We start from the raw sequence: 57,671 nt of genomic DNA, 5'->3' as shown, positions 1-57,671 counted from the left end.
GATGCTGAAAATATAAACAGGGCCTACGCCAACAATACGCCAAAAACCGAATATGGCGCTTATGTTGAGCTGGCCTATGACCTTTTGCATCATTTAAGAAAATTACATGATCAGCAGCTTATTGTTTTTGTGCGCGATGAAAAGCTTGATATAAATGCAAGCGTTCCTTCAAACGGAATTGTTGACGGAACGCTTGATCAAAACCATGTTGTTGCAGGTTTTACCTATTTGCCTATTCGTAATGTGGCTATAAAAGCCGATGTACGGATCATACACACAGGCGCTCAAAATCCTGAACTGATAGTTAATCCAAACCCTGCTGCCTTGCCTTACCAGCAAAATAATAACCTGGTTAATCTTGGTCTTGCGTTTTCATTTTAATGATATGGACAGAAGGAAATTTGTAAAGCAATCATGTTCGCTATGCCTGGCAACGGGAGCAGGCATGCTTATTGGCTCGCTGGCTTCGTGTGGTACAGCCTTGCCGGTTTATAAAACTACTATAGCCAATAATAAAATAGCAGTACCTGTGAGTTTGTTTGCAAACAGCGATTTTCAGCTTATTCAGCCTAAAAACTTATATTATAACATAGGCCTGAAAAAAGAAAAAGACGGTAGCTATACCGCCTTATTGTTACGCTGCACCCATGCTGATAACCAACTTATATCAGCAGGTAATGGCTTTAAATGCACCCTGCATGGCAGCGCTTTTGATAACGAAGGCCGTGTTACAAACGGACCTGCCGAGCGCCCGCTAAAAAAGTATCCCACTCAAATAGAATCTGATCAAATAATAATTAGTATAAGTTAGTATACCTATGAAAACTAAAATAATTACCCTGTTTTGTATAGTTGCAGTTGCCATTGCCAGCTGCTCAAAAAATAATACGCCCACAAAAACAAATACCGATGGTACGCTTGAAGGCCAGGTGCTGGCAGATTTTCCAACTAACCTGGCAAACCCCAACTACCTGGATATTGAAACCAAAGCAGGGATAATGAAAGATGCTGCTGCATTATTTATTGCTACACCAAACGATGCAAACCTTAAAGCGACACAGGATGCATGGAAAAATACCCGTGCGGCATGGGAATCATGCGAGGGGTTCCTGTTTGGCCCTGTTGAGGATTTTAACTACGATCCAACAATGGACGACTGGCCGGTAAACAAAGTAGACCTTGACTCATTATTAACTAGCAGTAACCCACTTGCAGTTGAAGATATACAACAACTTGGAACAACATTAAAAGGTTTCCATGCCATTGAATATATTATTTATGGTGTTGGCGGCACCAAAAAAGCCGCACAGATAACAGATCGTCAAAAAGCATACCTTTCATCATTAGCACAAAGTTTATATAATACCACTAAACAATTACGGGATAGCTGGGATCCCTCACAGTCTGGTAATTATACATTGCAGGTTACCACTGCAGGCAAAGGCAGCACCACGTTTACTACCCGTAAGGCTTTTTTTAAGGCGCTGATAGGCTCAATGGCCGATATTTGTAACGAGGTAGCTGATGGAAAGATGCAAACACCGCTTGCAGCACAGGATTCAACATTGGATGAATCATCATTCTCCCACAACTCCGTTACCGATTTTACAAACAACATTAAAGGGGTATTAAATGCTTATTTAAGCTCATATAATGGTGCAAGCGGACACAGCTTAAGCGAGTTGGTAAAATCAAAAAATATCTCGCTTGATGCTAAAATTCAAACCCTGACCAATGCTGCGGTATCGTCTTTTGGCCTTTTAAATGGTATTACTTATGAAAAAGCCATTTACGCAAATAAGGACAAGGTAGGCCAGATTCAAACAGCCATCCGTACTTTAAAAGCTACCATCGAAGGTGACTTGAATGATTTTGTTGAGGCTAATATAAAAGACTAAGAAATAAATTGAGACAATTAAAAGTAATTGGGATATTGATTATACTGGTACTTATATTGGTAAAGTGCCAGAAATCAAAAGTATTTCCTGAAGATCAATATGATGACCGGCTTTCCGGAGGTGATGAAACAGTTTTTAATGCTACTTCACAAGCTTTCGGGAACATGTTCCCGGGCTTAACGGGATACGATGTATATGTGCATAGCCTAGGCGACCGGATTTTTAACCAGTCGTTCGTTACGGCACCGGCACCTATTCATAGTGGTTTAGGCCCTCTTTTTAATAATACTTCATGCACTAACTGCCACCATAATGATGGTATCGGTTTACCAACTGCCGGCGAGTTACAATCCTCGTTATTAATGCGGATAAGTTTGCCTGGAAATGATGCGCATGGCGGCCCTGTACCGGTGCCCGGCTATGGATTACAATTACAGGATAAAGCAGTTTTTGGTAAAGTGCCCGAATGTAAGGTGAATATTGCCTATGCTTATAATACCTACTCATTTGCTGATGGGGAAACTTACGAGCTAAGAACACCAACTTATACTTTAACAAATCTGTATACACCTATAGCCGGTAGTTACCTGCTTTCGCCGCGTTTAGCGCCGCCAATGTTTGGATTGGGTTTACTGGAGGCTGTGCCCGAAAGCGAAATTGTTGGACTTGCTGACCCTAATGATGCTAATGGAGATGGTATAAAGGGAAAAGTTAATTACGTATGGGATGCCGTTACCCAAACCAGGCAAATAGGCCGCTTTGGCTGGAAAGCAAATACTGCATCAATTTTAACACAGGTTGCGAGCGCCTTTAACCAGGATATGGGAATTACTACCAGCGTGCTCCCGGTTGAAAATAGTTTTGGACAGGCGCAGTACGATGGTTTAAAGGATGATCCTGAACTTCCTGACAGCCTTTTAAACGCTGTTAAATTTTATGCGCAAACGCTTGCAGTGCCTGCCCGAAGGAATACTACAGATGCGACCATAAAACGGGGGCTGCAATTGTTCATACTGGCAAAATGTGTTAACTGCCATAGGCAAACATTAACTACTGGCATTAATGTAGCGTTTCCTTCTGTATCAAACCAAATAATACACCCTTATACAGATCTGCTGGTACATAACATGGGCCCCGGCCTGGCTGATAACCGGTCGGATTTTTTGGCAGGCGGACAAGATTGGCGAACTGCGGCATTATGGGGTGTAGGTTTATTTGAAACGGTGAATAACCCCGGCTACTATTTGCATGATGGGCGCGCACGTACACTAACCGAAGCCATTATGTGGCATGGTGGCGAAGCTGATCAATCAAAAGCCTATTTTTCAAATCTGCCTAAGTCTGACAGGGATGCGATCCTGAAGTTTTTGAAGTCGTTGTAAGAAGTCCGAAAGTCAGTAAAGTCCGAAAGAAAGAGGAGTTAGTTTTGTAACGAAGCTATTACGCTTTAAGCCAGAACCTTTATTACTTGCGGAGTTTCGGTCTTTTCCGACTTTCGGACTTTTTTTTTCATCCTTAGTTCATAATTATTCCGTTTTTTAGCATCTTCAAATTTAATTGTAATATTGACCGATGCGATTCCCCTGGTTCATCCTTCTTTGTATATTTTTTCCGGTTATAGCTTTCGCCCAGGATGGAATTATTACCGGGGTAATAACCAATGCAGAAACAAATAAACCCTTACCGCGGGCAAGTGTCTTTTTAAGTAATTCATCTGTTGGGTCTGCAAGCGCCGAGGACGGTAAATTTTCATTGAATTATATCAGGCCCGGGCAGTACACTTTAACCGTTACTATATTAGGATTCGAGGATTATTCAAAAACTGTACTTGTAGGTCGCGAACCTATAAAAATGGATATTCAATTAAAACCTAAGCCGCTAATGCTTAAGGAGGTGACGATAATATCCGCAGCCGACTGGAAAAAAAATTATGAGTCGTTCAGAAAAGATTTTATAGGTGTTGATGAAAATGCCAAAAATTGCGTGGTTACAAACCCCCATGTGCTTAACCTTCAGTTTAACCGTACAAAACAAACGCTGGAAGCAAACGCGGATGAATTTTTAGTAGTTGAAAATAAGGCGCTCGGTTATAGGGTTAAATTCCTGCTCAAAGATTTTATAAGCGATAGGATAGCAAACATAATTGCCTACGGCGGTGAACGGCTATTTGAGGAGTTGCCGGGTAGTGCTTCGCAAAAAAAGAAATGGCATGAAAAGCGCGAAGAAGCTTATTATGGATCGGCTATGCATTTTTACCGGTCGTTATACACCAATAAATTAAGTGAAGCGGGTTTTATAATGTACCATTTAAACCGGCAGCTAAATCCTGGCAGGCCTCCTGAAGACGTAATAAGACGGAAAGCCAAAATGTTTTATGAGAGGAGGATGGCCGACTCTTTAAATTATTGGAATAGCCAGGCCACCCTGTCAAAATATTATAAAGAGAGCCTTGGCAAGATCCCGGTATTGCCATACGAAGTATACAGCACTACCGACCAGCAGGGTATTTTTGCTTTACATTTTCCTAACTATTTGTATGTTGTTTACACCAAAAGGAGAGATGAAGTATATAACAAGGATCTGTATCGTCCGCTGGAGATGACAAACTATGAAACAAGTATTATTACCTTGTTTAATCCCTATGCCTTGTTTGATATGAATGGCATTGTAGTTAGCCAGGCTCCACTGCTTGAAGGGGCGTGGGCAAAATCTCGCCTGTCAGACCTGTTACCGGTTGATTATGTACCGGATGTGAAGTAGTGGGGGAGTTGAGTAAGTGGATTAGGTTGGATTGAGTTGATTAGGTTATTAAAGAACAGAGCGGAAAGACTTACGAAGTTTTAAAAACTTCGTAAGTCTGATCAAATTGCAAAAAACTTAATCAACTCAATCCAACTTAATCAGACCAATCAACCAAAAAACATTACATTTGTCAGCATAAATACTATGAAATTTATATATCAAATTTGGGATTGGATAGCGGATACCGCAGGCGTGTTTTATCAGTTTTTGCAAAGGCAAATGACAAAAAGCTGGTGGAAGATCATCACCGTACTTCTGATCGTTTACACACTGATAGCAGGTTTTCTTTTAGGTGTTCCGGACAAGTATATTCTTAATGAAACTATCCGTAACCTGTATTTCCATGTGCCTATGTGGATGGCAATGCTTTCAGTTTTTGTAATGTCGGTATTTTACAGTGTCCGTTACCTTAATACAGGGCTGGAGAAAGATGACCTTGCGGCTGTTGAATGCGTAAACACAGGTTTATTGTTTTACTCACTTGGGCTTTTAACCGGCATGATGTGGGCAAAATATACCTGGGGCGCCTATTGGAGCGGCGATCCAAAGCAAAATAGCGCCGCGATAGCTTTCCTGCTTTATTGCGCTTACGTAGTGTTACGTAACTCGATTGATGAGGAGCAGAAGCGTGCGAAGATCTCTGCCATCTATAATATTTTTGCATTTCCTATCATGATCGTATTGATTTTCGTGATTCCAAGAATGACGGACTCTCTGCATCCGGGTAGTGGCGGTAACCCTGCCTTTGGTAAGTACGACCTTGACGGCAGAATGAAAATGGTGTTTTATCCGGCTATGCTCGCATGGAGCTTTTTTTCGGTATGGATTGCCACTATCAGGTACCGCATCCGTTTAATTGAATACAAAAACAACGCTTTATAGAAAGATGAAAAAATTACTTGTATTGATGCTACTTATATTAAGCAACGCTGCCGTTTTCGCACAGTCAGCATCGGGTCCTGAAATGGCAGATGTATTTCGCAGTTCGGGAAAGATATACGTAGTAGTGGCTATAGTTGTTATAATTTTTGTGGGCTTGGCCATCTATTTGTTCTCAATAGACAGAAGGTTAAGGAAGATTGAAAAAGAAAAATAGTTCAAAAAATTAGCCTATTCCGTTTAAACCTGCATTTTAATGTAATATTATGCATGCATAATAAAATTGGAGATAATAAATTTGCGATATTGATAAAAAAAGTATCAAATTTGTGCACTTTTTTAACGATTTAATAATTATCAAATAATTTTTATGGCTACTACCAATCCGGCCGCTGATCAGGATACCCACTTTTTTGGTGACGTATGTAAGAACTTTGATTACGCTGCTCAATTTACCAAACACGATGCTGGTCTGTTAGATCAGATAAAATCATGCAACAGTGTTTACCGCTTCCGTTTCCCTATCCGCAGAGGCAATGGATTTGAAGTAATAGACGCCTGGCGCGTTGAACACTCACAACACCAATCGCCAACAAAAGGCGGGATCCGTTACAGCGAGATGGTTAATGAAGATGAGGTGATGGCACTTGCCGCGCTAATGACCTACAAATGCGCCATTGTAAATGTTCCTTTTGGTGGCGCCAAAGGAGGCATCAAGATCAACCCCAAAAACTATACTATACAGGAGCTGGAAAATATTACCCGTCGCTACACGGTTGAACTGATTAAGAAAAATTTTATAGGCCCCAGCATTGACGTACCCGCACCTGATTATGGATCGGGCGAGCGCGAAATGAGCTGGATAGCCGATACTTATGCAACCATGAATCCGGGCCAGCTGGATGCAATGGGCGCTGTTACGGGTAAGCCAATTGCATTACATGGCATTGCCGGCCGTAAAGAAGCAACCGGCAGGGGTGTAGCTATAGCTATTCGCGAATGTGTGAGCGTGGGCGAGGATATGCAGAAAATTGGTCTTTTACCGGGTATTTCCGGTAAAAAGGTAATTGTACAGGGTTTAGGTAATGTGGGTTATCACTCTGCCAAGTTTTTAGCCGAGTTTGGCGCTTTAATTGTTGGCTTGTGCGAATTTGAAGGCGCTATTTATAATGCCGACGGATTAGATGTTGATGCAGTATTTCAACACCGTAAAGCAACCGGGTCTATCTTAGGATATGCAGGTGCCAAACAGCAATTCAAAAACTCAATGGAAGGTCTTGAACAGCCTTGCGATATTTTAGTTCCGGCAGCATTGGAGAACCAGATCACTTTAGCCAATATTAAAAATATCAAAGCAAAAATAATTGCCGAAGGTGCAAATGGTCCTACTTCTCCGGAGGCAGAAGCTATTTTTTACAGCAACGGCGGTTTGATCATTCCGGATATGTACGCAAATGCCGGTGGTGTAACCGTTTCATATTTCGAATGGCTTAAAAACTTGTCGCACGTAGCCTTTGGCCGTATAAACAGGCGTTTTGAAGAAAATTCAAACCTTAACCTGGTAAACATGGTTGAAGGCATAACTGGAGTGGCTTTAACCCCAATGCAACGCTCAACCATTATAAAAGGTGCATCAGAGCTTGAATTGGTAAACTCCGGATTGGAAGACACTATGATCCGCTCATATCATGAGATTAGGGAGACATATAAAAATAACCCTAAAATTGATACACTGCGCAGTGCCGCTATGGTAGGTGCCATCAACAAAATAGCCGTATCATACCAAAATTTAGGGATCTGGCCATAATTGTAAGGCTTGGTCTTTAAGATAAAAAATGGCTGGATCCAATTGGTATTCAGCCATTTTTTATTTATATAGTTACGTTTATAGGACACTCATTTTTTTAATAATGCCATTTAAAGTTTTTACATTTAATCCGCTAACCGGATAACGATGTTTAAACCTATAGTTATTATATTTTTATTAATAGGCTTTAAAGCATTTTCTCAAACGCCGAACATAGGTTTTGAAAATGGTTCTTTTAGTAATTGGAACTGCTACATTGGTTTTGTTGATCCTTCGGGTAATGTTTCGTTATTCGCATCGGTACCAATTAATAACAGGCATACGTTAATCAGTAAGGGATCTGCCAAAATACTCGACCCCTATGGTGAATTTCCAGTCCTTTGCCCAAACGGAAGTAACTACAGCATTAGGTTAGGTAATGATGACACAAGCAGACAAGCTGAGCGAGTTAGCTATACATTAAAGGTTCCTAATCAAAAATCATATAGTATCGTATTTAATTATGCGGTTGTTTTAGAAAATCCAAATCATTTGCCTTTTCAGCAACCCAAATTTAGGGTACAGGTTTATGATGTAACCGATAACAAATATCTTGAATGCCCCTCGTTTGATTTTGCCGCTTCATCCAGTTTACCAGGATTTAAGCTGTCTACAGTCGCGGGTGTTAAAGGAGAAAGTATATACTATAAAGATTGGTCCACAGCGGCTATTGACCTTAGCAATTATACAGGAAAGGAGATCCGCCTTGAATTTACAACCAATGATTGTACCAAAGGGCAGCACTTTGGTTATGCCTACCTGGATATAAATGAAGATAACGGAACTTCAATAACAGGTAATGCTTATTGCGCCGGGCAAAGATCGATGACGCTGCACGCCCCAAATGGGTTTGCGTCATACGAATGGTTTACTGCAGATCTGTCAAAACTGGTGGGTACCGGCCAAAGCATAAACATATCGCCGCCACCGCCGGATAATACAACCTATGTTTTGGAAATTTCCCCGTATGAGGGACTTGGATGCACTGATACCTTATCTACCATTGTTAACAGAATTGACGAAGGATTTAAACTGAATGTTCCGGATACCTTGTATGGCTGTCCCGGAAAAGGGGTAGACCTTACTGACGCTAAGGTAACCGCGGGCAGCAGCCCCGGAACTACGTTGAGCTATTACAAGGATTCCCTGGGCACAAGCTATTTATATAACCCGGAAAGGATCACCAGTTCGGGATTGTTCTATATCCAGGGGGGTAATAAGGAAGGGTGTATGAATATCCTTCCTGTAAATGTGGTAGTGGCCGAACCGGAGATTAGCGTTACCAACCCCAAACCGGTAGTTTTCCCCGTAACGGTTGATCTGTCAAAAACCTTTGTACATAAAAAAAATGAAACATATAGCTATTATAGCAATGCTGAGGCAACTATTCCGGTTGATAATTATATGGCAATTAAATATGGAGCGGTTTTTTATATAAAAGTAGCAAGTGATTATGGCTGCAGTGTTGTGGTGCCTGTAAATGTGGTTATAGAACCACCACCGCTGTATACCATAATTGCGCCAAATACATTTACCCCCAATAACGACGGCATCAACGATAATTTTTCCATTACCGTTGATGGTGAAGCAACTTTTGGGGTCCTAAGAATTTTTAACCGCTATGGCAAGCTTGTATTTACAGGTAAATCACAAGCTGATTATTGGAACGGAAACTACAACGGACAAGTTCTTCCGGTAGGGACGTATTACTGGGTATTTGAAGGGACAGATAATTACCACCAAACAAAAATTAGCAAGGCTTCGTCTATTTTTTTATTGAGATGAGGTGAGGGGGAAAGTCCGAAAGTCCGAAAAGTTAGGAAGTTTCAAAGTTTGAACTTGAAAGGACCCGGAAGAAATATTGGGCTGGGAATCAACAAGCATCTACAAAGATCAAATTAATACATCTGCCATTTCCTGTCTTCCGGACTTCCGGACTTTTCCGACTTTCGGACTTAAGAAGAATGATTCTAAATAAGATTAATCTCTTGTAATAAACATTATTACATTAACGTTTTGTATTTTTGTAACTCGAAATACAGTAGATAAACCGTTAATGAAAAAAAGTGCAATATTTGGTTTGATCGTAATTGCTATCGCGATAGCAACTATCATTACTACATACTCCAGTTCAAGTACTTACGGTTCTTTTGGCGATGCTAAAAAAACCACGGAAGAATTACACATTGTCGGCCACCTGGATAAAGGTAAAGAACTGTATTACGATGCCGCTAAGGATGCTAACTACTTTTCTTTCTTTGTTAAAGACAATAAAGGTGAGGAATGTAAGGTGATATATACTGGTACAAAGCCACAGGATTTTGAAAAATCGGAACAAATTGTGCTTACCGGCCGCATGACCGGCAACGAATTTCATGCATCAACTATCCTGATGAAATGCCCATCAAAGTACACACAGGATAAATTAGACGTTAAAGAGTTCAAAGCCAAATCGGCTTCAATATAAAATCACTTAATGGATATAGCTTTTCAAGGCGAACACCTTTTGCCCGGTGATATAGGCAAGGTATTTGTTATTTTATCATTCGGCGCAGCGTTACTATCAGCTTTAAGCTATTATTTTGCTACTACCAGCACCAATAAGCTCGACAATTCCTGGCTAAAAATGGGCCGCATAGCCTTTTGGGCTAATTCAATCTCTATTTTAGGGGTTGGCGTAATGCTTTTCTATGTTATTTACAACCACTATTTTGAATATCATTATGCCTGGGCCTATACATCGCGCTCATTACCTGTTTACTATATAGTTTCGGGTTTTTGGAACGGACAGGAAGGCGGCTTTTTGCTGTGGACTTTCTGGCAGGCTGTTTTAGGTAATGTACTTATCTGGCGGGCAAAATCATGGGAAAAGCCGGTAATGACTATTATCTCTTTTTCGCAGGTATTTTTAGCCTCAATGCTTTTAGGTATCGAAGTATTTGGTGCAAGGATAGGCAGTTCGCCATTCCTGTTATTAAGAAATGCTGTTGAAGGCCCGATCTTTTCCCGTGCAGATTATCTTTCATTTATAAAAGACGGTCAGGGGATGAACCCATTGCTGCAAAACTACTGGATGGTGATCCACCCTCCAACCTTGTTTTTGGGTTTAGCGTCAGTGGTGGTTCCTTTTGCTTATGCAATTGCCGGTTTATGGCAAAAACGGTATAAAGAATGGGTGGCGCCTGCCATTTCATACGGGCTTTTTTCTGCAATGATATTGGGTACGGGAGTTATTATGGGTTCGTTATGGGCTTATGAATCGTTAAACTTTGGCGGATTTTGGGCATGGGACCCTGTTGAAAATGCATCTATATTTCCATGGCTTACTTTAGTGGGTGGCCTGCACGTTTTAATTGTATACAAAAATTCGGGTCATTCATATTTTACAGCTACGTTTTTGGTGCTGATGAGCTTTGTAATGGTGCTTTATTCATCTTTCCTTGCAAGGAGCGGGGTACTTGGCGAAACATCCGTGCATGCTTTTACAGATCTTGGGATGTTTTGGCACCTGGTGATTTTTATCCTGGTGTTTTTAGCACTATCCGTATATCTTTTAGTTGTTCGGTGGAAGGAAATGCCTATCTCTAAAAAAGATGAAGATACCTACTCACGTGAATTTTGGATGTTTGTTGGCGCTATATTCCTTGGCTTATCCTGCTTTCACTTAATACTGGTAACATCTATACCTGTATGGAATAGTATGTTTGGTACTAAAATAGCTCCCCCTACCGACCTGGTTGGGCATTATAATGTTATACAGGCGTCATTTGCCATGGTTATTGTCATATTAACAGGCTTTACCCAGTTTTTAAAATATAAGAAAACAGACGTTACCCGTTTTTTTATCACTACAGGGCTTTATCTTGTTTTTGCAGCTGCAATTACCGCACTTGTTGTTTATGTAACCGGATTGTACAAATTGCACTTTGTGTTTGTACTGGTAATGTTTGGTTCTATTTACTCTGTTTTGGCAAATGGAAAGGTACTAACCGATTCATTGAAAGGTAAGTTTAAGCTGGCAGGCTCGGCAGTGGCGCATATCGGCTTTGCATTAATGCTGATAGGTTCGTTAATAGCTGCCGGTACAAGAAAGGTAGTATCAAACAATGAATCGGGCAATATAAATATCAAAGGGTTTGACAGAGGTTCTACCGATGCCAAAGTAGGGGGAGATATCCACGAAAACATAATGATGTATCGTAATGAGCCTGTAAAAATGGGCCCGTATACGGTGACTTATATAGGTGATTCGGTATCAGTACCCAATTACTATTATAAAATGGATTATAAGCGCCTGGATGCTGGCGGTAAAATAGTTGAAGAATTTGTATTAAAACCCAATGCGCAGATAAATCCGCAAATGGGTTTAGTGTCATCTCCTGATACCAAGCATTATTTGTTTCATGATCTGTATACGCATATAACAGCTATCCCTGAAATTAAAGATAAGCCTGCCGGTTCGGGTGATGAGGCTGCACACGGTGAAGAAAATGATGATAAAAACTACGAGGAGCCAATTCCGCATGAAGTTGCGGTTGGCGATACAATTCCATACAAGGATGGGTATATCGTGTTAAAATCATTAAATAAAGAAGCAAAAGTGCAAAACATCCCGCTTACCGGTGATGATATTGCCATTAGTGCAAAGCTTGAAGTTGTATCGCACACTAAAATCTACCAGGCCGACCCTGTTTACATGATAAAGAACAAAACCGTGCTTGATTTTGCCCGCAAGGTTGAAGATGCAGGTTTAAAACTGCGCTTGTCAAAGATCATCCCTGATAAAAATAAAGTAGAGATAATAGTTTACCAGCAGCCGCAAAACAAAAGGCCATGGATAGTAATGCGTGCACTTGATTTTCCTTATATCAACTTCCTGTGGTCTGGCACCATTATCATGATCATTGGGTTTTTACTGTCGATAAGGAGAAGGAACAAGGAGCTGAAGACTGTTTAAAGTATCCGCCAAACTTACGAAGTTTACAAAACTTCGTAAGTTTGGCGGATCTCACCATATAATGCATCAAGCCAATAATCACCGTGAAAATATCACTACAAACGGATTTACTATCCTAAATGATATTTATACTGCCGATGAAATTGATGCTATAATTGCCACTATCAACAAAGCAGATCAATCAAAGCCAACATTTCGAAAAAGTAATGATCTTTTCGCAATAAGGCAGTTTTTAAAAGGTGTGCCGGGAGTTAAGAAACTGATCTTTAATGATAAATTAAAATCTGTGATCCATAATTTATTTGGCGATCAGTATTTCGTTGTCAAATCCATCTATTTTGATAAACCCGAAAAGTCGAACTGGTTTGTAGCCTGGCACCAGGATCTTACTATTTCAGTAGACAGGAAGGTTAACTTGCCCGGGTATGGCCCATGGACAACTAAATTAAGTCAATTTGCTGTTCAGCCACCAATAGGTATTCTACAAGATAACTTTACTATTCGTATTCATTTGGATGATACGGATGAAGGTAATGGTGCTCTTAAAGTGATCTCCAGTTCTCATCTTAAAAATATTTATCGGGTGGACAACCTGAATTGGAAAAATGAAACCGAAACAACCTGTAATGTAAATTCAGGTGGTATTATGATAATGCGCCCGCTGTTACTGCACGCATCAAACCGTACCACTACAAATAAAAAACGGAGAGTGGTACACATTGAGTTTAGTAAAATAGAACTGCCTGTGTCAATATCTTGGGCCGAAATGGAAAAGGTGTAAAAAATCTCTTATTTTTTCAAAAATTCCGCAATCTTAGCATTAACCTTACCGGCTTGTTCAATATATGGTAAATGCCCCGCATCATCCACGGGGAAGAAATCAACTTTCAATACACTTTGAATAGAATCGCTAAAGGTAAATGGCACGGTATGGTCTTCTTTTCCCCATATCAGTAAAACTGGTTTGTGTGTGCTGTTAAGGCAGGTATTAGCTACCCTGCCATTATAATTATAATTGTACATGGTTGAGATCAATGCATTTCTGAAGCCTTTATACTGCATCTGGACCCTGTATTTATTAACCCAATCCGGATGCCGGTCCGGGTATTTAAAATCAGCTAATTGCCCGGTGGCGCGTTCATCGCCATGGGTGGCTTCATAATAATCTGTATAAAGCTTTGGTGAAGAAGGGACCTCAAACGGATAAGCCGGGTCAATAAGTATTACCTTATTAACCAGTTCAGGGTGTTTACAGGTGAAATTGGTAACAACTTTCCCTCCATGTGACATCCCTGCTAAACTTACAGGTATCTTTAAACGAAGTTGTTTGATAAGATCATATAGTTGAGTCAGATACAGGTCCTCGTTATAAACTACATCAGGCCTGTCGGAATATCCCCGGCCAAACTGGTCGTACCGTAAAACCCTGAAACCCTGCTTAACCAAATACTCATAAGTACCATCCCAAATAAAATAAGGCACACTAAAACCATGAACTAATATTACCACTTTACCGGTGTCAGGCCCGTCTATCTGGTAATGTGTAACGCCCTGGCTTAGCTTGATGTATTGGCCGGTTGTACCTTTTCTGTCTGCATCGGTCAGTGCCTTTTTTTCTTTGTCGCTCCCTTTGTATATAATCATTAAGTAAATACTTGCAACGACTGCCAAAAATAAGATGGTAGTAAAGATGACTTTAAGTAATTTCATGCCCTGTTTGATGAGATAAGATGGAATGTTTCTGAAAACTTAAAAATAAAAGAAATATTTGTGTTATTACCATCCATAATTTACAACACATGCGCATCACTATAATAGGTTCAGGAAATGTAGCTACGCACCTTGCGGCGGCATTTAAAAATGCAGGGCATCGCATTGTGCAGGTTTATAGCCGCGATCCGCAGAACGCAGCTTTGCTGGCTTATCATGTAGGCGCGGAGGCAATTGGTAATTTAGAGCAGATCAATCCGGAAACAGACCTTTTTATCATCTCGGTAAAGGATGACGTTATTGGATCAATCGCACAATCATTAATAAAATTTAAAAAACTAATTGTACATACATCAGGTGCTACCGATTTACAAACCTTATTAAATCTTACGGATAGCGCAGGTGTATTTTACCCCCTCCAAACGCTCAGCAAAAATAAAGAGGTCGATTTTTTAACTGTTCCGCTTTGTATTGAGGGCGCAACTGAGAATATAACGAAACAGCTTATTGAGCTTGCGCAAACCATTAGTAACAACGTTTATAGGGTAAGCTCGGCACAGCGTAAAATACTGCACCTTGCCGCTGTTTTTGCCTGCAACTTTCCTAATTACCTTTACAATATTGCACAGCAGCTATTAGCTGAGCATGGTATGGGTTTTGAAATGCTTCGTCCGTTGATTTTAGAAACGGCCCAAAAGGTACAAACCAACTTGCCTGCCGGGGTACAAACCGGACCGGCCATCCGTAACGATGAAAATACAATGGCGATACACCTGCAAATGCTTAATAATGAACCGGATTTGAAAGCGATTTACAGTTTGTTAAGTCAGGAGATTATCAAAAAGAAGAATGCCGGACCCGGGCACGGGTAATTTTGTTACTTTTGCTGAAATGAACATTTTTAAAGTTAAGATAAGCTTTGAGGAAAAAGGGCTGGAAAGTGTTGAATTGCCCATTGCCGAAGGTGAATCTGTATTAGACGTTTGCCTGGAAAACGGCATAGAGCTACAGCATAATTGCGGAGGGGTATGCGGATGCAGCACCTGCCACGTATACGTAAATAAAGGGATGGATAATATCCAGGAGATTTCTGACAAGGAAGAGGATTTTATCGACAGGGCTGTTAACCCGCGCATTAATTCGCGTTTGGGTTGCCAGTGCGTTGTAATTGATGGCGATATTGAAATAACCCTGCCTGATCAGAATCAATTCTTAGGCCATTAGGCGAAGATTTCACCGATTAGAAAAGATTAAACTAAATAAGTTTTAATATTCAAAAAATGACAGACCACAAGTTCAGCCTACCCATTCACTGGAAAGATCATGAAGATATAGCAATAGAGCTTTATGAGAAATTTGGAGATGATTTTGGCGAATCAAAAATATACCGGATCCGTTTTACTGATCTTTTAGAATGGGTGCTTACGCTCCCTAACTTCGAAGGTACCCGCGAAGAGTCAAACGAAGGCCACCTGGAACAAATCCAGTCGGCCTGGGTTTATGAGTGGCGGGATAATCAATAGGTGCAGTTGGCTGTTTTGAGTTGGCAGTGAGCATAGCTAATCAGTGAAATCATAATATATCTGTAGAATTAAAAGATAGTTAGTTAAATTTGTTATATGGAAAGCATAGTAATCAGCCCTAAAACAAAAGACGAGGCTAAACTTATTACCGATCTTCTTCAAAAAATGAATATATCCTCAAAGATTATTACAGATGAAGAGAAAGAAGATATGGGATTGGTAATAATGATGAAAGAGACTGATATGGATGATTTAGTTTCACGCGAAGAGATAATGCAGAAACTTAGGTCATAAATGATTACGGTATTTACCCGGCATTTTTCCAAAGATTTAGATAAAATTGCCTTATCGTCCGTTAGTGCTGGTATTGCAGAAGTGATTGAAGATGTAGAAAAAGCTCATTCCTTATCAGAAATAAAAAATGTCAAAAAACTCAAAGGATTTTCAAATGCTTATAGAATACGAATCGGAGATTATCGGATTGGTGTTACCTTTGAAAATAATATTGTGAAATTTGCACGGGTAGCTCATCGAAAGGAAATTTATAAAATATTTCCTTAATTATTCACCAGTTAATTAATCGGTGAAATCACTAGATAATCAGTGTAATCATAAAAAAATATAGTGGAATCATTTTTATCCAAGCTTAAAGAAATAACTACGCTGGTTTTTGATGTAGATGGCGTATTAACTGATGGTTCAGTTTTTGTATCGGATGAAGGATTACAAAGCCGCTCCTTTAATATAAAAGACGGTTATGCTCTGCAGCTTGCTGTTAAGTGCGGTTATAACGTATGTTCGGTTTCGGGGAGCCGCTCAAAAAGTGCTGTACACCGTTTAAACAGCCTGGGGATTAAGGACGTTTACATGGGGATCCATACCAAAATTGAAAAACTTAAGATCTACCTTGAAGAAAAAAGCATCAGCCCTGAAAATGTGCTATACATGGGCGATGATATCCCCGATCTGGAGGTAATGAAATATGTTGGCCTGCCGGTTTGCCCTGCAGATGCTGTTGAAGAGATAAAAGCGATATGCAAATATGTTTCGCCGCTTGCTGGCGGAAAAGGCTGCGCCCGTGATGTTATTGAAAAAGTATTGAAGATCCAGGATAAATGGATGACGGAAGAAGCGTATAGCTGGTAGTTAATAGTTGATGGTTCATAGTTCATGGTAGCTTCGGAGACGGACTAATAAATTATAGTAACCTTCATCTAATGGCTTACATCTTTAACTATATCCGGCTATAAACCATCAACAGCTCTGCTTCTGGCAATGAACCATGAACTATCAACTATGAACTTCCCCCAAATTATCCTCGCATCCAAATCTCCACGCCGGCAGGAGCTGTTAAAGCTGATGGATCTTGAATTTCGCATTGTGCTGAAAGAGGTGGATGAATCTTATCCCGATGATTTAACGCCTGAAGAAGTTGCTGTTTACATTGCCACCCAAAAAGCAAAAGCATTTGATGAAACAGTAGGAGACGAGATCGTTCTCACTGCCGATACTATTGTTTGTATTGACGGCCAGATCTTAGGCAAACCCGAAAATGCTGCCCATGCTATTGAGATGCTGCAATTACTTTCAGGCAGAATGCACAGGGTAATAACAGGCGTGTGCCTGTTGTATAAACACCAATACCATAGTTTTTATGATGTATCTGAAGTTTATTTCAGCAAACTTTCTGATGAGGAAATTACTACCTATGTAAACAAATACCAGCCTTTTGACAAAGCCGGCTCATACGGTATCCAGGAGCGAATTGGCTTGATTGGTATTGAGCGAATAAACGGTTCTTATACCAATGTGGTTGGTTTGCCTACTGAGAAGTTGTATAGGGAATTGGCAAAATTGTAGAGACGCGATGCATCGCGTCTCTGAATATGTTATTGCGTGAATAAATGCTGCATTTAGCCGCGATGCATCGCAGCTTTACAAATATTCTTATTTTACATTTAACGTATTATTCTTCCTGTTAACATCCGGCAAGGCATTATCTGGATCAACGGTTACGCTTTCAACTTCTGTTGTAGTAGGGATAGTAAAAGTAATAGCCCTGTTTTGTAACCAGGTTTCCACCGGGAAATAGGTGCGTTGCTTAGTTCCATCCTTTAGTTTAACCTCTACTGTAAACGGCATCGCCATTTGTTCCTTATTAGCAACTGTTATTTGAATTCCTTTTTTAGGGTCTTTATCAGCATATTTTGCATCTATCAAAGCAATATCAAGTGGCCAGTTGTTATAGAACCAGCTCTTCCAGAACCAGGAAAGGTCTTCGCCTGCGCCATTCTCTATTGATCTGAAAAAATCATCTGGCTGCGGATGTTTATAAGCCCATTTGGCAATGTAGTTTTTAAAAGCATAATCAAACCTGTTTTTGCCTAAAATTTGCTCGCGCAGCAAAACCAAACCAAATGCCGGTTTAAAATAGGTTAGCGGATGACGATATTTTTCAGGGATAGCATCGGCAGCTGTCATAATTGATGGCGTGTTTGAATCCTGGATAATAGGGATGATCTCATCAGCAGGGTTGCCGCCGCCCGGAGCGTATTCACCATCGCGTTTGGGGGCGTACTCGCCATGATTAAATTCATCTGATGCATAGATGTCGATAAAGGTATTAAAGCCTTCATCCATCCAGCCAAAGCGGCGCTCATCACTGCCTACGATCATCGGGAACCAGTTATGGCCTATCTCATGCGCTGTTACCCAATATAACTCTTTGCCTTTGTCGGTAATACCATCAAATACAATTCCGGGGTACTCCATACCGCCTGCTATTCCGGCCTCGTTAACTGCGCAGGGATAGGGGTAAACAAACCATTTTTCGGAGAAATATTCTATGGATTTTTTTAGGTATTCTGTTGCCCTGCCCCATGCTGCCTCGCCCGCGCTTTCAACCGGGTAAACAGACATGGCGAGTGACTTTTTGCCACCCGGTAAATTAACCCTTGCGGCGTCCCATACATAAGCCTTTGACGCACCGAAAGCCACATCGCGGGTGTTCAGCATTTTAAAATGCCAGGTAAGGTTACCTTTTGTGGCAGGGCGTGACGACGGATTGGTTACCTCATTAACATCCCTGATCATTATCGTTTTATCACTGTTACGTGCGGCATCCAGCCTGCTGTTTTGCTGTGCTGTAAGCACTTCTTTAGGGTTTAATAATTCACCTGAACCGGCAACTATCATATCAGCAGGGACGGTAACTTTATAATCGATATCGCCATATTCTAAGTAAAACTCACCGCTGCCTAAAAATGGCAGGGTATCCCAGCCGCGGGTATCGTCATAAACACACATGCGCGGGAACCATTGGGCTATTTCATAGATCTTCCCGTTTTTGGTGTCCACAAAATCAGTACGTCCGCCGAAGTTGCCGGGGATAACGTATTTGTATTTTATAGTAATGTTTATGATCCCACCGTTTGGTGTCAGCGCTTTTGGCAGGCGGATCTGCATCCGGGTATCGTTAACCACAAAATCGGGCTTAGTGCTTACAGTGCCATTTGTTATCGTGATGGATTCTATTTGATAGCCATCGGTATGCTGGTTTGGCCCGGGTGAAAAGGCAGTCGCAAAATTTGAACGCGCAGTTTTTTTATAGGTATTCTGGTCCATTTGCAGCCACAAAAATTGCAAAGCATCAGGGCTGTTATTGGTATAAACTATCTTTTCGGTAGCGGTTAGGGTTTTCGCTGTGGTATCAATAAGCGCATCAATGTTATAGTTAACATGGTTTTGCCAGTATTTGAGGCCCGGCTCGCCATTGGCAGCATGAATTTCATTGCCTTTCTCACTATAGAAAAGCGGCGAGAATAATTCAGAAGGCTGATAGTTTGATGTTATGGTATCGTTGGTGTTAGTCCGGCGTCTTCTTTGCGCCTGTGTGGAAACTACCAATAGTAAAAGAATGGCGGTGCCAATAAATTTCAGTTTCATGAGATGGGTCAGTTATAAGCTGCAATATACAAATGATGGGGCGAAATTTTATTTTCCTTTAAAAATGATGCAAAGGTTTTAACTGTAATAAAAGCTCGCTATATTTCTAAAAAAAAGAATCAGTGCACTTCCCTGTCAATATTCCTTTGGGCAAATCCTTTTTGCCTGTCCATTTTATTTGTGAAACACTGGCATATTTTGTTGGTTATAGGTACTATACTTATTTAAGAAAGCATAATAAAGACCTGATCAGCTTAGAGAACAGGCTGGTTATATTTATCGGTGCCGCTATAGGCGCATTAGTAGGGTCTCATTTGGTTGGCATATTTGAAAACCCTGTGTTGTTGCCAAATTTTAACCTTACCTATTTAATGGGTAATAAAACTATTGTGGGTGGGATGCTTGGCGGGTTAATAGGAGTGGAGCTTACCAAAAAGAAAATAGGGGTAACTGTATCATCAGGCGATCTGATGGTTTATCCATTGATATTGGCTATGATTATTGGCCGCATCGGTTGTTTTTTAGCCGGACTGGAAGATGGTACTTACGGGGTTGCATCCAATTTATCCTGGGCAATTGATTTTGGCGACGGGATTCGCCGTCATCCTACTAATTTGTATGAGATTGTATTTTGGGTGCTATTATGGATTTTATTAAGAACAGCAGAAAGAAAACGCAGGTTTGCTGATGGCGCCAAGTTTAAAATTTTTCTTTCCTCATACCTCGTATTCCGTTTTGCGATTGAGTTTATTAAACCTGATTACTTTTTTAGTTTTGGTTTATCTGTAATTCAATTGGTTTGTATTGCCGGGATTTTGTATTATTATAAAGTATTTGTTTATCCTTCAAAACTGATAAAACCCTATGCCTGAGCGCCCATACATATATTATGATTTTACACTGAGCATCTGTTCAACCTGTTTACGCAGGGTTGATGCCAAGATAGTTTTTGAGGATGATAAAGTTTACATGCTAAAAAACTGCAGGCATCACGGTTTTGAAAAAGTTTTAATAGCTACCGATATTGAATATTATAAAAACTGCCGCAACTATGCAAAACGCAGTGAAATGCCGCTTAAGTTTAATTCTAAAACCCATTTTGGCTGCCCGTATGATTGCGGTTTATGCCAGGACCATGAGCAGCATTCATGTCTCACTGTTGTTGAAGTTACCGATAGGTGTAATTTAAGTTGTCCAACCTGTTATGCCATGTCATCGCCAACATATGGCAGGCACCGTACGCTGGTTGAGATAGAGCAGATGCTGGATGTAATAGTTGAAAATGAAGGTCAGCCGGATGTGGTGCAAATTAGCGGGGGAGAGCCCACTGTGCATCCCCAGTTTTTTGAGATCCTTGATATTGCCAAAACAAAACCTATTAAGCATTTGATGCTTAATACCAATGGAATAAGAATAGCCAAGGACGAAGCTTTTGTACAGCGCCTGGCTACCTATATGCCCGATTTTGAAATTTATTTACAATTTGATTCTTTTAAAAAGGAAGCCTTAGAGCAATTACGTGGCGAGGATCTGAGAGAGGTGCGGCGAAAGGCATTGGAAAATCTTAATAAATATAACCTTTCAACCACGCTTGTTGTTACGTTACAGAAAGGACTGAACACCGATGAAATTGGTAAAATTATTGAATATGCCCTGCAACAGCCATGCGTGAGAGGCGTAACCTTCCAGCCAACCCAACAGGCTGGGAGGCTGGATAATTTTAATCCCTCAACAGATCGTTATACTTTAACGGAAGTGCGTTCTGCAATATTGGAGCAAACGGATATTTTTAACAAGAATGATCTGATCCCTGTTCCCTGTAACCCGGATGCTTTGGTAATGGGTTATGCTTTAAAATTGGGAGGCCAGGTCTTTCCCCTTACCCGGATGATAAACCCGGACGACCTACTCGACAATTCAAAAAATACGATTGTGTATGAGCAGGATGAAAAGTTGAAAATGCACCTGCTTAATATGTTCAGCACCGGTAATTCAGTTGATAAAGCCGGGGAGCACTTAAAATCGATCATGTGCTGCCTGCCTGATATTGATGCGCCCAATTTAAGTTACGATAATCTTTTCAGGGTGATAATTATGCAGTTTATTGACGCGCAGAATTTTGACGTAAGAGCAATAAAAAAATCATGTGTACATATTGTGAATAAGGACCTGCAGATCATCCCGTTTGAAACCATGAATATTTTTTACCGGGACGATAAAATTGAGTACTTAAACCAGCTACGAAACGAAATTATAGTATAATGGAAGAACAACTATCAAAGGGAGGCAATACACCCGCACCGGGCAGCAATCCGGGGAACGCGGGTAGCAGTAACTTTTACATTGTTGGTTATAATATGCTCGCGCTAATTATTTACACATTAGCACTCAAATTCATTAAAGGGGACCTTGGGGGATATTTCGCTGATGCAGTGTTGTTAGTGGTGCACGTATTGGCTTGCATTGTTTTGGCTATTGCCGAAAAAGGTCAAAAAGTGTGGATGTGGGTATTAAGCGCTGTATTGGTCTTAGTAATAGGGGTTTCAAGCTGTGTTGCTATACCGCCGTTTCTAAAATAGTGAAAATGGAAAAAAGCGGATCGCCGGAAAAAATAATTATTGTAGCAATAAACCTGGCTGTACTTGTTGCCTATACCATCTATTTTAAAACAAGTTCGAAAGATTCACTTATTATTATATCGCAAGCTATTGCTATAGGACTTCACGTTATTGCTTGCCTGCTCCTTGCAATTGTTGTTTACCGCAAAGAGTTTTTATTGAGTGCTTTGGTGATTTTGCTGATAGGATTTTCGAGTTGCTGGATAGTTTTTAGTTAACCCATCATCTCGGCCAGCACTCCTTCTTTCAACGAATTTGTTGACATCACAACCTTATCAATTCCCAATTTATTTATAATGAACCGGGTTAGTATGGATGCGGTTACGATCATATCAACCCTAACCGGGATAATGCCTTTATTTGCCAAACGCTGCTGGTGAGATGAAAGGATAATGCTTTCAATTAAAGCCAACAATTCATCCTTCTCAAAATCATAATGTTTTGTTTTTTTTAGGTCGAATGAATGGCCTTTGCCTGATTCAATAAGCCCGGCGTAACTTTCAAATACACCTGATGAGCCAATGATGTTTGCAATGGGATAACTTGAGGCAGCGGCAAAAAGATCTTTTAAACTATCCTGCAAGTAAAAGTTAAGTGCGGTAATTGATTCAGGAGGGATTGGATCGGTTCGGTGGAAATTATCCATCAGCCGTGCTGCGCCTATCTCAAAGCTCTGTTTCCATTTTACCTGCTTGTTATCGCAAATAATAAACTCTACACTTCCTCCGCCTATATCTGCTACCAGGCTGTTATAGCCGGATAAGCTTCCCGATGCTTTAACCCCTTTATAAATGTATGCCGCTTCGGCATCGCCATCAATAATTTCAATAGCTATGCCTGTTTGAGCTTTTACCTGGTTAATAAAATCCTGCCCGTTAGCGGCATTTCGCAAGGCCGAAGTTGCAATCGCCCTAACCTGCTGAACATTATTGGCTAAAATAAGCTGGTGATAGCGCTGCATACTTTTAATGCCACGTTTAAACGCTGCAGGCTGGATAAAACCTTTGTTTATACCGCCTTCACCAAGCTTAACAGGATCCTGTTCATGAATTATTTCGGTATATTCAGCACTGTTACCTTCAACTATCAACAGGTGAAAGGTGTTTGTGCCAAGGTCCATTACGGCTACGGGTTTATTCATGCATCTAAAATAAAAAATCCCTTAAATTGTTTAGCATTTAAGGGATTTTATAATCAATCCATTTAAAATTTTGATTCCGAAATCCAAACTATTCTTTGTAGAAGAACCATTTTACCAGTTCCTTATAGCTCGCCTTTTTGCCGTACATTAAAATACCAACGCGATAGATCCTTGCAGCTACATAAGTGGTAAATAAAAAGCCAATTATTAATAATGCCATAGATAGGTATAGCTGCCAATCAGGAACGCCAAATGGCATACGCAGCATCATTGCTACCGGCGAGGTAAAAGGGATTATAGAAAGCCACACAGCCAATGGACTATCCGGTGCCCTGAATAAAATACTTACAGACAATAAATAAGTAAATAACAAAGGCATGGTTATAGGAAACATAAACTGCTGTGTTTCAGTTTCACTATCAACCGCTGAACCTACTGCCGCAAACAAGGCACTGTAAAGCAAGTAACCCGCAAGAAAATAAAATATAAAGCAACCTAAGACCTTACCAAATGGAATGGTTTGCAAAACGGACAACGCACCCATCATTCCGTTTGGTGAGGATGATAGCGAATGCCCTAAAATTTTGGTTGATATAATTGATAAGATAATCCAGGCGCTAAACTGCGTTAAACCTACCAGGCCTACGCCAATTATTTTACCCAGCATTAACTGAAATGGCTTAACTGAAGAAATGATCACTTCAATAATCCGGCTGGTTTTTTCTTCAATAACCCCACGCATTACCTGTGCGCCATAAATAAACAGTGCTAAGTAAATTAAAATAGCGCATGCAATGCCCACGCCAATATTTGCACCCAAATCAGTTTTATTATCCCCTGTTTCGGTAATTTCAATTGCATTAAGGGATATGTCACTTTTAATTGAGTGAAGTAAAGCCGTGTCGATATGGTTTTTAATCATACCGTTGTTCATGGCGATCTCGTTCATTTCCTTTTCTGTTTTTTCAATAAGTGTGATGCCGGGTTTCTTTTTTGATAAGATCTTAACTGCATCTGTTTTAGTATAATCTGCCGGGATTAGCAGAGCCGACAGGTTTTCATCCTTTTTTGCCTCGGCTTTCACTTCAGCCAATGATTGCCTGGTGGTTTCAAATTTCAGATTTTTCTGATCCTTGAATTTTCCGGCAAACAAACCGCTTTCGTCAATTACTTTAACAACCTGTTTATTGCTCAATTCGGTACTGTCTTTAGCAACTAAAGCTATTACGCCGCCCATGGCTAAAATTAAAAGCGGCACCACGAAGATCATTATGATAAATGATTTTTTCCTTACCCGGGTAAAGTATTCGCGTTGTATAATGAGTAAAACTTTGTTCATGGCTTAGCGGATTAAATTTACTTGTTCAATAAAAATTTCGTTCATGCTGGGTACTACTTCCTGCAGCATATTGATGCGTGTTTTAGGGATCAGGTATTGCAGCACATCGTTTGAGTTATTAGCGCCATTAAGCTTTATTTTAATAGTATGCTCATTGTCACCACCTGTTTTCTCTTCAATTACTTCAAAAGGTTGTGAGCCGTCAAAATTTAGCTGCCCGCCATTGTATTCAATTATATAAGTTGCATTGCGGTAGGAGTTGCGGATGCTTTTAACTGTGCCATCTAATATTTTATGCGATTTATGAATCAGCGCAATTGAATCACACAATTCCTCTACCGATTCCATCCGGTGGGTTGAAAATAAAATGGTAGCGCCTTTACGGTTAAGCTCCAGGATCTCATCCTTTATTACTTCGGCATTTACCGGGTCGAACCCGCTAAAGGGCTCATCTAAAATAATCAGCTCGGGCTCGTGCAATACAGTAGCCACAAACTGCGCCTTTTGCTGCATCCCTTTTGAAAGCTCTTCTATCTTCATCTTCCACCACGTTTCCATGCCCAGTTTTTCAAACCAGATCTTTAATCGCTTAACAGCTTCATCGCGGGTTAACCCTTTTAACCGGGCCAGGTAGATCATTTGTTCCCCGATCTCCATCTTTTTATAAAGGCCGCGTTCTTCGGGGAGGTATCCAATCCGGTCGATATGCGATTGATTGAGTTTTTCACCATTAAAATAAACTTCGCCGCTATCTGGCGCGGTAATTTGGTTGATGATGCGGATAAGCGAAGTTTTGCCGGCGCCGTTCGGCCCCAAAAGGCCAAAGATCTGCCCGCTTTTAACTTCGAGGCTTACATCGCTCAAAGCGCGGTGACCAGCGTATTGCTTAACAATATTGCGGATGCTTAACATAAAGAATAGGTGCTTTAGTTTATAGATTTTTGTTTAAGATACCGAATTACCAAAAATGTTACATGTGTAAAACTAAATGCCTAATTTTATTGATAGTTATAGAGTTGGAGATACGTAACCTAATCAACTCAGTCTAACTTAATCCAACCCAATTAACTATGACCGCCAAAAGCATAATTTTCTTTTTTCTTTTTTGCTGTGCAATAGGTGCCATGGCTCAAAACAGGGTTAAACCTGTTCCTGTAATTTTTGATAGTGATATGGGGCCTGATTATGACGATGTTGGCGCTATCACTATTTTACATACACTGGCTGATAAAGGCGAAGCGAAAATACTGGCCACGATGGCCAGTACAAATTATGAAGGCGTTGCCGGCGTTTTAAATGTGTTTAATACTTATTTTAACAAGCCCTGGATCCCGGTTGGGGTGCCCAAGGGAACTGCCTTAAATCTGCGCGACTGGCAGCACTGGACAGATACCCTGCTGGCAAAATATCCCCACAAAATAAAAACAAACACTGAAGCAGCTGATGCGGTGAAACTTTACCGCAAGATCTTAGCATCGCAACCCGATCATAGCGTAACCATTATTACCGTAGGCTTTTTAACCAATCTTTCTAATTTGCTGAATACCGGGGCCGATGAATATTCATCACTTACCGGGAAGGAACTTGTTAAAAAGAAGGTGAAGCAATTGGTATGTATGGCCGGTAGATTTCCATCGGGGTCTGAATTTAATGTGATGAAGGACGCACCATCATCAAAAAATGTATATGAAAACTGGGACACGCCTGTAATATTCAGCGGGTTTGAAATAGGTGTGAAAATTAAAGCAGGCTTGCCATTGATCCATAACTCAACTATTCAAAACTCCCCGGTAAAAGATGCGTTCCGGATCTCAATCCCAATGGCTGCAGAAGATTCATTGGGGCGATGCAGCTGGGATGAAACTGCTGTATTAGTAGCTATAAGAGGATACAACCTATTTTATGATCTGCATAAAGGAAAGATCGTTGTTGCCGCAGATGGCAGTAATACCTGGGATGATAAGGGAATTGGGCAGGCTTACCTTGTTGAGAAGGCGGATTATAAAACTGTGCAGGATCTGATCAATGAACTTATAATGCATCAGCCTGTAAGTAAGATCATCAATAAAAGATCAATAGGACAAGTCCGGAAGAACCAGTCAACTGGCAGCAGGATTGCGAAGATTGAAGCGCTTAACCGGAAGATTGATAAGATAGAAGCTAATATTAGGAGGAGAGAAACAGAGATAAGTAGGGTGGAAGCGCAGTGAAGACCTGCATTATTTATTTGGGTTAAATGTAAATGCGTTTTTCTATATTTGCGGCATTCTTAACAATTGTAAAGCCTTGAGCCATGTAATTTCATTAGCATATTAATGTTTAATGATCTTCCCATCCCCGGGAGGAAATAGGTTATTATTACTTTTATTTTAATTTTTACAACATGGCTATTTCACAAAAATATGGTCGTACCTATCATTATCCGTTCTCGCCCGGAACAACCAGTGATGACAGGATAAAACACGACTACTGGGAACAATTACAAAATATTCCCAATATAATACATACCGAAAAACTTGATGGCGAAAACAATTGCCTGTCTAAATATGGAGTTTTTGCACGTTCGCACGCAACTCCAACAACCTCCGCATGGACGGAAAGTATCCGGCGATTCTGGCAGATTGTTAAAAATGATTTAGGGTCATTAGAGATTTTCCTTGAAAATCTCTATGCCATTCATTCTATAGAATACCAAAATCTGGAACATCATTTTTACGTATTTGGGATAAGAGAACATGATCAATGGTTGAGCTGGGAGGAAACAAGGTTTTATGCAAACATGCTTGGGCTTCCGGTAGTGCCGGAAATAATAGTTTCGAAAACTCCTACAAATAAGACAGTATTTGAAAATGAAATATTGGCTTTAGTAGATGGTAGAGGGACATTTGAGCCATTTGATGCCTATGATGCCAAGATTACGACTATCGAAGGGCTTGTAACCCGTAACGCGGATAATTATAGTGTAACCGAATTCTCCAATAACGTTTTTAAATATGTAAGAAAGGGACACGTTAAAACTGATCAACACTGGACAAGAAACTGGAAACGAGCAAGGTTAAAAAGTGAAGGAGGTAATTATGTGGACTATTAGTGAAAATAAGGAATGGAGTTACCTTGAAAAGAAGTTTGATTGGGTACAAAGAATGCAGGATGTTCCGCAAGATCCACTATATCATGCTGAAGGTAATGTTGCTATACATACCCAAATGGTATTAAAAGCTTTGATTGCTGAATCATCTTTTAAGCAATTAACCAGGCAAGAGCAGGAGATGCTTTGGGCTGCTGCATTACTTCATGATGTTGAAAAATTTAGCACTACCGTAATTGAACCGGATGGGAGGATCACATCAAATGGTCATGCCCGTAAAGGTGCAATGATAGCAAGGCAGATTCTTTATAGGGATGAACCAGCACCTTTTATTATTCGTGAACAAATAGCTGGCCTTGTACGTTACCATGGCCTGCCAATTTGGGTATTTGAAAAACCAGACCCTTTGAAAGCGTTGATCATGACGAGTATGGAGGTAAATACCGAGTGGCTTGCTTTGTTAGCTAAAGCAGACATGTTAGGCCGCGAATGTAAAGATCAGGAAGAAATGTTATACAAGGTGGATTGCTTTGAAGCTTTTTGTCGCGAACAAAATTGCTGGGGAGCACCAAGAAACTTTGTATCTGACGATGCCCGAATGTATTATATGCAACATGAAGATGCATATCTTGATTATGTACCATTTGAGCAACCCGCAGCCGAAGTGATTTTGCTGAGCGGCCTTCCTGGTGCAGGTAAAAATACTTTTATTAAAAAGAATTATGCTGATATGTCAGTTGTATCATTAGATGATATAAGGAATAAAAGAGGCATAGCTCCAACTGATAAAACTGGGAATGGGCAGGTAATACAGGAAGCGAAAGAGCAAGCCAGGGTATTTTTACGAAAGGGTACGGGATTTATTTGGAATGCCACAAACACAACCCGGCAAATGCGGATGCAGCTTATAGAATTGTTTACATCATATAAAGCAAAAGTCAGTATAGTTTATATAGAAGTTCCTTATGAGCATTTACATAAACAGAACAAAAGCCGTGATGAAATGGTACCTGATGGTGTTTTAGAAAGATTGATAGATAAGCTGGAAGTACCTGTAACATGGGAGGCCCATAAGGTAACTTACAATGTTGAATGATTGACAATTAATGAAAAGCTCGGATGGTAAGATTCCGGGCTTTATCTTTTATCGTCCCTACCCAATTCCCCTATCCCAAACCTCAACACTTCAATTGATTCCTTTTGCCGGGATATTATTACATACATATACTCCTTATAAACAATGGTGTGCGGGTAACCGTATTGACCGCCTTTCCATAAGCCTTCTTTTTTAAGGTGGTATAGTTCATCGGCTATGATATAATTTTTATTGAATTGCTTTCCATCAGCTGATATAGATAATACCAGTGGGTTACGGTCGTAATGATGCAGGGTGTCCGGGATGCCAACGTAATAAAAACGTTTATCTGGCAGGCGACCGAAATGGAATTTGCTGTCATTATCCGAAAAGGTGGTTTCAACCGGCTTTGACCATGATTTGCCATTGTCTTTGCTTTCGGTTAACCATAACCGGCCCTTCCAGCCTTTGCCGGTAACCCGCAATAACATGTGCAATACGCTATCATCTGTCTGGAAAAATGAGCCTTCACAAAGCGGGGGTAAGCCAAGCTTTGCTGCCGGGGCGTAAAAAGCTGCCGAATTATCTTGTTTGTAAAGCGAATCAGGGTAGGGACTGCTTAGTTTCCAGCCTGAAGTTCCGGATGGGTCATCCGTATAAGGGAATAAAAAGTTCCCGCTAATAATTAGTCTGCCGTTTTTTGTTGCCTCAGGGCCGTGATTTGGGATCAGTGGTACATGCAGATCCACTGGCTGGCTCCAATGCTCGCCGTCAGTACTTGTTTTAGCCCAAAGGTGCGTGTTTTGCCGGTTATGTGTGTATTCGCCGTAATAGGCTACAAGTGTTCCCTTGTATTGATATAAACCGGCGGCAGTAAGCACTGTTAAAGTATCGTTTACTTTTGCCGGCGAAGCAAGCGGTTTGGCAACCGACCAATGAAAAAAATCTTTCGAGGTTGCATAAACAACGCGCTGCCCCGGTGAGTCTTCATCAACCAGCCCGTCAGACCAGATCGCTATAAATTTATCTTTAAAATGAATGATGGAAGGATGATGATTATACAGCCATTCTTTCCCCGGCGTATAGATCATCGCCCGCTCAATTTTTAAGTGCGGTACACCCGCTTCTGTTTGATAGTTGTTACTAACAGTGGATGACTGCGCAAAAATGCAGCTGCAGCTAAACAGCAAAACAATACTAAATTTAAATTTGATCTGAATACACATAGTATCAAATGAACCGCAATATAATAAATAGGGCAAAAAAAAGCCCAGAATCTTAACAACTTTGGGCTTTTGTTCTTCTTATCGTTATAACCTGCGCGAAGATTTTAAATTATTTATTTAATGTCTCTAACGTTTTCTTTTGATCTTCTGCCTTTGTTGATGCCCATTCTTTTTTTACTTTCTCAAAGTCATGAAGAAATTTTTCATTTTTAAAAAGCATATTTACAAACTGTCTTGCAAATATTCTTGACCCCTCGCAATCACTTGGATAGTGTACCCCGATAACTTGTCTGGCATGCGACATTCTATATGCATTTGCTATAAAAAAATCCGTAAATTCAGGTGCCAGCTCCTGATAAATGTAAGCATTAATGTAAGCGTAGGTAACATGACCGCTTGGGTAAGAAGAAGCAAACGATTCTTCAAGATCATGTATTTTGGGATCCAGAGCATAGGGCCGGACCCTGGCATATTTAAACTTAAAAGACCAAAGGAAAAAGTTTCCATCCTTCGATACCTTATCCATTAAAGAATCTGTTAAGGGGAGTTTTTGAGCCCCGGTCCAATACCCTATTGAATTACCTATATCACTTGGCGTTCCGGGATTGCTTGACATATATATACTCTCGGTGATATCTTCTAAGCTCCTACTGTGTTGCAATGTTAGCAGGTAATTCAGTTCTGCACGGGTTTGGTCTGAACTATTAGCCGGGGGATCGGGGAGCTTAAAATCATCTATAGAAATATTTGTTAGATAAACCGGTTTGATACTTAGTACCTTATCAGCCCAGGCCTGGCTAAAAGGAAATTTCAATTTATCTACATCCAGATTAGCAGCTTTTGGCTTGGAGCTAAAGGACGTGAATATTTTATAATTACCCCTGAGAGGGACGATCTCCTTATTAAAATCATGCGTATTTTTTTGCCCGTAAGAAATAAATGGGCATACAATGAATAAGATAAATACAAAGGATTGTATCTTATTGTAAACTCTCCCTGACTCATTGGCCTGGGAGAAAAAATTGTGTGGCATTTCTGTTTTTTTCATTTTTCTTTTTGACTAAAATTATTACTTATCAGATTATAAAAGTTGTAAATAATAACTGACATTTGATATAAGCATGAAACACGGAAGAAGCCCATATACATCAACTTTTTATATGTGGCATGGTGTAGCCGCTTTTTTCTATTCCTCTCATCTCACCTCATTTCATAGTCACAATACCATGCAGTTGGTGCTTGACACTCAAAAAGATTTCAGGTTCAAAACGAAAATCGGGGGCTGGAAAACTTATAAAAGCTTACTTATAAAAGAAAATGTTATTCACCAACTGGATACCAATAATAGTGTTCAATTAATAATTTACCTTGATTCAGAAACCAGGATTGCGCAGGCAATAAAATCGAAATATTTGCTTGAAAATGAAGTTTGCGAGCTGGATTTAAATATCTTCCATTTTGCTAATTCAAATGAGCTGGAACAAGCATTGATAACGCCTGATCCATGCTTGTTGGAAAACCTGATAAACCGGATACTAAGCAGTTTGTCTCTTGAAGTTTGGAATGCTTTTATAGATGAACGGGTTTTAATAGCAGAACAATTAATTTCAACATTACATCCAATGGAAATAACGATAAACTCGCTTGCCGATAAAGTTTGTTTGTCAGAAAGCAGGTTACGCTCCTTGTTTAAGAAGGTGACGGGAGTTTCCTTATATCGTTACATGCTCTGGAACAAGATCAGGTATGCAACAAATCAGATCATGGCCGGACATGCTGTAAATGATGCTGCAATTGACGCTGGTTTTACCGATAGCAGTCACTTTCACAAAATGATGGTGAAAATGTTTGGAATAACACCATCGAAGTTTTTGAAGGATAACAAACATAGCAATTTAGTATTATGTGCTGAGTCACCACTGCATTTTGAGACAAGGGTTTATAATAAAGGGCAAAGAATGGCGGATTAGTTTTAAAAACAAAAGCCCGGAATCTTAACAATCCCGGGCTTTTAAACCTTTCAGCTTTTACCTCTTTTTTATCTTCCGGACTTTCGGTCTTTCCCGACTTTCGGACTTCTTCTACTCAAAATACTCCTTCATCCGTTCGAAAAAGCTTTTCTCATTTTTACCCGGATTAGGTTTAAAGTTTGGTGAATTTTGTAGTTTTTCCAATAGCTCGCGCTCTTCGCGGCTTAACGCTTTTGGCGTCCAGATGTTGATGTGAACCAATTGATCACCACGACGGTAGGAATTTACCTCTGGCACACCCTTGCTTTTCAGGCGAAGGATCTTACCACCCTGTGTTCCGGGATCTATTTTTATTTTAACCTTGCCATCAATGGTCGGCACTTCAACGCTGGTACCTAAGGTGGCATCAACAAAGTTTACGTGCAGGTCATAGATAACATTGTTGCCATCGCGTTTCAGGGTTTCATGCGGGATCTCTTCTATCAGTATGATCAGGTCTCCCGGTACGCCTCCGCGTGGTGCAGCATTACCTTTGCCGCCCATACTCAGTTGCATGCCTTCGCTTACACCGGCTGGGATATTAATGGTAATGGTTTCCTCGCCGCGTGTAACACCGTCACCGTGGCATACAGTACATTTTGAAAGTATGGTTGAGCCTTCGCCATTACAGGTAGGGCAGGTGCTGGTAGTTTGCATCTGGCCCAAAATAGTATTGGTTACTCTGCGTACCGCTCCTGAGCCACCGCAAGTTTTACAGGTTTGGAACGATGCTTTATCTTTTGCGCCGGTACCATCGCATGTTTTACAGGAGATCTGCTTGTTTACTTTTATTTTCTTTTCGGCTCCGTTTGCTATTTCTTCAAGTGTTAACCTTACTTTAATGCGCAGGTTGCTGCCACGGCTTACTCTTCTGCCGCCTGCACCGCCACCTTGCCTGCCTCCCCCAAAAAAGCCTTCAAACGGACTGCCACCGCCAAATATATCGCCAAATTGGCTGAATATGTCGTCCATATTCATGCCGCCACCACCATAGCCACCACCGCCATTGGCAGAATGTGCATTGGCCGCATGACCAAACTGGTCATAACGCTGGCGCTTTTCAGGGCTGCTTAAAACCTCGTATGCTTCTGCCGCTTCTTTAAACTTATCCTCAGCAGCTTTATCCCCTTCGTTTTTATCCGGGTGATATTTAATAGCCATCTTACGATAAGCCTTCTTTATCTCATCAGCATCGGCACCTTTTGCTACGCCCAATATGTCGTAGTAATCTCTTTTTGACATCTTTTTATTATTTCGGAATTCGGATTTTCGATTTCGGAATTATTATTATTTAGGATTTTAAAATTTCTTTACTTCAAACATTCAATTTCTCTAAATCCGAAATTGAAAATCCGAATTCCGAAATCAATCAAGCTCCTACTATTACTTTAGCAAAACGCACTACCCTGTCATTCAGGAAATAGCCTTTTTCCATTTCATCAATTACTTTGCCTTTCCAGTCTTCGGTAGGGGCAGGTATATTGGTGATGGCTTCCTGTAGTTCAGGGTCAAACGGAGTACCAATGGATTCCATTTCTTTTAAACCATTTTTGGTTAGCGCATTTTTCAATTTATTCTGGATCAGCGTAACACCTTCTTTAACAGGAGCAACATCAGTGGCGCTTTCCATCGCCCTTAAAGCGCGGTCAAAATCGTCAAGTACCGGCAATAAGGAAACGATCAGATCTTTACCTTCCAGTTTTCTGGCTTCTTCACGCTCTTTTATGGTGCGCCTTCTGAAATTATCAAATTCGGCGTATAAGCGCAGGTATTTATCATTTGCAAGCGATAATTCCTCTTTCAGCGTATCAACGGGCGATGGTGCATTTTCAGCAGCCTGCTCACCTGTTTCCTGCTCAATTTCGTTAACAGTAGTGTTTATATCTTCAGTATTACCTGAGTCTTCTTTCTTTTTTTTCTTCAACATATCGTTAAAATTCATAGCTAATAGTGCCAATCAAGTATCCTGCCATTGGTGTAAAGGCGACAAGGTGGCAGTACTATTTGGCGGGAACTGATTAGTTTGCAGTTGGCAGTGCGCAGTTGGCAGTTTTTTGAAGGTTGATTAGCTCACTGGTTCATTAGTTCATTGGGGGAAAACGCAGCTATCGGCAATGATTGAAAATTGAGCGCATTTATTAATTCCGAATTCAACATTCCGCAATCCGCATTCAAATAAATCCGAAACGGCGAAGCCCCCCTTGAGCACCATTGGCAAATAAACAACAGCGAAAAATCGAACATCCGAATTCCGAAATCAAGCTATCTTCACATCCTCCAAAACCTTACCATTCTCGCACTTGATAATGCGTGAAGGGAACGTGCGGATGATATGATAATCGTGCGTGGCAATAAGCACCGAGGTGCCTGAAGTGCTGATCTGCTTTAACAGCAGCACAATTTCTTCGGAAGTATCCGGGTCAAGGTTGCCGGTCGGCTCATCGGCCAGGATAATTTCAGGATCATTAAGCAGGGCGCGGGCTATTACCACCCTTTGCTGCTCGCCGCCAGAAAGCTCATGCGGCATTTTTTTAAGTTTAGAGCGAAGTCCCACTTTTTCCAAAACATCAAGTGCACGGTCTTCAATCAGTTTTTTATCTGTCCAGCCGGTTGCACGCATCACAAATTGCAGGTTTTGCTCAACGGATCTGTCAGTTAATAATTGAAAATCCTGGAAAACTATCCCCAACTTCCGGCGCAAAAAAGGGATCTCATTACTTTTAATAGTATTCAGATCATACCCGCAGGCATAACCCGCACCGGTATTAATGTTAAGATCGCCATATATAACCTTTAACAAGCTACTTTTGCCCGAACCGGTTTGCCCGATCAGCCAAACAAAATCGCCTTTATCAATATGAAGGTTAACGTTTGATAACACCAGGTGCGCCTGCTGAAATATATCAACGTTGTTTAGCTTTATAATGGAATTTCCGATCATATCTTTTGGTCATTAGTCAATTGTCATTAGTCATTGGTTTTGGCGGTTTGATTTACGAAATAACCACTAATGACCAGTGACTAATGACAAATGATTATAATTCTAATTTAAGGATCTGCCCAAAAGGCAGATCCTTAATAATGTTCATTATATATTCTGTTTTGTCGTGCAAGCCCACTTTATCAAGTGATTTATCAGGCCTGTCGACCCTAAAATAAGCAAGCAAAGTAAACTTATCATCCCTCAACTGTACGTAATCAGGTATTTTGGCAACGCCTTTAACTTTAATTATATACATTTTTTGGTCATTAGTCATTAAATCATTGGTCATTGGATTTGCCATGTGGTGACTTTTTACCAATGACTAATGACACAATGACCAATGACAGCGCTAAAGCGCCAACACTTCTTTTACTCTTTCCGCCGCTTCTTTCAGCAATATAGCTGAGTAAACTTTTAGGCCTGATTCGTCAATCAATTTTTTTGCTTCTACAGCATTTGTGCCCTGTAAACGAACGATGATTGGAACCGGGATATTGCCTATTTCATGGTAAGCGTCAATAACACCCTGTGCCACACGGTCGCAACGAACTATACCGCCAAATATGTTGATCAGGATAGCTTTTACGTTCGGGTCTTTTAATATGATATTGAAGGCAGCTTTTACAGTTTCGGCATTGGCAGTACCGCCTACATCCAAAAAGTTAGCAGGCTCGCCACCGGCAATTTTTATGATATCCATGGTAGCCATGGCTAAACCTGCACCGTTAACCATACAGCCAACGTTACCGTCGAGCTTTACGAAGTTAAGGTTTGATTTGCTGGCTTCAACTTCCATTGGGTCTTCTTCAGCTGTATCGCGCATTGCGGCATAATCCGGGTGACGGAACAAAGCGTTGTCATCCAAATTTACCTTGGCATCAACAGCCAGTATTTTGTTATCAGATGTTTTTAAAACCGGGTTGATCTCAAATTGAGAAGAATCGGTAGCATCATAAGCTTTATATAAAGCGGTGATAAATTTCACCATATCCTTAAAAGCGTCGCCTGACAAACCCAGGTTAAAGGCAATTTTACGTGCCTGGAACCCTTGCAGACCAACTTTAGGATCAATTTCTTCTTTGTGGATGCGCTCAGGGGTTGAATGTGCTACTTCTTCAATGTCCATACCACCTTCTGTAGAGTACATGATGATGTTGCGGCCCTTTGCACGGTCAAGCAAAACACTTATGTAAAATTCTTTGGTTTCGCTTTCGCCCGGATAATAAACATCCTGCGCTACCAGCACCTTGCTCACCAGCTTACCTTCGGGGCCGGTTTGCGGGGTAATTAATTGCATGCCCAAAATGTTGGTTGCTCTTTCTTTTACCTCGTCTAAGTTTTTGGCTAATTTAACGCCGCCACCCTTTCCGCGACCGCCTGCATGAATCTGTGCTTTTATTACAACCCAGTCAGAGCCGTAATCTTCTTTCATTTTTTTTGCAGCTTCAACAGCCTGTTCAACGCTGTCGGCAACTATGCCTTCCTGAACCCTAACGCCAAAGCTTTTTAATATGGCTTTACCTTGATATTCGTGAATATTCATGTTTTTTGAAGAATTTGCGGTAAAGTTAGGATTTTGTTTCACAAAATCAGAGATTAGAGACTGGTGATTAGAGATTAGTTTAGAATTTTTACATTCAAATTTTAGAGATTAAAAATGTGGAGAATGAGAGTCATTCATTTTGATGTTTTATTAACTTTTCAAATTGTCAGCCTTTGGCGTTTAGGTTGTGTTTATCCAAAATAAGCGTTTTTGCATCTTTTTTTTCTCCTAATCTCTAATCTCTAATCTCTAATCTCTAAATTCGCCCATGCTCAAAGCCAAAAACATCCATAGGTCATACGGACAGCTGCAGATTTTAAAGGGGGTTGACCTTGAGGTTGGCCAGGGCGAAATTGTTACCATTGTTGGCGCATCAGGCGCCGGAAAAAGTACCCTGCTGAATATATTGGGCACTTTGGACAGGCCCGATAACGGTAAGCTTTATATAGATAACACGGAAGTTAGCGGGTTAAATAATAAAGCGTTAAGCGCTTTCAGAAATCAACGGATTGGTTTTATCTTCCAGTTTCATCATTTGCTTGGCGAATTTGATGCCATTGAAAATGTATGTATCCCCGCATTTATTGCAGGCACCCAACGTAAAGAGGCAGAGAACAGGGCGACCATGCTATTAAAATTACTGGGACTTGGCGAAAGGTTAAATCATAAACCAAATGAACTATCCGGCGGCGAGCAACAAAGGGTAGCGGTGGCAAGGGCTTTGATCAATAACCCATCCATCATATTTGCTGATGAACCATCTGGCAACCTTGATTCTGCCAATTCGCTGGAGTTGCATGAGCTGTTTATTAAGCTGCGTAAAGAGTTTAATCAAACCTTTGTAATTGTTACCCATAACAAGGAACTTGCAGACATGAGCGACCGTACAGTATCCATGAAAGATGGTTTGATAGTTTAGTAACCAGGATAATGAATATACTGATAACAGCAGCAAATTCTGCCGAAGCCCACAGGCTTAAGAATCAACTAAATACTGAGAATATTATATTGGGCGATTACCTGGAGCTGCCTGCTTTTATGCTTAAAAGCGCCAACATGATCCGCCTGCCTAATCCGATTTCGTTATCCTATACACACGAAATGTTAACTTTATGTTTGGATAAGGAAATAAAGAAGGTGTATGCTTTGAGGGAAGAAGAGTTAACTAACCTGGTTAAGGCGGAACAACTCTTTGGAGAATATGGAATTGAAGTGGTTCATGGTTCATAGTTGATAGTTCATAGCAATTTGTTTTACTTTGTTCCCTATAAGCAAGGCTATTTCGGCCATGAACTATGAACCATCAACTATGAACTTATTTACAATAGATACCGGATTTTTTAAATTAGATGGCGGCGCTATGTTTGGTGTTGTGCCCAAAACTATCTGGAATAAAAGCAATCCTGCCGACGAAAATAACCTATGTACCTGGGCTATGCGCTGCCTGCTGATTGAAGATGAAGGCAGACTGATTTTAGTTGATACCGGCATTGGGAATAAACAGGATGAGAAGTTTTTTAGTCATTATTATTTACATGGCGATGCCACGCTTGACAGCTCATTGGCTAAACTTGGTTTTCATAGAAATGATATTACCGATGTGTTTTTAACCCACCTGCATTTTGATCATGTTGGCGGCGCTGTAGTAAGGGAAAATGAAAAGTTATTACCTGCCTTTAAAAATGCAATCTACTGGAGTAATCCAAAGCACTGGGACTGGGCTGTTAACCCCAATCAGCGTGAAAAAGCATCGTTTTTAAAAGATAATATCTTACCTATAGAAGAAAGCGGCCAGCTTAAGTTTGTTTCGGCCGAAGATGGTGTGAAGTTTAATGATAATATCAATATCCGTTTTGTTTATGGCCATACAGATGCCATGATGCTGCCGTTGATAAACTATAAAGGGAAACAAATCTTATACATGGCTGACCTGTTGCCATCAACAGGACATATTCCCTTACCTTACGTAATGGCCTATGATATGTTCCCCCTGCAAACACTTACCGAAAAGAAGGTGTTTTTGAATGAAGCCGTTGAAAATAACTACATATTATTCCTGGAGCATGATCCGATAAATGAATGTTGCACCTTACAGCAAACAGAAAAAGGGATCAGGTTAGGAGAAACGTTTAAATTAAGCGACATCTGATCACTGATTTTGGCTGATTAATTTGATTTAGCTGATTGCCTTTTTTTCTTTCGTATTTCCGGTCTTTCCCGACTTTCGGACTAATCTTCTCATTTCTAAAATATTTCTTAATTTTACAATATGAAATCGCAGATAGACAGAATAATGGTTATTCCTGGTTTATGTAACGGCAAGCCTACAATAAGAGGTAACCGACTTACTGTGCACACTTTGCTGAGCCATTTGGCAGCAGGGGAAACCGAGAAAGAGATATTTGAGTCATTTCCTTTTTTGGAAAAGGAGGATATTACTGCTGTGCTTGAATATTCTAAAGAATAGTTGGATTAATCAAACACTATTGATCCTAACCTTTAATCTCCGGCCTCTAGTCTCTACCTCTCATACTCCAATATATCCCCCGGCTGGCAATCCAAGGCTTTGCAAATAGCCTCCAGCGTTTCAATCCTTATAGCTTTTGCCTTTCCCGTTTTTAGGATGGAGAGGTTAGAAATAGTGATCCCCACTTTTTCACTTAACTCATTCAACGACATTTTACGCCTGGCCATCATCACATCAATGTTTATAATAATTGGCATGGCTAAATTGTTAACTCCTGTTCTTCTTTTAATTGGGCAGCTTCTTTAAATGCGGCGGCAATGGCAAGTACAAGTAATCCGCATATCAACGCTTCAAAATTAAAGGCGGAAGTATTTATTAATTTAAGCGGTGCATTTGCCAGGGTGCTTTTCAGGTATAATAGTTGCTCCAGAATATAATCCGCAACAAAATATAATATTAATAATATTCCCATTTCGTGCATCAGCTTAACAGCTTCGCTCCGAAACATGGTGCTCTTATAAATATTATGGATGATATTATTAATGATCCAGGCTATTTTTAACACCAAATACAATGTGCCGAAAACTAATGTTACTTCTAAAACCTTTAGCCACCATGGGTTTATTGTCAGCTCTTTTTTTACCCTGAGATCGGCATTTATACTTACGTTTTCTAACCTGTAATTATCATTTAGCTTCAGGTTGCCGGCTTTTAAAGCAGCGATGGAAGCGCCATCAATAAGCACCGCCGGAATTAGTTTTGTTGCCCGGGCGGGCTTTTCAGTTTGCATGCCTCCATCATTTAATCCCTCCATAAATCCCTTATATGCATCAGCTGCGGCATCCTGTAAAAAAAAGGCAGCAAAGGATATATATATGGCAATTTGTAACAAGCGTATTTTTTTCATATCTAATTTATTGCTGTAAATAAAAGATTTATTTATTGCAAATCAAAATTTATTTATTGATTTGCAATAAAAATTAATTGTCTATCATTGTTATTTTTTGATTTTGTAACATGTATGTCAATATCAATTTGTATATAAACTTTTCATAACAATTTTATAGCTTTGCACGTTCTATTCTAAAAACAAGAATCGAGGTTAATAAAATAAATGAGACAACTCAAAATAACCCAATCCATTACCAATCGTGAGTCGCAATCACTTGATAAATATCTGCATGAAATTGGTAAAGTTGATCTGATAACAGCCGAAGAAGAAGTAATATTAGCGCAGAAGATAAGAGAAGGCGACCAGGCTGCATTAGAGCGCTTAACAAAAACTAACCTTCGTTTCGTTGTTTCTGTAGCTAAACAATACCAAAACCAGGGTTTAACTCTTGGCGATTTAATAAACGAAGGTAACTTAGGTTTAATAAAAGCCGCAAAACGCTTTGACGAAACCAAAGGTTTTAAATTTATATCATACGCCGTTTGGTGGATCCGTCAATCAATATTGCAGGCTATTGCCGAGCAATCACGTATTGTGCGTTTACCATTGAACCAGGTGGGTTCATTAAGTAAGATCAGTAAGGCATTTTCAAAGCTTGAACAGGAATTTGAGCGTGAGCCGTCTCCTGAAGAGTTGGCAGATATGCTGGAAACTACCGTAGATAAAATTTCTGATACGCTAAGCAATTCAGGCCGCCATGTATCAATGGATGCGCCGTTTGTACAAGGCGAAGAAAATACATTGCTTGACGTACTGGAAAACCAGGAACCAAACACCGATTCAATTTTAATTAATGAGTCGTTATCCGAAGAAATAAAACGTTCCCTTTCAACGCTTACCGAGCGTGAGCGCGAGATCATCGTTTTGTTTTTTGGATTAGGTACCAACCATCCATTGTCTCTTGAAGAAATAGGTGAGAAATTCAATTTAACACGCGAACGTGTACGCCAGATAAAAGATAAAGCGTTACAACGCTTACGTCATACTTCAAGAAGTAAGATCCTGAAATCATATTTAGGATAGGGGAAGAGAGACAAGAAGTCAAGAGTCAGGAATCAAGAAGCAAAATATCGGGCCGGGTTTTCCATATGGAAAACCCGGCTTTTTTATATCGGGTTTTTAATCTCCGTTCCTCTTGACTCTTGCTTCGTGCTTTCCTGATTCTTGCTTCTTAACTTCTTGGTTCTATCTCATTTATCAGTAATAAATTATATTTTTATGGGTTGCATACCCCCAATTTAATAACCAATGCGCCCTGGCCTGTCGTTTGTAATATTTTTCATTACTCTATTTGCTTTTACGCTAAAGCTTAATGCTCAAACGTGCACGGGGAGCCTGGGTACGCCGGTTATTAATGAAACTTTTGGAGCGGGCACCACCTCAGGCATTGGGCCGCCCCTTGATCCGTCTTTTACCACCCTGCAATATTTTGCAGATGCATGTGGTGGAGAGGACGGGCAGTACACGCTGCTAACAGAGCTAAAATCAGGTTGTAAGGGAGGAACCTGGGAGATTATTGGGCACGACCATACACATGATCCTAATGGCTACATGATGGTAATTAATGCGGCAGAGGATCCCAGTGTATTTTTTACTTATAAAGTTAAAGGCAATATGCTGTGCCCGAATACCACTTACCAGTTTGCCGCATGGATAATGAATATATTACGCAAATTGCCCCAAACCGATGGTTATTCAAAACCTAACATTACGTTTAGTATTGAAAAGACAGACGGAACGGTTTTAAAAACATATAATACAGGAGATATAGAGTCGACCACTGATGCCGACAGCTGGATCCAATATGGAACTTTTTTTACCAGCCCGTCCGATGGATCAGATATTGTTGTTAAAATGATAAATAATGGCTCGGGTGGTAACGGTAACGACCTGGCCCTGGATGATATCACCTTCACACCCTGCGGGCCGCTTATCCAAACCGGGTTTGGAGTTATTGGTAACAACCAGGCCCAAAGCAACTGCCAAAAAGATAACCTTGATTATACTTTAGTTGCGCAGCAAACAGGCTATACCGATCCTGTTTATCAATGGCAGCAAAATAAAAATGACGGCAGTGGCTGGATTGATATCCCAGGCGAAACTGCGTTAACCTATAAAGTTAAAATTCCGAATGCTGTTGCCGGTGAATATCAATACCGGATAGGGGTATTAAACAAAGCAAATATTGGCGCCGATAATTGCCGTATTTTTTCAGACCCGCTTACCATCAATGTTTTTCCGCCACCTGATGTTAAGCTTTTAACTAACACCGGGGGCTGCGTTGGTCGGCCATTGCAACTGCTAGCATCCGGGGGAGATACTTATGTGTGGACAGGCCCAAACAATTTTACCTCAACCGAGAGCAGCCCGGTTATAACCAACAGTAGCAGTCCGGCTGATGATGGCCTTTACCAGGTACTTGTGACCAAAAATAACTGCCCTGTTTTTGCATCAACTCTGGTTACGGTTTACCCCACACCTGCGGTAGATGCAATAAATGACATGGAAATTTGTGAAGGCGGATCCGTACAGCTTGCCGTTAGCAGTAAAAACGCCACACATTTTAAATGGGAACCCGCTGAAGGACTTGATCACGACGATATTCCAAACCCTGTGGCAAGCCCTTTAAAAACAACAAAATATGCGGTAACAGTAAGTAATGATGGCTGTGCGGATGTTCAACCTGTGGCATCATTTACACTTACTGTATTGAGTAAGCCTGTAGCCAATGCAGGGAAAACTATAAAGATGTTTGAGGGGCAAACGGCCAAACTGGCTGGCACCGCAGCCGGAGATAAAGTAACTTTTCATTGGACACCAACTGATTATCTTGATGATCCGGCATCGTTAACCCCAACAACCAGCTCGCCCAGTGATATTACTTATACCCTGCATGTTGAGTCAACTGCAGGCTGCGGTCAAAGTACAAGTACAGTTTTTATACGGGTTTATAAGTTACTTACCATTGTTAATACCTTTTCGCCAAATGGCGATGGTGTAAATGATTACTGGTATATTAAAAATATTGAGAATTACCCCAATGCCAATATCAGCGTTTTTACACGATACGGGCAAAAGATCTATCAAAACATAGGTTATAGCAAACCGTGGGATGGCAACTATAAGGGCGCTGCATTACCCACCGGAACCTATTATTACATCATCGATCTGAAGGACGATAACCTGCCTAAACAATCAGGTTGGGTTTTTATTGTGCGGTGACAAATTCCCCTATATTCTCCGGCAGGCCTGCGACCTGCGCTGGTGGATGTCGCCCCTTCAGGGCTTAGGAATGTTTTCTTTTCGATTTCCCAGGCCCTGAAAGGGTCTCACCCATCAGCGCAGGGCAACGCCCTGCGAAAGATTTGATTTTTTATAGATGGATTTTAATTTTCTTTCAGTACCTGTAACTTTCCTCCTCAAAAAGTGGTCTATTGGTTAGTTACCAGCAGATGCGAAAGCTTTTTATCATATTGTCCATTTTTATTATTTGCCAGCATTATAGTGCGCTGGCTGATAAAAGGATAATGCCTGGTAAAATAACTTTCAAAACCATATCCGGCAAGCTTGATCCCGACCCCGAACCTTATGCTGATTTTACAACATTAGTGGTGCCGATAAAAAGAGCCGGCAACCTGATAATTGTTGAAGCGCAGGTTGATTCATTAGAAGGCAACTTTGTTTTAGATACCGGCGCGCCCGGCCTTGTATTAAATGAAACTTATTTCAGGTACCTCCCCAATATTGATGACCAGGAAGCTGCAGGCATAAACGGAGCATCTTCAAGTTCATTTACCACTTATGTGCGTAATTTTAAGATCCTCGACCTTCAATATAGCCGCCTAACTGCGCATGTTACTGATCTTTCATTTATTGAGAATGGCAGAAATATAAAGATCCTTGGTTTACTGGGCACTCGTTTATTTTCGAAATTTGCTATTACCGTTGATATTTTCCATAATGTGCTTTATATTCAAAAACTTGACAAGAACGGTAATATACCCGAATCGGAACGGATCTTTCATGATCGTTTAATGGTAAGCCCGTTCAAGCTTTTAAATGATGTTATTTTTTTAAAAGGAACCATTAATAATTATACCTTATGGTTTGCTTTTGACACCGCCGCCGAAACAAACCTGCTTGATTATGACCGGACAAAAAAAATGATCCCGTCTATGCAGGTAATTGGCCGTTCAAAATTAACCGGCGTGGGGGGCTCAAATTTTGAAGTGCTTTATGCCAAATTTGATGAGTTAACTGTTGCTGATCATACATTTACAAAAAACAGGACCTTGATTACCGACCTTGAAAAGATGGGTAAGGCTTACGGACATACGATGGATGGTATTTTAGGGTACGATTTTTTTGCAAGGGGGATATTTACCATCAACTTCGTTAAAAAGGAATTTGAAATGTACATTTATAATAATTAATGATAATGAGGCAGGGCAAATATGTTTTTATAGTTCTTGTATTGCTGATCAGCAGTATGAAAACTGCCGTTGCCCAAAGCCAGAATATCCTGTTTATTGCCAGCGATCATTTGATATTGCAGATCGACCTTAAATCGCCCAAAAAAGAGCTGGATAGTATCCTGAAAATTGCAGGGGTGAGCAATTCAATTGCGGGAAAGGTTTTAAAAGGCGATTTTACAGACATCAGTAAAGATGGCTGGAATATAACTGATCGTAAGAATAATATTATCCGGTTTGACAGGTCGTTAACGGTTTTAAATGATAATCCGCAAAGCACACCTTACCAGATAACTATCCGGATCCCCAATTTGGAAGGAAACCCAGGGTACCCTGCCGAAGTTAAATACGGGGTCAATAAATATGCCCGGGTAACCGTATTCGGGCTGTCGTCAGGATTAACAAGGTTTATACTTCCCGGGTATACCAGTGCAAGAAGAGTTTTTTTATCAGGGAGTTTTAATAACTGGAGTACGCTTCGGGGGGCAATGAAAAAAGCCGATGGCGGTTGGATAATTGATGTTAAGCTTAATGCAGGCGTTCATGAATATAAATATATAGTTGATGGCCGCTGGATGACAGACCCCAATAACCTGGTACTGGTTAATGATGGAGCAGGAAATACCAATTCGGTTTTTTATAAATATAATTATACTATAAAGCTACCCGGTTACCCGCTGGCCCGTAAAGTGATAGTTGCAGGCGACTTTAATAAATGGGATGAAAACGAGCTGGTAATGGAAAAAAAAGGCAACATCTGGGAAAAACAGCTTTACTTAAACGACGGCAAGCATGAATATCATTTTTTGGTTAACGGACGCCTGATAACAGACCCCACAAATTCTGTTAAGTTAAAAGATGATGATGGTAAACTAAATTCGGTTTTAAACATAGGCGGATCTGTTACATTTAAACTTGATGGTTATAAAAATGCAGGAAAGGTTTTTTTAGCAGGTGATTTTAATAAATGGAAACCAAATGATATCAGCCTTGGGAAAACTATTGACGGCTGGGTATTAAAAACTACGCTGCCTGCAGGTAATTACCAATATAAATTTATTGTTGACGGCAATTGGATCACAGATCCCGCAAACCTGTATTATGCAATAGAAAAAGGTGAAAGAAATTCTTTTATAGCAGTGAAACCAAACCATTCTTTTAAATTAAAAGGCTATGCCGATGCAAAAACGGTTGCCATTAACGGCACTTTTAACAACTGGGAACCAAGCGGGTTTACCATGGCGCATACCGGTGATGCCTGGACCATTGACTTGTACCTGAAACCCGGAAAATACCTGTATAAGTTGAGGATTGATAACAAATGGATAATTGATCCCGGCAATAAGCTTTATGAGCCTAATGAATTTGATACGTATAATTCAGTTTTGTGGGTGGAGTAATAAGGTGAAAGATAGTCCGAAAGTCGGAAAAGTCAGTAAAGTCCGAAAGTGGAAAATATATTCCGCAATCGATAATCTGGTTTCCTTATTAAAAAAAACATTTTACCTTTAACCTTTGCCTTTTACCAATTTAAAATATGATAACAATACCAATATACCAGGCTGACGCCTTTACTGATAAACTTTTTGGAGGCAATCCGGCTGCTATTTGTCCGCTGGAGGAGTGGCTGCCTGATGAAAAAATGCAAACCATTGCCATTGAAAATAACCTTGCTGAAACAGCTTTCTTTGTTAAAAATGATACCGGTTACAAACTACGGTGGTTTACACCTGAGTATGAAATAGATTTATGCGGACATGCTACATTGGCTTCATCACACATCCTGTTTACGCAATTAGGACATAAGCAGGATGAGATCCATTTTGAAACGGTAAAGGCCGGAACACTCATTGTAAAAAGGGACGGAGATAAATATACAATGGATTTCCCCTCAAGGCCGCCGATCCATATTGACGCACCTGTTGGATTGATTGAAGCTTTAGGCGAAAAACAACCGGTAGAGGTTTTAAGATCGAGAGATTATTTTTTGGTTTATGAATCGGAAAGCGATATCCGCGACATCTCACCTGATTTTTTTGCACTGTCGAAAATGGACACCGTGGGCGTGATTGTTACCGCCCCTGGCGATACTGTTGATTTTGTATCCCGTTTTTTTGCTCCCGGTGCAGGGATTCCCGAAGATCCGGTTACTGGCTCAGCCCATTGCAACCTGATCCCATACTGGGCCGAAAAACTGGGAAAAACCAAACTTCACGCCTACCAGCTCTCAGCCCGTAAAGGCGAGCTTTGGTGCGAACTAAAAGGCGACAGGGTACAAATGAGCGGCAAAGCGGTTACCTACTTAAAGGGAGAAATTTTTGTGTGAGGGAGGTAAAAGGTTAAAGGCGAAAGGTAAAGGGTTTTAAATATCGAATAATGAATTCAATTTGATGAAATGAATAAATATAGCACCTTTCACCCTTTACCTTTCGCCTTTTACCATCACTTTAGTATCCCACTGTAAACCTTTCCCTGATATGCTGCGGATTCATTATTTCGTCAATAATAGCTACGGCAAAGTCTTCCATGGAGATGTGGCTTTGGCCGTGTTCATCAAACAGCATTTGATCCTTGCCTCTGCGGAAGTTTCCTGTGCGTTCGCCTGGTGAAATCTCTGCTGATGGGCTGACATAAGTCCACTCCAATTCCTTTTCTTTTTGATAAATCTTTAATGCTTCGCGGTGTGCAAGCGATGCTGGTTTATATTCTTCCGGGAATCCGGGTGTATCAACACTTTGTACACCCGGCGCTACTTCAAGACTGCCCGCACCGCCAACTATTATCAGTCGCTTTACATGAGCTTGTTTTAAGCCATTTAAAAGCGGTACTGTAACTTCTGTAATGGTTGATGGTGTTGAACCCTTTGAGAAATTGTAGGCGCTTACTACCGCGTCATGATCAAATACTGCTGATTCTACATCCTGCGTATTAAACAGATCGGCTTTGGCTACCCGCAAATGGGGGCTCTCCAGTTTATAATCTTCCGGATGGCGTACTATGGCGGTAACATCATGGCCGCGGTTTAAGGCCTCGGTAACTACGCGGCTGCCAATATTACCGGTTGCTCCAAATATTGCTATTTTCATATGTAGAAAAGCTAAAAGCGTAAAGCTGAAAGTCAAAAGCCTCAACTGCATAAGTAGTACAACAAAACAAAAAGCTTTTTGCTTTAGTCTTTTTGCTTTTAGCTAAAAAAAGTCATTTTTATAATGATTTTTTTAATTACTTTGAAGGTTCGAAAATTTAAGGATCGGGATAACGTAAATGCAGCTTACTAAGTTAGAAATCAAGGGATTTAAGAGCTTTGGCGATAAAATTACTATAAACTTTAATGAAGGTGTAACTGCTATTGTGGGCCCAAATGGCTGCGGAAAATCTAACGTGGTTGATTCTATCCGCTGGGTGTTGGGTGAGCAAAGTACAAAAATGCTCCGTTCCGAAAAAATGGATAACGTTATATTTAACGGTACCAAAAGCCGCAAAGCCGCCAATCTTGCCGAAGTTTCACTCACTTTTGATAATACCAAAAACGTACTCCCTACTGATTTTTCGCAGGTAACTTTAACCCGTAGACTTTATCGTACGGGTGAAAGCGAATACCGCCTTAATGATGTGCAATGCCGGTTAAAGGATATTACCGATTTGTTTTTAGACACAGGTATCGGCGCTGATTCGTATTCCATCATCGAGTTAAAAATGATTGATGAGATCATTACCAATAAGGAAGGCTCGCGCAGGAATTTGTTTGAGGAAGCTTCGGGGATTTCAAAATATAAGCTGCGCAAAAAGCAAACTTTCAATAAGCTAAAAGATACCGAAGCCGACCTGGAGAGGGTGGAGGACCTGCTTTTTGAAATTGAGAAGAACCTTAAAACGCTGGAGAACCAGGCAAAGAAAACCGAAAGATATTACCAGATAAAGGAACAATATAAAGCGCTCAGTATAACGCTGGCCTCGTTCAGGATTGCCTCATTCAGCGAATCATTGGCCAGGATAGAAGAGCAGGAGCAGAAGCACAAAGAAGGGAAGTCAGGCATTGTAACGCAGATTGACACACTTGAGGCTTTTTTGCAGCAGCAAAAGCTGGATAGTCTGACCAAGGAGAAAAATCTTTCGGTACAGCAAAAAGCAACAAACGAATATGTTTCAAAGATCCGCGCTTATGAAAGCGAAAAGAAGATAAAGAACGAGCAGTTAAAATTTCAGCAGGATAAAGAAGCGAGATTAACAGAGGAGCTGGATAAGGATAAAACACAGTTTAACCATGTGCTTTATAACATAAAACGATTGCTGGAAGAAAAACTGCAGGAAGATGAAAATCTGCAGAAAATACAACTACAGGTAACTGACCTGAAAGAGGCTGTAGATGAATTAAGGGCGGAGCAAGCCGAAGCTAAAAATGAGATCGCCGAGCTTACCAATATCAATACCCGCGTACAGAACCAGGCTTATAAAGCAGAGAAAGACCTGGATATTTTAAAGATCCAGGAGCAGGCATTGGAGCAGGAAGGCCAGCGGAATATGGAAGACGCCACCAATAAGGAGGCAGAGCTTTCCCATTTTAATACCGCTGTTGCTGGCTTGCAGGAGCGTGTTGAAGCTTCAGAAAAGGATTTTAATTCAATTGTTGACTTTGAAACTAAGCTGCAGGAACAAATAAAATCAACAGAGACAGAGCTTAACACGGTACAGGAAACCATTATCCGCGAAAGCCGGAAGCTTGATGCCAAGCAAAATGAGTATAACCTCACAAAAAGCATGGTTGATAACCTGGAGGGTTTCCCTGAATCGATCCGCTTTTTAAAGAAAAATACAGAATGGTCTAAAAACGCACCGTTATTTAGCGATATATTATTTTGCCGCGAAGAGTACAGGGTAGCCATTGAAAACTACCTGGAACCACTGATGAACCATTACGTGGTTGAAACTTATAACGAAGCTATAAAAGCTATTAATTTGCTAAGCAAAGCTGCACAAGGCCGCGCGCAGTTTTTTGTGTTGAGTAGCTATGAAACAGCAATGGGCTTTTCAGAAAAGTTGGAATTAGAAGGAGCCATCCCTGCCTTAAATGTAGTTGAAGTTGAAAAGCAATACCAGCCGCTTTGTGATCATTTGCTGAAAAACGTTTACCTGGTTAATGATGAAAATGACAATGCCTTAAACAATGCTGATCTGCCCGATGGCGTAGTGCTAATTGGCAAAAGCGGCAAGTTCAATAAATCAAGGCACGCTATGGCCGGTGGTTCGGTAGGGCTGTTTGAAGGTAAACGGATAGGCCGGGCAAAAAACCTGGAGGCATTGCTGAAAGTAATTAAGCTGATTGATGTTGAGCTAAATGATTTTAAAGTTCGTTTTGATGAATTGCAGAATAAGCTTTCATCATTAAAAGCATCAGGAAAGGCTGCCGAAATAAAACAAAAACAACAGGAATTAAACCTGTTAAATACCGAGCTGGTAACCGTTAAAACCCGCCAGGAGCAATACCAAACCTTTATTGAAAACAGCCTTAACCGCAAGGAAGACATTGCCCGTAAAATAGACAGCATTAAGGAGGAAACAATTGCATTAATACCGCAGCTTGAGGACCTTAAAGCCCAAAAACAAACGCAGGCCGATCTGCTAACAGAAAAACAGTTGGCTTTTAATGAGCTGAACGAATACGTTTCGGTAAAATCAAACGCCTACAACCAGGACAATATCCGTTTTCACCAGCAGCAAAATAAGGTATCGGGTTTGATAAAGGATTTGGATTACCGCGAATCTCAAAAAGAAAACCTGGAAGGCCGGATAAAACAGAATAATGAAGAGCTTGAAAAGGTAAAGCTTGCTATACAGGAAAATTTGCAGCAGTCGGATAACTCTGATGACGACCTGCTGGAGATGTATGAGCAAAAGGATCTGCTTGAAAAAGCCACACAACAAGCCGAGCAGGAGCATTATGCATGGCGTGGAAAGATCTCTGAAACAGAAGAGGAAATTACTGCCTTAAGACGTAAAAAAGATAATGCAGAAATCATAGAAAATGAGCTGAAGGATGAAAGGAATAATTTAAAGCTGGAGCTGAATGCCTTAAAGGAAAGGTTATCGGTTGAATTTAATATCGATATCCAGGATCTGCCTGAAACAGAGACTGCAGAAGGTGAAAATGAACACGAGATTCGCGATAAGGCCGAGAAACTGAAAAAACGACTGGATGAGTTTGGCGCCATAAATCCGCTTGCTGTTGAGGCTTATAACGAGATGAATGAACGTTACACATTTATCCAGGCGCAAAAAAAGGACCTGAGCGATGCAAAGGCATCGTTATTGGCAACTATCCAGGAAATTGATGATACGGCGAAAGAGAAATTTATGTCGTCATTCACGCTGGTGCGTGAAAATTTTATAAGAGTTTTCCGTTCCCTGTTTAATGAAGAAGACTCCTGCGATTTGATCCTTACCGATCCGCAGCATCCGCTTGAATCTGATATTGATATTATTGCAAAACCAAAAGGTAAACGCCCGTTATCAATTAACCAGCTCTCGGGCGGCGAAAAAACACTAACGGCAACCGCCATCCTGTTTTCACTTTACCTGTTAAAGCCGGCGCCTTTCTGTATTTTTGATGAGGTTGATGCCCCGCTTGACGACACCAATATTGATAAGTTTAACAATATCATCAGGGAGTTTTCAAAGGAGTCGCAATTTATTATCATCTCCCACAACAAAAGAACCATAGCCAGTACCGATATTATTTATGGCGTAACTATGGTTGAGCAAGGCATATCAAGAGTAGTTCCTGTTGATTTACGCGAGCTTGTGGATTAAAAGCGAAAAGCTAAAAAACTAAAGCAAAAAGCCGGAATCGAAGTTTAACTTTAATTCCGGCTTTTCTGTTTAAAAGAGTTTTCGGCTTTCGCCTTTTTGCTTTCAGCTTATTTTTTAGCTTTAGCGCTATTTATTCTTAACGTTTCTTATAGTTATTTTTCTGTTAAACACCATGCCGCTAAAGTTCTTGCTTGAGCGCTTTTTCATTAATGCAGCTGAATGGCGTAAACCATAAGTTTGTTGTGCCGACACACTTTGTATAACTTTATTTTGTACGGTGTAGGTGCCTTTTTTAACGTAATTTATAATACTGCTTAGCATCGGGTCATTTGGGTCGCCAAAATCATACGCATAATCGTCGTAAGTTTGATAACCATTGTATCCGCCAACGCCTGGCGTCATTCCGGCAAAATAACCGCCCTGGCCTGCCGAGTTCTGCGTGGAAAATTGAGGATTATACATTATATACTTTCCAATATTAAGGCCAAAAAAGCCAACAGGTTTACCGTAGGTAGTATCGCCAACCAATTGTACGTCCATTAACGGCCGTAAGTTATTTATAGTTAGCTCACTTGCTGATGCCGTATTTGGCCCTACCATAAAAAATACCCTTTTTGCATTTAAATTACCGGCTTTTGAAAAGTTCACCGTATTAGTTGCAACCAGTTGCGCAATAACATCTGCGAGGGTATAAGGTCCCTGCCCGTCATTATAAACCTGGTTTTTTAATAACGGATCATGCCCACCTGTTAAATTACTGTTATAATACGTGCTGTACATTAATCCTGCGTTGCCTGTAGGCACTATTAAATTATCAAGATGTTCCGCAGTTGAAACAAAGCCTCCCCCGTTATAGCGTAAATCAACAACAAGGTCGGTTACGCCATTTGAGCTGAATTTAAGAAATGCAGCATCTAATTTGGGGTCAGCATTAGCATCTGATGTAAAGGTGTTAAATGCCATATAACCAATTTTATGCCCCGTCCCTCCGTCCAGTATAGTATCTTTTAGTACCGGGTTAACTGTATAGGAGGTGTTGGCTAAGGTTACAGTGGCTGATATTCCATTAAGTTTATTAACAGTCATTGTTAATGCGGTGCTGTTAAAAATGGCATTGTACACTGTATTGTTATGGGTTCCGCTGCCGGATCCGTAACCGGAGCCATCATAGGATATATTTGAATTGCCATTTACAGCAGTAATCTCACACCCCCGCGTTAGCCCCTGTGATGCGGCCGCTGAACCAGGGTACACATATAGGATATAAATTTTTACAGTATTTACGGCTACAAGTTGGTATCCGTAGTCAAATCCATAATCGCTTTTGTTTCCGTTTAATGCTCCCGTTTCTGTTCCGTCATCAATAAACGAATACTTGGCGTTCCCGGGATTAAACTTGCTATATTCATAGGGCTTGCCGGTTGCCGGATTAATTGCATATTGGGATAGCGCATCCATTTCATTTTGTAATGACACAAAATCACCGCCGCTATTAAAAGAGCGCGGATTAAAGCTGGCATATGAAGGTAGTTGCGTGTTCCACAAATAATCTTCTTTTGAATATAAATAAATGGAATCTCTAATTAGATCAACTGAAGATGTAGTAGTAGTTCCTGTGCCGGTTTTGTCGGGTGTGACTTTTTTATCCTTTTTGCAAGACGAAATTGTGCCGGCAGCTAATATGATAATTAAGTAAAATATTTTTTTCATATCAATGATGTATTATTATAGGGGTTTCTTGAATAGATATTTAAACGGAAATAAGTTAACTATGTTATGGTTATAAAGCTATAAATACATTAAAATTTATATAATCAATTCCGCTTGCTTCGGCACAAAGCCTGTCAATTTCAGCGTTTTCAATCATCAGCAGATCGCGCCTTTGCAAGTTATGATCTTTTATTAATAAATCAATAATATCCGGCTCGGGTTTTGGTGTGCTTTCTTCAGTAAAATAAACCGTTAAATATTGTTCAAGCCCATGCCATTCTGTTTGTTTAATTTTATTTAATTGCTGTTCGGGGTTGCCATTGGTTACTATAAAGATCTTTTTACGGTCAACAACAATCTCCTGCAATAAGTTCAGCATATTTTGATAAAGCAGCAGTTTTAAGGGCAGCTTTGCCGTTATCATCAGGTGTTTAAAATTGGCTCTAAACTTCTCGTTGATACCAAATTTTTCCTTTAAGCGGTCAAAAACAAATTCCTTCCCTTCATTAACATATGTATTAACCATCAGGTCGGTTGTCTCTCTGGCATTAATAAGCTCTGTATATTCCAAAAGGCTGGCAAACAGGTAATAAACCTGGTATAAATAATCTTTTTCGGGATAAAGCACATTATCCAACTCAAATATAAATGCCTTTTTACGGCTGTCGATATCAAGGTAGTTCATAGTTCTTGGTTGATAGTTCATAGTAGCTGTTTATTGCATTTTACCACTATAAACTTTTAAATTTGTTTGTAAAGATAAGCAAGCCAATTTAATTTGGCTATGAACCGCAAACTATCAACCATAAACCCGTTATGAATCCCATTGCTAAAAAACTACAGATAAAACCTGGTAAACGCTGGTTGTTTTATAATGCTCCCGATAATTATCTTGCCACATTGGAGCCATTGCCAGGGGATGTAGAAGCTAAATTTAACCCGGGTAGTGATTTTGATGGTGTACAGTTATTTGTAATAAACAGTGATGATTTGGTAAGCAGTTTAAAAACCATTATCCCGATATTAAAGCCCGAGACCCTTTTCTGGATCTCATATCCTAAAAAAAGCTCGGGTATAAAATCAGACCTGGAGATGATGAGCAGCTGGGATGAAGCAGGGAAGTATGGTTACAGGGGCGTAGCCGCGGCTTCCATTAACGAAACATGGACGGCATTGCGTTTCAGGCCGGAGGGGCAATCAAAAATCTCAGATTCAGGTAATGACGAGATCAGGAAAAACGAATATGCCAATTATATTGATGTGGATAATAAGCAGGTTAAATTGTCGGATGATATGCAACAGGTTTTAGCACATCAACCTAACGCATTAGCATTTTACCAGTCGCTTTCGTACAGTAATAAAAAAGAATATGTGATCTGGATCCTATCTGCAAAGCAGGAAAAAACAAAAACTGAACGGTTGATTAAGCTTGTTGAGAAGCTTTTGGCAGGGAAGAAGAATCCGGCAGAAAAGTAAATTATTGAGGATTTAACGCTAATGTTTTTTTAAAATAAATGATTAATGTTGATTTGGTTTTTACCAGTTTTATTTGATTTAAACCTATACCTTTTAGATAACCTTCAAGCTCAGGAATGCTGGTAAGCAACTCCTGGTTCTGATTTTTTAATTTGAAATATTTCTTATCGCCGTTTTCAGCAGGCTCAACATTGAATTCCATGCTGCCAGCAATCACTTTATTATTTACAAGGAGTGCTTTTGAACCAGAATAAAGCGTACTGTTTTTAAATGAAAAATGAAGGACGGCATCTTCAATCAGTAAGCCGGAAAAGTTTGTTAACAGACTATCGTATTTTATTTCAGGTTTGGGATAAAGCTTTTTGCGGTCGTATTGCGCTTTGACGGGTTTTGTTTCAAAAAGGGGAAAATTGTGTTGCTCCAATAATTCTTCGGCCATGTCATGGGTTGTAATAAGCCTGCCCTGGGTAAAATCTAAAATAATACCTGTCCCCGTAATTTCTGAGGTGCTTGAACAAATGCCATGAATTTTCCCCGTAAACCCGGCGCCTGTACTGCATTCCAAGTCCGAAATATCTGCAAGTATGGTAGCGCGTAGCACATTACCTGTTGCATCAATATCAGGCTTGCTTTTTACGTTATTCCAATGCGTTAGTATTTTGGTGTCAATATTAATTCCAATATGCGTCGTGGTATTAAAGTTCGCGAAATATTGCGGCATTAGCCTGTCCCTGTCAAAATGCTTAAAATCAATTCCCTGGCAGCATTCATAAAAAATATCTCCCAGTTTGTTTTCCTCTTCTGCATTTATAGTATGGAGCCTGTTTCCTGTATTTACAAATTCATTATCAATAAACTGTTCCACGTCTGGCACTTTTGCTTTTATCCGGCGGACAAGTGATGGAAAAAGATCCTGGCGATGACGATTAAGATAGGAAACACTTATACCTGTATTATATTTTTTATTAATTTTTTTGATTAACCTGTTCAGCGGTTCCATACCCTCCCCACTGTCGTTATTTACTATTTTTTCAAGTATGTTTTCCAATAAATCGCCCGCATCCATTTGTTTGCCCTCCAGCAAAATATGAAGATAAGACCTTGCTGTATGGTCGAACTTTTTATAATCAAAGCCATTAAGCGTAGGGTGGTAGTTTAAGCTCACGGACATCCTGAACATCGTGGGAGTATTAATGCATGGCGTTAAATTAACTCCGAATGTATTATCCGGATGGTTAAATATAAGAGCAGTGCTGTCAGATATTATAGAAAAACTGCCAATGTTGCCATTATCATCCGGGTAAATATTTGAGGTATCACAGCGAAAAGCATTAAAAGTTTTCTCGCCGCCGTCTAACCGCCAGCCGCTAACATCTAAAACTTGCTGATAGGTAGCATAGTCTTTTAAAAGCGGGTAGTAGTAATTGCTTCCGGTTGGCGTTTGTTCAGGCAATTTAAAATTTTGAACACACCTGCAATCACTTTTAAATGGATGTTTTATAGTATCAGCTTTAACCGGCAGATTACTGGTTTGTTGTGCAAAAAGCCGCTGACTTATCAACGATATAATTAACAATCCGATTAGATAAAGGGCAGCCGGGCGTAAATAAAAGTGATAAGCGCGCATCATTATTTAAAATTTAAAGATAGATGGTTTATTTTAAAGCATATGTAATGAAAGGCTTAAAACCGTTCTCAAATTATACGTGTAACACGGAACTATAAAATAAAATTTATTTGCGTAACCAAATGGTTTCATATATATTTGTAACCGAAAGGTTTCATATAGCCTTATTTTATGCGAAGAGATGTTTTCCAGGCAATAGCCGACCCCACACGCAGAGAGATCATAGGATTGATTGCACACCAGCCGTTAAACCTGAATGCTATCGCCGATAATTTTGAGATAAGCCGCCCTGCAGTATCAAAACATATAAAAATTTTAACCCAATGCGGTTTGATCACTATTAAACAGGATGGGCGTGACAGGTATTGCGAAGCCAATTTTGGTAAGCTTAACGAGGTATCGAGCTGGGTAGAACAATATCGCAAATTCTGGACAAGCAAATTGGATGCTCTCGGCGATTTCCTGGATAAAGAAACTAAAGACAACCAATAAATAATAAACTTAAAAGATAAATTTATGAGAGATGGATCAGTTATAGTTGAGTATGTGTATGACGCTCCTGTAGAAAGGGTATGGCATGCAATAACCAATGTTGAAAAAATGCGTCAATGGTATTTTCACACGCTGGTTGAATTTGAACCGGAAGTGGGCTTTGAAACAATGTTTGATGTTACGCATAATGGAAAAGTATTTCCGCACATTTTGAAAGTGACTGAAGTTGTGTTAAACAAAAAGATCAGTTATGAATGGAAATATGGTGGCTACCCGGGTAACTCGCTGGTAAGTTTTGAATTATTTGATGAAGATGGAAAAACCAAAATTGTTTTAACGCACGATAAGCTGGAAACCTTCAGGGGCGATATCCACCCTGACATGGCAAAACAAAATTTTGTACAAGGCTGGACTCACTTTATAGGTACATCCCTAAAGGAATATGTTGAACAGGAAACCGAAGAATAAAATTAAAAATCAAAACCAAAGAATATGGAAACATCACCTTTTGTAATTGAGAGAACTTACAATGTAAAACCCGACAGGGTATGGCAGGCCATTACTGATAAAGACAAAATGAAGGAATGGTATTTTGATTTGAAAGAATTTAAACCCGAAATTGGGTTTAAGTTTGAGTTTTCTGGCGGATCTGAAGAGCAACAGTATTTGCATCTTTGTGAAGTAACCGAAGTTATTCCCGGCAAGAAGCTTAGCCACAGCTGGCAATATGACGGCTATCCCGGAGAGTCATTTGTAACATGGGAAATATTTGATGAGGGTGACAAAACGAGGGTAAAATTAACGCACACGGGTTTACATACCTTCCCTCAAAACAGCAAAGACTTTTCAAGAGAAAGCTTTACTGCAGGCTGGACACATATTGTGGGGATCTCACTTAAAGAATACCTGGAAAAATAATAACTGTAGAGACACAATACTTTGTGTCTGTGTATTGTGTCTCTGCGGTTTTCGTTATTTTTGTATCGATATGCAGCAACAGCCGAATAACAAGCTTCACGGTAAAACATTAGAAATGATATTGAATGCCCTGGTAGCGCATTATGGCTGGCCTGAACTGGGATACCA

60 protein-coding genes (2 of these 60 cut by a window edge) are annotated in these 57,671 nt (G+C 40.3%); 42 read left to right on the top strand and 18 right to left on the bottom strand.

From position 1 onward, the window contains the following. The 12 genes from BUE31_RS15010 to BUE31_RS14955 form a co-directional block, all read left to right on the top strand. Positions 1-381 carry the end of a hypothetical protein gene (locus BUE31_RS15010; protein ID WP_073404619.1) on the top strand. Its footprint begins 843 nt before the window's first position, so the window shows 381 of its 1,224 coding nt (coding positions 844-1,224); the start codon falls outside the window, past its left edge; the stop codon is at positions 379-381. Positions 382-385: 4 nt separating this feature from the next. After that, positions 386-811, top strand: coding sequence for a QcrA and Rieske domain-containing protein (locus tag BUE31_RS15005; protein ID WP_073404618.1), 426 nt, complete (start codon positions 386-388; stop codon positions 809-811). Positions 812-818: 7 nt separating this feature from the next. After that, a complete protein-coding gene (locus BUE31_RS15000; protein WP_073404617.1) occupies positions 819-1,898 on the top strand; it encodes an imelysin family protein in 1,080 nt (359 codons plus the stop codon). Between the two features lie 8 nt (positions 1,899-1,906). Beyond that, entirely contained in the window at positions 1,907-3,280 is a 1,374-nt protein-coding gene (locus BUE31_RS14995; RefSeq protein ID WP_073404616.1) for a di-heme oxidoreductase family protein, read from the top strand. 190 nt (positions 3,281-3,470) lie between these two features. Then, entirely contained in the window at positions 3,471-4,658 is a 1,188-nt protein-coding gene (locus BUE31_RS14990; protein WP_073404615.1) for a carboxypeptidase-like regulatory domain-containing protein, read from the top strand. A 186-nt stretch (positions 4,659-4,844) separates the two neighbouring features. Further along, a complete protein-coding gene (gene ccsA / locus BUE31_RS14985) occupies positions 4,845-5,582 on the top strand; it encodes a cytochrome c biogenesis protein (RefSeq protein ID WP_083619954.1) in 738 nt (245 codons plus the stop codon). 25 nt (positions 5,583-5,607) lie between these two features. Beyond that, positions 5,608-5,796 (top strand): CcmD family protein, encoded by a 189-nt coding sequence (locus BUE31_RS14980; protein WP_234997836.1) that lies wholly within the window; start codon positions 5,608-5,610, stop codon positions 5,794-5,796. A gap of 153 nt (positions 5,797-5,949) precedes the next feature. Then, the gene (locus BUE31_RS14975) at positions 5,950-7,386 is read left to right on the top strand and encodes a Glu/Leu/Phe/Val family dehydrogenase (RefSeq protein WP_073404613.1); all 1,437 of its coding nucleotides are present in this window, start codon (positions 5,950-5,952) and stop codon (positions 7,384-7,386) included. Between the two features lie 147 nt (positions 7,387-7,533). Next, a complete protein-coding gene (locus BUE31_RS14970; RefSeq protein ID WP_073404612.1) occupies positions 7,534-9,210 on the top strand; it encodes a gliding motility-associated C-terminal domain-containing protein in 1,677 nt (558 codons plus the stop codon). A 271-nt stretch (positions 9,211-9,481) separates the two neighbouring features. Then, entirely contained in the window at positions 9,482-9,892 is a 411-nt protein-coding gene (locus BUE31_RS14965) for a cytochrome c maturation protein CcmE domain-containing protein (RefSeq protein ID WP_073404611.1), read from the top strand. A gap of 9 nt (positions 9,893-9,901) precedes the next feature. Then, positions 9,902-12,382, top strand: coding sequence for a cytochrome c biogenesis protein CcsA (gene ccsA / locus BUE31_RS14960; RefSeq protein ID WP_073404610.1), 2,481 nt, complete (start codon positions 9,902-9,904; stop codon positions 12,380-12,382). Between the two features lie 61 nt (positions 12,383-12,443). Beyond that, positions 12,444-13,163 (top strand): phytanoyl-CoA dioxygenase family protein, encoded by a 720-nt coding sequence (locus BUE31_RS14955; RefSeq protein WP_073404609.1) that lies wholly within the window; start codon positions 12,444-12,446, stop codon positions 13,161-13,163. A gap of 8 nt (positions 13,164-13,171) precedes the next feature. Here the strand turns inward: BUE31_RS14955 and BUE31_RS14950 are convergent, their stop codons facing one another. Continuing rightward, a complete protein-coding gene (locus BUE31_RS14950) occupies positions 13,172-14,026 on the bottom strand; it encodes an alpha/beta fold hydrolase (RefSeq protein ID WP_159440690.1) in 855 nt (284 codons plus the stop codon). A gap of 122 nt (positions 14,027-14,148) precedes the next feature. Between BUE31_RS14950 and BUE31_RS14945 the strand changes: the two genes are divergently transcribed. From BUE31_RS14945 to BUE31_RS14915, 7 genes are all read left to right on the top strand, one after another. Continuing rightward, positions 14,149-14,964, top strand: coding sequence for a Rossmann-like and DUF2520 domain-containing protein (locus tag BUE31_RS14945; RefSeq protein ID WP_317042441.1), 816 nt, complete (start codon positions 14,149-14,151; stop codon positions 14,962-14,964). A 19-nt stretch (positions 14,965-14,983) separates the two neighbouring features. Next, on the top strand, positions 14,984-15,316 hold the full coding sequence (locus tag BUE31_RS14940; RefSeq protein WP_073404966.1) for a 2Fe-2S iron-sulfur cluster-binding protein: 333 nt from the start codon (positions 14,984-14,986) through the stop codon (positions 15,314-15,316). A gap of 56 nt (positions 15,317-15,372) precedes the next feature. Then, positions 15,373-15,615 (top strand): Fe-S cluster assembly protein IscX, encoded by a 243-nt coding sequence (iscX, locus tag BUE31_RS14935; protein WP_073404606.1) that lies wholly within the window; start codon positions 15,373-15,375, stop codon positions 15,613-15,615. A 96-nt stretch (positions 15,616-15,711) separates the two neighbouring features. Next, positions 15,712-15,909: a hypothetical protein gene (locus BUE31_RS14930; RefSeq protein ID WP_073404605.1), complete on the top strand. Its 198-nt coding sequence runs from the start codon at positions 15,712-15,714 to the stop codon at positions 15,907-15,909. Beyond that, complete coding sequence (locus BUE31_RS14925) at positions 15,910-16,176, top strand: type II toxin-antitoxin system RelE family toxin (RefSeq protein ID WP_073404604.1); 267 nt, start codon at positions 15,910-15,912, stop codon at positions 16,174-16,176. Positions 16,177-16,239: 63 nt separating this feature from the next. Continuing rightward, entirely contained in the window at positions 16,240-16,761 is a 522-nt protein-coding gene (locus tag BUE31_RS14920; RefSeq protein ID WP_200801929.1) for a KdsC family phosphatase, read from the top strand. A gap of 150 nt (positions 16,762-16,911) precedes the next feature. Further along, the gene (locus BUE31_RS14915) at positions 16,912-17,475 is read left to right on the top strand and encodes a Maf family protein (protein ID WP_073404965.1); all 564 of its coding nucleotides are present in this window, start codon (positions 16,912-16,914) and stop codon (positions 17,473-17,475) included. Positions 17,476-17,562: 87 nt separating this feature from the next. Here BUE31_RS14915 and BUE31_RS14910 read toward each other — a convergent pair whose 3' ends face one another. Beyond that, a complete protein-coding gene (locus BUE31_RS14910; RefSeq protein ID WP_073404602.1) occupies positions 17,563-19,560 on the bottom strand; it encodes a M1 family metallopeptidase in 1,998 nt (665 codons plus the stop codon). A 122-nt stretch (positions 19,561-19,682) separates the two neighbouring features. Here BUE31_RS14910 and BUE31_RS14905 point away from each other — a divergent pair, with 122 nt between their 5' ends. Genes BUE31_RS14905 through BUE31_RS14890 form a run of 4 tightly spaced genes read left to right on the top strand, consistent with a single transcriptional unit; the run spans position 19,683 to position 22,396 of the window. After that, entirely contained in the window at positions 19,683-20,432 is a 750-nt protein-coding gene (locus tag BUE31_RS14905) for a prolipoprotein diacylglyceryl transferase (RefSeq protein WP_073404601.1), read from the top strand. Further along, positions 20,425-21,822 (top strand): radical SAM protein, encoded by a 1,398-nt coding sequence (locus BUE31_RS14900; protein WP_073404600.1) that lies wholly within the window; start codon positions 20,425-20,427, stop codon positions 21,820-21,822. Before BUE31_RS14905 ends, BUE31_RS14900 begins: the two co-directional genes overlap by 8 nt. Beyond that, positions 21,822-22,139, top strand: coding sequence for a hypothetical protein (locus BUE31_RS14895; protein ID WP_073404599.1), 318 nt, complete (start codon positions 21,822-21,824; stop codon positions 22,137-22,139). Before BUE31_RS14900 ends, BUE31_RS14895 begins: the two co-directional genes overlap by 1 nt. A gap of 5 nt (positions 22,140-22,144) precedes the next feature. Then, positions 22,145-22,396 (top strand): hypothetical protein, encoded by a 252-nt coding sequence (locus BUE31_RS14890; RefSeq protein ID WP_073404598.1) that lies wholly within the window; start codon positions 22,145-22,147, stop codon positions 22,394-22,396. Here the strand turns inward: BUE31_RS14890 and BUE31_RS14885 are convergent. From BUE31_RS14885 to BUE31_RS14875, 3 genes are all read right to left on the bottom strand, one after another. Then, entirely contained in the window at positions 22,393-23,319 is a 927-nt protein-coding gene (locus BUE31_RS14885) for a Ppx/GppA phosphatase family protein (RefSeq protein ID WP_073404597.1), read from the bottom strand. The genes BUE31_RS14890 and BUE31_RS14885 overlap by 4 nt on opposite strands. Before the next feature lie 88 nt (positions 23,320-23,407). After that, positions 23,408-24,658, bottom strand: coding sequence for an ABC transporter permease (locus BUE31_RS14880; RefSeq protein ID WP_073404596.1), 1,251 nt, complete (start codon positions 24,656-24,658; stop codon positions 23,408-23,410). 3 nt (positions 24,659-24,661) lie between these two features. Then, positions 24,662-25,570 (bottom strand): ABC transporter ATP-binding protein, encoded by a 909-nt coding sequence (locus tag BUE31_RS14875; protein ID WP_073404595.1) that lies wholly within the window; start codon positions 25,568-25,570, stop codon positions 24,662-24,664. A 158-nt stretch (positions 25,571-25,728) separates the two neighbouring features. Here BUE31_RS14875 and BUE31_RS14870 point away from each other — a divergent pair, with 158 nt between their 5' ends. The 3 genes from BUE31_RS14870 (at position 25,729) to BUE31_RS14860 (ending at position 28,842) form a co-directional block, all read left to right on the top strand. Further along, a complete protein-coding gene (locus BUE31_RS14870) occupies positions 25,729-26,868 on the top strand; it encodes a nucleoside hydrolase (protein WP_200801928.1) in 1,140 nt (379 codons plus the stop codon). A gap of 173 nt (positions 26,869-27,041) precedes the next feature. Continuing rightward, positions 27,042-27,749, top strand: a complete 708-nt coding sequence (locus BUE31_RS14865; RefSeq protein ID WP_073404593.1) for an RNA ligase family protein — start codon at positions 27,042-27,044, stop codon at positions 27,747-27,749. Further along, positions 27,721-28,842, top strand: coding sequence for an AAA family ATPase (locus BUE31_RS14860; RefSeq protein WP_234997835.1), 1,122 nt, complete (start codon positions 27,721-27,723; stop codon positions 28,840-28,842). Before BUE31_RS14865 ends, BUE31_RS14860 begins: the two co-directional genes overlap by 29 nt. A gap of 41 nt (positions 28,843-28,883) precedes the next feature. On the opposite strand, the gene BUE31_RS14855 is transcribed toward BUE31_RS14860, so the two are convergent. Together BUE31_RS14855 and BUE31_RS14850 are read right to left on the bottom strand one after the other, a co-directional pair. Beyond that, positions 28,884-30,047, bottom strand: a complete 1,164-nt coding sequence (locus tag BUE31_RS14855) for an exo-alpha-sialidase (RefSeq protein WP_073404592.1) — start codon at positions 30,045-30,047, stop codon at positions 28,884-28,886. A 109-nt stretch (positions 30,048-30,156) separates the two neighbouring features. Beyond that, positions 30,157-31,095, bottom strand: coding sequence for a phosphatase PAP2 family protein (locus BUE31_RS14850; protein ID WP_073404591.1), 939 nt, complete (start codon positions 31,093-31,095; stop codon positions 30,157-30,159). 73 nt (positions 31,096-31,168) lie between these two features. Here BUE31_RS14850 and BUE31_RS14845 point away from each other — a divergent pair, with 73 nt between their 5' ends. After that, positions 31,169-32,017, top strand: coding sequence for a helix-turn-helix domain-containing protein (locus tag BUE31_RS14845; RefSeq protein ID WP_083619951.1), 849 nt, complete (start codon positions 31,169-31,171; stop codon positions 32,015-32,017). A 111-nt stretch (positions 32,018-32,128) separates the two neighbouring features. Here the strand turns inward: BUE31_RS14845 and dnaJ are convergent, their stop codons facing one another. The 5 genes from dnaJ to sucC form a co-directional block, all read right to left on the bottom strand. After that, complete coding sequence (dnaJ, locus tag BUE31_RS14840; protein ID WP_073404589.1) at positions 32,129-33,298, bottom strand: molecular chaperone DnaJ; 1,170 nt, start codon at positions 33,296-33,298, stop codon at positions 32,129-32,131. A 127-nt stretch (positions 33,299-33,425) separates the two neighbouring features. Beyond that, positions 33,426-33,983, bottom strand: a complete 558-nt coding sequence (locus tag BUE31_RS14835) for a nucleotide exchange factor GrpE (protein ID WP_073404963.1) — start codon at positions 33,981-33,983, stop codon at positions 33,426-33,428. A 330-nt stretch (positions 33,984-34,313) separates the two neighbouring features. Continuing rightward, positions 34,314-34,997 (bottom strand): cell division ATP-binding protein FtsE, encoded by a 684-nt coding sequence (locus BUE31_RS14830; protein ID WP_073404588.1) that lies wholly within the window; start codon positions 34,995-34,997, stop codon positions 34,314-34,316. Positions 34,998-35,091: 94 nt separating this feature from the next. Further along, on the bottom strand, positions 35,092-35,295 hold the full coding sequence (locus BUE31_RS14825; RefSeq protein ID WP_073404962.1) for a fructose-6-phosphate aldolase: 204 nt from the start codon (positions 35,293-35,295) through the stop codon (positions 35,092-35,094). A gap of 93 nt (positions 35,296-35,388) precedes the next feature. After that, on the bottom strand, positions 35,389-36,624 hold the full coding sequence (sucC, locus tag BUE31_RS14820) for an ADP-forming succinate--CoA ligase subunit beta (RefSeq protein ID WP_255376664.1): 1,236 nt from the start codon (positions 36,622-36,624) through the stop codon (positions 35,389-35,391). Between the two features lie 226 nt (positions 36,625-36,850). Here sucC and BUE31_RS14815 point away from each other — a divergent pair, with 226 nt between their 5' ends. The 4 genes from BUE31_RS14815 (at position 36,851) to BUE31_RS14800 (ending at position 39,049) form a co-directional block, all read left to right on the top strand. Continuing rightward, positions 36,851-37,501, top strand: a complete 651-nt coding sequence (locus tag BUE31_RS14815; RefSeq protein ID WP_073404586.1) for an ABC transporter ATP-binding protein — start codon at positions 36,851-36,853, stop codon at positions 37,499-37,501. Positions 37,502-37,512: 11 nt separating this feature from the next. Beyond that, the gene (locus tag BUE31_RS14810) at positions 37,513-37,812 is read left to right on the top strand and encodes a hypothetical protein (RefSeq protein WP_073404585.1); all 300 of its coding nucleotides are present in this window, start codon (positions 37,513-37,515) and stop codon (positions 37,810-37,812) included. 79 nt (positions 37,813-37,891) lie between these two features. Next, positions 37,892-38,731 carry an MBL fold metallo-hydrolase gene (locus tag BUE31_RS14805; protein ID WP_073404961.1) on the top strand — a complete coding sequence of 280 codons (840 nt, stop codon included), beginning with the start codon at positions 37,892-37,894 and terminating at the stop codon, positions 38,729-38,731. A 120-nt stretch (positions 38,732-38,851) separates the two neighbouring features. Next, positions 38,852-39,049 carry a DUF433 domain-containing protein gene (locus tag BUE31_RS14800; protein WP_073404584.1) on the top strand — a complete coding sequence of 66 codons (198 nt, stop codon included), beginning with the start codon at positions 38,852-38,854 and terminating at the stop codon, positions 39,047-39,049. Positions 39,050-39,102: 53 nt separating this feature from the next. Here BUE31_RS14800 and BUE31_RS14795 read toward each other — a convergent pair whose 3' ends face one another. Next, positions 39,103-39,306: a helix-turn-helix domain-containing protein gene (locus tag BUE31_RS14795; protein ID WP_073404583.1), complete on the bottom strand. Its 204-nt coding sequence runs from the start codon at positions 39,304-39,306 to the stop codon at positions 39,103-39,105. Positions 39,307-39,308: 2 nt separating this feature from the next. Next, positions 39,309-39,956, bottom strand: a complete 648-nt coding sequence (locus BUE31_RS14790) for a DUF2975 domain-containing protein (protein ID WP_073404582.1) — start codon at positions 39,954-39,956, stop codon at positions 39,309-39,311. Between the two features lie 207 nt (positions 39,957-40,163). Here BUE31_RS14790 and BUE31_RS14785 point away from each other — a divergent pair, with 207 nt between their 5' ends. The 5 genes from BUE31_RS14785 (at position 40,164) to BUE31_RS14765 (ending at position 46,799) form a co-directional block, all read left to right on the top strand. After that, entirely contained in the window at positions 40,164-41,024 is an 861-nt protein-coding gene (locus BUE31_RS14785; RefSeq protein WP_073404581.1) for a sigma-70 family RNA polymerase sigma factor, read from the top strand. A gap of 225 nt (positions 41,025-41,249) precedes the next feature. Then, positions 41,250-43,223, top strand: a complete 1,974-nt coding sequence (locus BUE31_RS14780; RefSeq protein ID WP_073404580.1) for a gliding motility-associated C-terminal domain-containing protein — start codon at positions 41,250-41,252, stop codon at positions 43,221-43,223. A gap of 230 nt (positions 43,224-43,453) precedes the next feature. Then, positions 43,454-44,434, top strand: coding sequence for an aspartyl protease family protein (locus BUE31_RS14775; protein ID WP_073404579.1), 981 nt, complete (start codon positions 43,454-43,456; stop codon positions 44,432-44,434). Continuing rightward, positions 44,434-45,873 (top strand): early set domain-containing protein, encoded by a 1,440-nt coding sequence (locus BUE31_RS14770; protein ID WP_073404578.1) that lies wholly within the window; start codon positions 44,434-44,436, stop codon positions 45,871-45,873. The genes BUE31_RS14775 and BUE31_RS14770 overlap by 1 nt, the downstream gene beginning before the upstream one ends. Before the next feature lie 137 nt (positions 45,874-46,010). Beyond that, positions 46,011-46,799, top strand: coding sequence for a PhzF family phenazine biosynthesis protein (locus BUE31_RS14765; protein WP_234997834.1), 789 nt, complete (start codon positions 46,011-46,013; stop codon positions 46,797-46,799). A gap of 121 nt (positions 46,800-46,920) precedes the next feature. On the opposite strand, the gene BUE31_RS14760 is transcribed toward BUE31_RS14765, so the two are convergent. Next, on the bottom strand, positions 46,921-47,559 hold the full coding sequence (locus BUE31_RS14760) for an NAD(P)-dependent oxidoreductase (protein ID WP_073404577.1): 639 nt from the start codon (positions 47,557-47,559) through the stop codon (positions 46,921-46,923). Positions 47,560-47,737: 178 nt separating this feature from the next. Here BUE31_RS14760 and smc point away from each other — a divergent pair, with 178 nt between their 5' ends. Beyond that, the gene (gene smc / locus BUE31_RS14755) at positions 47,738-51,280 is read left to right on the top strand and encodes a chromosome segregation protein SMC (protein ID WP_073404576.1); all 3,543 of its coding nucleotides are present in this window, start codon (positions 47,738-47,740) and stop codon (positions 51,278-51,280) included. Positions 51,281-51,406: 126 nt separating this feature from the next. Here smc and BUE31_RS14750 read toward each other — a convergent pair whose 3' ends face one another. Together BUE31_RS14750 and BUE31_RS14745 are read right to left on the bottom strand one after the other, a co-directional pair. Next, on the bottom strand, positions 51,407-52,990 hold the full coding sequence (locus tag BUE31_RS14750) for a S41 family peptidase (protein ID WP_073404575.1): 1,584 nt from the start codon (positions 52,988-52,990) through the stop codon (positions 51,407-51,409). 70 nt (positions 52,991-53,060) lie between these two features. Beyond that, on the bottom strand, positions 53,061-53,696 hold the full coding sequence (locus BUE31_RS14745; RefSeq protein WP_234997833.1) for an HAD family hydrolase: 636 nt from the start codon (positions 53,694-53,696) through the stop codon (positions 53,061-53,063). A gap of 110 nt (positions 53,697-53,806) precedes the next feature. Here BUE31_RS14745 and BUE31_RS14740 point away from each other — a divergent pair, with 110 nt between their 5' ends. Continuing rightward, on the top strand, positions 53,807-54,466 hold the full coding sequence (locus BUE31_RS14740) for a YdeI/OmpD-associated family protein (protein WP_073404574.1): 660 nt from the start codon (positions 53,807-53,809) through the stop codon (positions 54,464-54,466). 1 nt (position 54,467) lies between these two features. Here the strand turns inward: BUE31_RS14740 and BUE31_RS14735 are convergent, their stop codons facing one another. Continuing rightward, positions 54,468-56,096, bottom strand: a complete 1,629-nt coding sequence (locus tag BUE31_RS14735; RefSeq protein WP_073404573.1) for a hypothetical protein — start codon at positions 56,094-56,096, stop codon at positions 54,468-54,470. A gap of 168 nt (positions 56,097-56,264) precedes the next feature. Here BUE31_RS14735 and BUE31_RS14730 point away from each other — a divergent pair, with 168 nt between their 5' ends. The 4 genes from BUE31_RS14730 to BUE31_RS14715 all read left to right on the top strand — a co-directional run. Further along, positions 56,265-56,585 carry an ArsR/SmtB family transcription factor gene (locus tag BUE31_RS14730; RefSeq protein WP_073404572.1) on the top strand — a complete coding sequence of 107 codons (321 nt, stop codon included), beginning with the start codon at positions 56,265-56,267 and terminating at the stop codon, positions 56,583-56,585. Between the two features lie 24 nt (positions 56,586-56,609). Continuing rightward, positions 56,610-57,053, top strand: a complete 444-nt coding sequence (locus tag BUE31_RS14725) for an SRPBCC family protein (protein WP_073404571.1) — start codon at positions 56,610-56,612, stop codon at positions 57,051-57,053. Positions 57,054-57,077: 24 nt separating this feature from the next. Further along, positions 57,078-57,503, top strand: a complete 426-nt coding sequence (locus BUE31_RS14720) for an SRPBCC family protein (protein WP_073404570.1) — start codon at positions 57,078-57,080, stop codon at positions 57,501-57,503. A gap of 70 nt (positions 57,504-57,573) precedes the next feature. Next, positions 57,574-57,671, top strand: the start of a protein-coding gene (locus tag BUE31_RS14715) for a VF530 family protein (protein ID WP_073404569.1). 121 nt of this gene lie beyond the right edge of the window; only the first 98 of its 219 coding nucleotides appear in the window; it begins with the start codon at positions 57,574-57,576; the stop codon falls past the right edge of the window.

Origin of the sequence: Mucilaginibacter sp. OK098, assembly GCF_900142915.1 — a bacterium.
Lineage (GTDB): Bacteria > Bacteroidota > Bacteroidia > Sphingobacteriales > Sphingobacteriaceae > Mucilaginibacter.
This window is presented reverse-complemented; position numbering and strand designations above follow the sequence as displayed.

Bases quoted from the DNA above. Each gene is read 5' to 3' on its own strand.
- BUE31_RS15005 (WP_073404618.1), top strand. From the start codon at position 386: ATGGACAGAAGGAAATTTGTAAAGCAATCATGTTCGCTATGCCTGGCA.
- BUE31_RS15000 (WP_073404617.1), top strand. From the start codon at position 819: ATGAAAACTAAAATAATTACCCTGTTTTGTATAGTTGCAGTTGCCATT.
- BUE31_RS14990 (WP_073404615.1), top strand. From the start codon at position 3,471: ATGCGATTCCCCTGGTTCATCCTTCTTTGTATATTTTTTCCGGTTATA.
- ccsA (WP_083619954.1), top strand. From the start codon at position 4,845: ATGAAATTTATATATCAAATTTGGGATTGGATAGCGGATACCGCAGGC.
- BUE31_RS14980 (WP_234997836.1), top strand. From the start codon at position 5,608: ATGCTACTTATATTAAGCAACGCTGCCGTTTTCGCACAGTCAGCATCG.
- BUE31_RS14975 (WP_073404613.1), top strand. From the start codon at position 5,950: ATGGCTACTACCAATCCGGCCGCTGATCAGGATACCCACTTTTTTGGT.
- BUE31_RS14970 (WP_073404612.1), top strand. From the start codon at position 7,534: ATGTTTAAACCTATAGTTATTATATTTTTATTAATAGGCTTTAAAGCA.
- BUE31_RS14965 (WP_073404611.1), top strand. From the start codon at position 9,482: ATGAAAAAAAGTGCAATATTTGGTTTGATCGTAATTGCTATCGCGATA.
- ccsA (WP_073404610.1), top strand. From the start codon at position 9,902: ATGGATATAGCTTTTCAAGGCGAACACCTTTTGCCCGGTGATATAGGC.
- BUE31_RS14955 (WP_073404609.1), top strand. From the start codon at position 12,444: ATGCATCAAGCCAATAATCACCGTGAAAATATCACTACAAACGGATTT.
- BUE31_RS14950 (WP_159440690.1), bottom strand. From the start codon at position 14,026: ATGATTATATACAAAGGGAGCGACAAAGAAAAAAAGGCACTGACCGAT.
- BUE31_RS14940 (WP_073404966.1), top strand. From the start codon at position 14,984: ATGAACATTTTTAAAGTTAAGATAAGCTTTGAGGAAAAAGGGCTGGAA.
- iscX (WP_073404606.1), top strand. From the start codon at position 15,373: ATGACAGACCACAAGTTCAGCCTACCCATTCACTGGAAAGATCATGAA.
- BUE31_RS14930 (WP_073404605.1), top strand. From the start codon at position 15,712: ATGGAAAGCATAGTAATCAGCCCTAAAACAAAAGACGAGGCTAAACTT.
- BUE31_RS14925 (WP_073404604.1), top strand. From the start codon at position 15,910: ATGATTACGGTATTTACCCGGCATTTTTCCAAAGATTTAGATAAAATT.
- BUE31_RS14915 (WP_073404965.1), top strand. From the start codon at position 16,912: ATGAACTTCCCCCAAATTATCCTCGCATCCAAATCTCCACGCCGGCAG.
- BUE31_RS14910 (WP_073404602.1), bottom strand. From the start codon at position 19,560: ATGAAACTGAAATTTATTGGCACCGCCATTCTTTTACTATTGGTAGTT.
- BUE31_RS14900 (WP_073404600.1), top strand. From the start codon at position 20,425: ATGCCTGAGCGCCCATACATATATTATGATTTTACACTGAGCATCTGT.
- BUE31_RS14895 (WP_073404599.1), top strand. From the start codon at position 21,822: ATGGAAGAACAACTATCAAAGGGAGGCAATACACCCGCACCGGGCAGC.
- BUE31_RS14890 (WP_073404598.1), top strand. From the start codon at position 22,145: ATGGAAAAAAGCGGATCGCCGGAAAAAATAATTATTGTAGCAATAAAC.
- BUE31_RS14885 (WP_073404597.1), bottom strand. From the start codon at position 23,319: ATGAATAAACCCGTAGCCGTAATGGACCTTGGCACAAACACCTTTCAC.
- BUE31_RS14880 (WP_073404596.1), bottom strand. From the start codon at position 24,658: ATGAACAAAGTTTTACTCATTATACAACGCGAATACTTTACCCGGGTA.
- BUE31_RS14875 (WP_073404595.1), bottom strand. From the start codon at position 25,570: ATGTTAAGCATCCGCAATATTGTTAAGCAATACGCTGGTCACCGCGCT.
- BUE31_RS14870 (WP_200801928.1), top strand. From the start codon at position 25,729: ATGACCGCCAAAAGCATAATTTTCTTTTTTCTTTTTTGCTGTGCAATA.
- BUE31_RS14865 (WP_073404593.1), top strand. From the start codon at position 27,042: ATGGCTATTTCACAAAAATATGGTCGTACCTATCATTATCCGTTCTCG.
- BUE31_RS14855 (WP_073404592.1), bottom strand. From the start codon at position 30,047: ATGTGTATTCAGATCAAATTTAAATTTAGTATTGTTTTGCTGTTTAGC.
- BUE31_RS14850 (WP_073404591.1), bottom strand. From the start codon at position 31,095: ATGAAAAAAACAGAAATGCCACACAATTTTTTCTCCCAGGCCAATGAG.
- BUE31_RS14845 (WP_083619951.1), top strand. From the start codon at position 31,169: ATGAAACACGGAAGAAGCCCATATACATCAACTTTTTATATGTGGCAT.
- dnaJ (WP_073404589.1), bottom strand. From the start codon at position 33,298: ATGTCAAAAAGAGATTACTACGACATATTGGGCGTAGCAAAAGGTGCC.
- BUE31_RS14835 (WP_073404963.1), bottom strand. From the start codon at position 33,983: ATGTTGAAGAAAAAAAAGAAAGAAGACTCAGGTAATACTGAAGATATA.
- BUE31_RS14830 (WP_073404588.1), bottom strand. From the start codon at position 34,997: ATGATCGGAAATTCCATTATAAAGCTAAACAACGTTGATATATTTCAG.
- BUE31_RS14825 (WP_073404962.1), bottom strand. From the start codon at position 35,295: ATGTATATAATTAAAGTTAAAGGCGTTGCCAAAATACCTGATTACGTA.
- BUE31_RS14815 (WP_073404586.1), top strand. From the start codon at position 36,851: ATGCTCAAAGCCAAAAACATCCATAGGTCATACGGACAGCTGCAGATT.
- BUE31_RS14810 (WP_073404585.1), top strand. From the start codon at position 37,513: ATGAATATACTGATAACAGCAGCAAATTCTGCCGAAGCCCACAGGCTT.
- BUE31_RS14805 (WP_073404961.1), top strand. From the start codon at position 37,892: ATGAACTTATTTACAATAGATACCGGATTTTTTAAATTAGATGGCGGC.
- BUE31_RS14800 (WP_073404584.1), top strand. From the start codon at position 38,852: ATGAAATCGCAGATAGACAGAATAATGGTTATTCCTGGTTTATGTAAC.
- BUE31_RS14795 (WP_073404583.1), bottom strand. From the start codon at position 39,306: ATGCCAATTATTATAAACATTGATGTGATGATGGCCAGGCGTAAAATG.
- BUE31_RS14790 (WP_073404582.1), bottom strand. From the start codon at position 39,956: ATGAAAAAAATACGCTTGTTACAAATTGCCATATATATATCCTTTGCT.
- BUE31_RS14785 (WP_073404581.1), top strand. From the start codon at position 40,164: ATGAGACAACTCAAAATAACCCAATCCATTACCAATCGTGAGTCGCAA.
- BUE31_RS14780 (WP_073404580.1), top strand. From the start codon at position 41,250: ATGCGCCCTGGCCTGTCGTTTGTAATATTTTTCATTACTCTATTTGCT.
- BUE31_RS14775 (WP_073404579.1), top strand. From the start codon at position 43,454: ATGCGAAAGCTTTTTATCATATTGTCCATTTTTATTATTTGCCAGCAT.
- BUE31_RS14770 (WP_073404578.1), top strand. From the start codon at position 44,434: ATGATAATGAGGCAGGGCAAATATGTTTTTATAGTTCTTGTATTGCTG.
- BUE31_RS14765 (WP_234997834.1), top strand. From the start codon at position 46,011: ATGATAACAATACCAATATACCAGGCTGACGCCTTTACTGATAAACTT.
- BUE31_RS14760 (WP_073404577.1), bottom strand. From the start codon at position 47,559: ATGAAAATAGCAATATTTGGAGCAACCGGTAATATTGGCAGCCGCGTA.
- smc (WP_073404576.1), top strand. From the start codon at position 47,738: ATGCAGCTTACTAAGTTAGAAATCAAGGGATTTAAGAGCTTTGGCGAT.
- BUE31_RS14750 (WP_073404575.1), bottom strand. From the start codon at position 52,990: ATGAAAAAAATATTTTACTTAATTATCATATTAGCTGCCGGCACAATT.
- BUE31_RS14745 (WP_234997833.1), bottom strand. From the start codon at position 53,696: ATGAACTATCAACCAAGAACTATGAACTACCTTGATATCGACAGCCGT.
- BUE31_RS14740 (WP_073404574.1), top strand. From the start codon at position 53,807: ATGAATCCCATTGCTAAAAAACTACAGATAAAACCTGGTAAACGCTGG.
- BUE31_RS14735 (WP_073404573.1), bottom strand. From the start codon at position 56,096: ATGATGCGCGCTTATCACTTTTATTTACGCCCGGCTGCCCTTTATCTA.
- BUE31_RS14730 (WP_073404572.1), top strand. From the start codon at position 56,265: ATGCGAAGAGATGTTTTCCAGGCAATAGCCGACCCCACACGCAGAGAG.
- BUE31_RS14725 (WP_073404571.1), top strand. From the start codon at position 56,610: ATGAGAGATGGATCAGTTATAGTTGAGTATGTGTATGACGCTCCTGTA.
- BUE31_RS14720 (WP_073404570.1), top strand. From the start codon at position 57,078: ATGGAAACATCACCTTTTGTAATTGAGAGAACTTACAATGTAAAACCC.